The organism is Streptomyces sp. NPDC052064 (genome assembly GCF_055585925.1).
Genome location: NZ_JBVJJE010000004.1, coordinates 647,428 through 704,062 on the forward strand (window position 1 = coordinate 647,428; position 56,635 = coordinate 704,062).

The following is a 56,635-nucleotide window of genomic DNA, read 5'->3' on the forward strand; positions in this document are numbered from 1 at the left end:
CCGACGCGATCCTCCACGACACGCTGCACGGCACCGCACGCGGTGTCGTCGTCGACTCCCCGCCCGGCGCCGGCAAGTCCACGCTCGTCGTCCGCGCGGCCCTGGAGCTGGCCGAGGCCGGCCATCCGCTGATGGTGGTGGCGCAGACCAACGCCCAGGTCGACGACCTGGTGCTGAGGCTCGCCGAGAAGAACGCCGAGCTGCCGGTGGGCCGGCTGCACAGCAGCGACGCCGACCCGTACGACAAGGCGCTCGACGACCTGGAGAACGTCCGCAAGTCGGCGAAGGCGGCCGACCTCGCCGGGCTGGCCGTGGTGATCTCGACGGCGGCGAAGTGGGCGCACGTGAAGGCCGACGAGCCGTGGCGGCACGCGATCGTCGACGAGGCGTACCAGATGCGCTCGGACGCGCTGCTCGCGGTGGCCGGGCTGTTCGAGCGGGCGCTGTTCGTGGGCGACCCGGGGCAGCTCGACCCGTTCGCGATCGTGGGCAGCGAGCAGTGGGCGGGTCTCGCGTACGATCCGTCGGCCTCGGCCGTGACGACCCTGCTCGCGCACAACCCGGACCTGCCCCAGCACCGTCTGCCGGTCTCCTGGCGGCTCCCGGCCTCCGCGGCGCCCCTGGTCTCGGACGCCTTCTACCCGTACACGCCGTTCCGCAGCGGTACCGGCCACGGCGACCGGCGGCTGTCCCTGGCCGTGCCGTCGGACGGCTCGGGCCCCGACCGGGTGATCGACGAGGCGGCCGAGTCGGGCTGGGGCCTGCTGGAACTGCCCGCGCGGCACACCCCGCGCACGGATCCGGAGGCGGTGCGGGCGGTGGCGGCGGTCGTACGGCGTCTGCTGGACCGGGGCGGCGCGGCGACGTCGGAACGCTCACCCGATCCCTCTCCCCTGACCGCCGACCGGATCGCCGTCGGCACGGCGCACCGGGACCAGGCGGCAGCAGTGCGTGCGGCACTGGCCGACCTCGGCGTCACCGACGTGGTAGTGGACACGGCGAACCGGCTCCAGGGCCGCGAGTACGACGTCACGGTGGTCCTGCACCCCCTCTCCGGCCGCCCCGACGCCACGGCCTTCCACCTGGAGACGGGCCGCCTGTGCGTCCTGGCCTCCCGCCACCGGCACGCGTGCATCGTGGTCTGCCGGGCGGGGGTCGGCGACCTGCTGGACGACTATCCGTCGACGGAGCCGGTGCAGCTGGGGACGGTGGTGAAGTTTCCGGACGGGTGGGAGGCGAATCACGCGGTGCTGGCGCATCTGGCGGAGCACCGGGTGGTGTGGCGGCCATGACGGACGCAAGCGGACACGCCGACCTGTTGGCGCATCTGGCCGAACATCGCGTGTCCCGGCGGCCGTGCCGAACGCCGGGTGGTGTCGCAGCCGTACCCACTACCGCGATGCCCACTTGCGCGCCCGCGAGACAATGGACGGTGGCCCACCCCACCTGGGGGTGCCCCCGCTTGCGGGGGAGGGCCAGCGCGACGTACGAGGAGGAGTAGACATGGCGGAGCCCACGCCGCGTCGGAACGAACCGCGGCTACGCCCCGCGCCCCTGCTCTTCGAGCCCGCGGAGGCGGCCTCCGACCCTGAGCACTTCTTCGACCTCGAGTCGATCGACGATCCCCGCGCGCTGCTGTCCCGCGCGACGGAGCTGACGCTGGCGTTCCGGGCCGCGGCGGACCGGGCGGTGGAGTTCCAGGCGATCGCGGCGGCGCAGCTGGCCGATCCGCGGCGGTTCGACCGGCTGACGACCGCGGACATCGCCGAGCGGGCCGAGTGGACCGAGGACTACGCCAAGAAGATGGTCGAGTTCGGACGTGACCTGATGCGGGGCGGCGGCGAGGGCCGGGGGCCCGTCGACCCGGTGTGAGACCCGGGGGCTCCGCCGTCCTGCCGATCTCCGTGGCATATGCCAGGCGGGCAAGATACTCCCTCCCGGCCCTTCCTGTCCCGATTTCCCGCAACCCTCGGGAACCGCGCGTTCACGGCCGGTAGACATGGGTGCCATGAGCAGCGCATGGAACGCCTCCTATGTCACCCCGGACGGGGCCGCCTGGCTCGCCTCGGCAGGAACGTATCCCCGGAGCACGCTCGCCCTCTGGGAGGAGCGGCCGGACGCGCCGGTCGTGCTGCCCTGCGGGTCGGTGTTCGACGTGGTCAGCGCGCCCGCGATGTTCGGGCGGCGGATGCTCGACCGGCTGTGGGACGACGGCCCCGGCTCGGGGCCGGTCGCGGAGTTCCGGGGCCGGATGCTGTTGTTCGCCGCGCCCGGCACGGCTCAGCGGCTGCCGGCGCTGCTGCGGTGGGAGGAGTGGGGCAGGCACGGCGGGGACACCGGGGAGACCGGCCGCACGCGCGGGGTACCGCCCCTGCTGTGCCACGGCACGGGCGACGCGGTGACCGTCCCGGCACCGGCGGACGACGCCTCGCCCAGCCGCTCCGGCGCCCGCTGGCTCGTCGCCCCCGACACCCGTCAGCCCTGGCTGCCCGGCCCCGAGGTACTGCTGTGGGCGGCCGTCCGGGCGGCCCGTTCGGCCGTGCGGATATCGATTTTTCCTCCCGCCGACCAGGGTGCTAAGGTCTACGACGTCAGCAGGCGCCGCTAGCTCAGTTGGTTAGAGCAGCTGACTCTTAATCAGCGGGTCCGGGGTTCGAGTCCCTGGCGGCGCACAGACGGTGAAAGGCCCCTCGCGAGAGCGAGGGGCCTTTCGCGTGCCCTCAGCCATGTCCTCGTCACACCCTCAGCGCCCGACCATGATCTTCACCGTCCAGGCCCCCGAAGCCGTACGCCCCTCCACCTCCACCCGGACACCCTCCCCCGGCACCGTGAAGCTCTCCCCGGGGCCGATCGGCGCATCCGCGAGGGGCGGGTAGACCGAGTCCTCCCAGCAGGCCCCGGTGCCGGGATGGGCGTCGATCACCTCGATCGGCCCGCCCCCGGACGGCGCCTTCCCCCGCACCCGGTACACCAGCACCCCCTGCCGGCACGCGGCCATGTCGTTGCCCACCGGCCCACGCGCCTCGAAGGCGAGCACGCTGTCGCGGCCCGTACGCACCACCGCGAGCTTGGTGCCCCGCCCGAGACCGAAGGCCGGTGCCCCTGCCGCACCCGCCACCGGCACCCCGGGCCCTGCCGCCAGCGGCTCCAGGGTCAGCCGGGCGGTCCCGGTGTCCTGCACGCACCGCACCTGCCGCCGTTCCAGCCAGCCAAGCTTCCACTTGTGCCAGCCGAACAGGTCGGGGGCCAGTCCGAACTGGCTGCCCATCAGGTCCCAGTCGCCGACGTGCGTGTCCCAGTCGCCCTTGCCGTCCACGGGGCGGTGGTAGAGGTCGGGCAGGTCGAACACGTGGCCGGTCTCGTGGGCGAGGACGAGCCGGTCCGGTGGATGCTGCTCGAACACCGTGACGACCCGGCGCAGGTCGGCGCCGTCGGCCCGCATCGGACTCGTGAGGTTGACCACCTTGGTCGCGTCGGAGTCCACACCGGGCGCGTCCGGGTCGGCGACGAAGTACACGACGTCGTAGCGGGAGAAGTCGACCTGCGGGTCGGCCACGGAGAGCGCGTCCCGCAGATACGCCGCCCGGTGCGCGGCGTTCCAGTCGCGCTGTATGTCGTACGCCGTGGACGGCCGCGGCATCTGGATCCAGTGCCTCAGCGGATGCGGGCGCAGGGTGAAACGGCCGTAGGAGGCGCGTTCGAAGAAGCGGGTGGTGGCCGGGAAGTGGTCGGCGGTCAGCCCCTGCGGCGTCGTCAGCGGGTGGGCGTCCGGGAAGGACAGGAAGACCATGACCGCGTCCAGGGCCCGGGCCGGGCGCGGATAAGCGACGTTCCACGTATCCAGGCCCTCCGAGTGGTGGGCGTCGGTCCGGGTCAGGGCGCAGGGCGCGGCCGCCTCGGGCTCGGCGGCGGACGGGCCGGTACCGAGGGAGGTCGCGGCGAGCGCCGACATGGTGGTGAACACGGCCGCGGTGCTGCGCAGTCGGGCGCGCGGGAACTGACGCGGCACGGGTACCTCCGGGTACGGTTCGCGGGACACCGCACCCAGCCTGTGATGATTTGTCGCACTGCGCCCTGTTTGCCTGCACCAGTCGGGTGAAGGGGCCGAAGAATCGCGGAAGCCGACACCCCGGAAACACTCACGGAACGTCACAACTGGTCGGGGGCCTGAAGAAGCCGTCCAGGCGTGAGCAGAAACGATCTGGCAGAAGGGCGGATTGGTCGGGAACACTGGACACCGGCTGGAAGGCCCTGGGGCCAGCCTCTATGATCGGCACACTTTCCTGACCTTTCCTGCACGGACAGAGATCGAATACATGCGGGAGCGAGCGGTGAGCGGAACCTCCGAAGGGCCGGCGCCCGCGGCAGACGTCGACCGGCCGATCGTCACAGAGAGTGAGATCGATACGCCTCCCCGTACCGAGCCCCCTGCGCGTCCGGCCTACCGCTCCGTCTTCACGGCCGCCCCGCTCGCCATGGCCGTCGTCGACCGCGAGGGGATGGTCGTCAGCGCCAACGACTCGCTCGCCGCGCTCCTCGGTACCACCCCGGACGAGCTGGCCGGGGGTGTCGCCGCCGACCTGGTCGACCTCACCTCCGACGCCCGCATCTGGCACGCGTACCGCGAGGTGCTGCGCGGCCGGCAGTCCCGGCTGCGCTGCACGCGCCGTCTCAAGCACCCCGACGGGCACTCGCTGTGGGTGCAGGTGACGGTCGCCCCGCTGCCCGCCGAGGACCGGGCCGTCCTGCTGTCCGTCGCCGACATCAGCTCCCGCCGCGAACTCCAGGCCCGGCTGCGGCACTTGCAGATGCACGACCCGGTGACCCGGCTGCCCAACCGCACGCTGTTCTTCGAACGCCTGTCGGCCGCGCTGGAGGCGGAGTCGTACGAGCAGAGCGGCACCGGCCGGATCGGGCTGTGCTACCTGGACCTGGACGGCTTCAAGGCCATCAACGACACCCTCGGCCACCGCGTGGGCGACCGGCTGCTGGCCGCCGTCGCCGAGCGCCTGAGGCGCTGCGCGGACGAGGCCGGCCACTCCCGGACCAGCATCCCGCTGGTGGCCCGGCTCGGCGGTGACGAGTTCGCGCTGCTCGTCGAGGACTCCACGGGCACCGAGCAACTGGCCGAGCTCGCCGAGTCGGTGCTGGAGGCGATCCAGGACCCGTTCGACATCTCCGGGCAGCGGCTGTCGGTCTCGGCGTCGATCGGCGTCGTGGAACGGCACGCGGCCGGCACGACCCCGACCGCCCTGATGCAGGCGGCGGACACCACGCTGTACTGGGCGAAGGCCGACGGCAAGGCCCGCTGGACCCTGTTCGACCCGGAGCGCAACGCCCACCGCATGACCCGCCAGGCCCTCGCCTCCACGCTGCGGCCGGCCATCGACCGGGGCGAGTTCCGACTGGAGTACCAGCCGCTGGTCGGCATGGAGGACGACCGGCTGCACGGGGTCGAGGCGCTCATCCGCTGGAATCATCCTCAGTTCGGCGTACTGACGCCGAATCGGTTCATCGGACTTGCCGAGGAGGACGGTTCGATCGTTCCGCTGGGCCGCTGGGTGCTGCGCACGGCCTGTCGGCAGGCGCGTCGCTGGCAGCTGGACCACCCCGACGAGCCGCCGATCTTCGTGAGCGTGAATGTGGCGGTGCGTCAGGTCTGGGACTCCGACCTGGTGGCCGACGTGGCGGAGACCCTGGCGGAGACAGGCCTCGCGCCGCACCTGCTCCAGCTGGAGCTCACCGAGTCGGCGGTGATGGGCTCGGCCGGCCGCCCGCTACAGGCCCTCAAGGCTCTCAGCGACATGGGCGTACGCATCGCCATCGACGACTTCGGCACCGGCTACTCGAACCTGGCCTACCTCAGCCGCCTGCCGGTGTCCGTGCTGAAGCTGGACGGCACCTTCGTCCGCGGCTTCCAGTACGACGACCGGGACACCTCCACCCGCCCGAACCCGGCCGACGAGGTCGTGGTCGAGGCGATGATCCAGCTCGCCCACCGGCTCGGGCTGACCGTCACGGCCGAATGCGTGGAGACCTCGGCCCAGGCGACCCGGCTGCGGCGCATCGGCTGCGACACCGGACAGGGCTGGCTCTACTCCCGTCCGGTGCCGCCGGATCGTATCTCCGAGCTGCTGGGCACGCCGGGCGTTCAGGCGGGCGTCGGCAACCCGTAGGCGTCGGCGATGAGTTCGTAGGAGCGCACGCGTACGTCGCCGCCGTGCGCGTTGGCCGTGATCATCAGCTCGTCGGCGCCGGTGCGCTTGGCGAGGTCGTCCAGGCCGGAGCGGACCTCGTCCGGGGTACCGTGGATGACGTTGGCGTTCCAGGAGTCGACGAACTCACGCTCCATGGGGCTGAACTCGTAGGCCTCCGCCTCCTGGGGGCTCGGCACGAGGCCGGGGCGGCCCGTGCGCAGCCGGACCATGCTGAGGGCGGCGGCCAGCACCTGCCGGCGGGCCTCCTTCTCCTCGTCGGCGGCGAGGGCGGAGACGCCGATGAGGGCGTACGGCTCGTCGAGCACGGCGGACGGCTGGAAGGACTCCCGGTACAGATCCAGGGCCGGGACGGTGTTCTGCGCCGAGAAGTGGTGGGCGAAGGCGAAGGGCAGTCCGAGGACTCCGGCGAGGCGGGCGCTGAAGCCGGAGGAGCCGAGCAGCCAGACCGGCGGCCGGTGCGGGGACTGGACGCCGCCGGGGGACGTGGCCTGGATCGGGCCCGGTACGGCGTGGATGCGGCGGTAGGGGTGCCCGTCGGGGAAGTCGTCGTCGAGGAACCGGGTCAGCTCGGCGAGCTGCTGGGGGAAGTCGTCGGCGCCCTCGCCCGGCCGGTCGGTGCGGCGCAGGGCCGCGGCCGTGGCACCGTCCGTGCCGGGCGCGCGGCCGAGGCCGAGGTCGATGCGGCCCGGGGCCATGGCCTCCAGCGTCCCGAACTGCTCGGCGATGACGAGCGGGGCGTGGTTGGGCAGCATCACACCGCCCGAGCCGAGGCGGATGCGGTCGGTGTGGGCGGCGAGGTGGGCCAGGATCACGGCCGGGGACGACGAGGCCACGCCCGGCATGGAGTGATGCTCGGCGACCCAGTAGCGGTGGAAGCCGCGGGCCTCCGCGAGGCGGGCCAGGTCGACGCTGGTGCGCAGCGCGTCGGAGGCGGTGCGGCCGGCCCCTACGGTGACCAGGTCCAGTACGGAGAGGGGGACGGGGGCGCCGCCCTGCGCTGCGCCGCGTATCTCGTCTGCCGCCACGGTGGGATGCCTCCTGCTGTGGGCCGTGTGCTGTCGTTCCGGCCTTAACAGGGGACTGTCTCCGGTTATTCCCCGGGGATCAGGCGGCCTGCTCCCAGTCGCTCCGCGCTCCGCCGTACGGGGGCCGCCGGGCGGCCTTCTCACGGACGCGGAGCACGGCCCATGCGAGGGCGGACCCACCGGCGAGCCACCAGGGCAGGGACCACACGGCACCCCACCAGCGGGCCTGCGGATCGAGGACGACGTCCACGGCGGCGGTGATCATCGCTGCGGCCAGGCACCAGCACAGCAGGCACCCGGACAGACGGACAGCGCTTACCTGGAATCTGAGCTGGCCCGGTTCGGCCATGGGGACCGTCCTTCACGGCACGACTGGCTGCGGACGTGGCCAGTGTGCACGGGGTGGACGACTGAAGGGGAACGCGCTTTCGGTCAACTCAAGCGCCTGGCGTGAGGGCGGAGTTGAGCGTTCCTCACCTCGTGGCGGATCGTTCGCCCCCTATGCCCGGATCTGCCCCGCTGAAGAGGTGGGACCGATTCCGGGCGTCGGTGGCGAGCACGGCAGACGGTCTCACGCCTGGACGATCGGCTCCCTCGTGAACAGGGCGCCCAGTTCCGGCGCGTTCACACGGCGGTCCGCCAGGCGGAGGCCCTCCCAGACCGTGACCTGGTTGGCGGTGAGGATCGGCTTGCCGAGCTCCTTCTCCAGGGCCGGGATGTGAGCCGCCGAGTGCAGGGCCGTGTCGGGCAGGAGGAGGGCCTCGGCGTCGGGGTGGTCGGAGTGCCGGGCCAGGGCGAGGATTTCCGCCTCGCCCCAGGTGCCGACCTCGGCGGCCGTGATGATGCCGGAGCTCTTCACCGAGACGACCTCGACGCCGTCCGCCCGCAGGAACTCGGCGAACAACTGGGCCACGTCGTCCGGGTACGTCGCGCCGATCGCGACCCGCCGCGCCCCCAGCTCCCGTACCGCGTGCACGAAGGCGAAGGACGTCGAGGAGGCCGGCATGCCGGCCGTCTGGGCCAGGGCTCGCACCTGCTCCTGCGCGCCGTCCCAGCCGTAGACGAAGCTGCCGCTGGTGCAGGCCCACACCACGGCGTCCGCACCGGCGTGCCGCAGCTCCTGGACGCCCGCCGCGAGCCGGCCGGCGGAGCCCATCTCGAGCAATGCGTCCACCCGGTGCGCGTCCTCACCGATGTCGGTGTGCACCAGGTCCACCCGGATATCGCTGCCCAGCAACTGCTCGATGCGCGGATAGTCGTCCTCGGCGGAGTGGCCCGGGTAGAGAAATCCCAGTGCTGTCATGTCCAGCCTTCCTGCTGCTGCTCTTCTTCCGGCACGACGGGACCGGGGTCCGCCCCCGGCGATCCGAGACCGACACGCGCCTCCGGATTGATCAGCGCTTGATACGGCCCCACCGCACGGGTACCCAATCGGCGCAGCGCCGCCCACATCGTCACTTGGTTGGCCGAGATCACCGGGATGCGCAGCTCGGCCTCCAGTTGGGGGATGACGTCGTAGGTGGGCAGATTGGTGCAGCTGATGAACAGGGCGTCGGCGTCGCCGCGTACGGCCTGCCGCGCCATGTCCACCACCTCCCGGTAGGGGACCTTCCAGATGTGCCGGGTCAGGCCCATGAAGGCACAGCCGGAGATCGTGACGCCCGCCTGGGCGACGTACGCCTCCAGCGACTGCGTCACCGACACCGTGTACGGCGTCACCAGCGCCACGCGCCGTACGTCCAGCTCCACCAGGGCTTCCAGCAGTCCGCCCGAGGTGGTGATCGCCGGTACGGCGCCCGCCCGGCTCATCGCCTCGCACATCGCGCGCTCGCCCATGACGCCGCCGACGAAGCTGCCCGACGTACAGGCGTAGGCGATGACCTCGGGGGCGATCGCGTTGAGCGTGCGGACCGCCTCGCTCAACGTCTCGTGCTCGCTGACCATGCGGGCGAGATCGAGGCTGACCTCGACCGGCACGAACGGTGTTCGTGTCATGTGCAGGGAGACCTCGTCCGGCACCCAGCGCCACAGCTCGCGGTCGAGTGCGAAGTCGAAGGGGGCGACGACGCCGACCCCGCGCTGCGGGCTGGGCCCGCCGAGAAATGAGACGTCCATGGCAGGGGCACCGGCCTCACACTGGGCAACGAGTGTGCAACGGATCGTGGGAACGCCCGTGTTGACGACGGTAGGTTCGGGTGCGAGCGTGGTCAATCCGCCCCGGACCATTCGCTGGTCAACACCGTGTTAACTCGTCGTCACCGGCCGCCTCCCGAAGGCAGGCCGCCCCCGCCGCACGGCTGGAGAAACGGCTGCTCATGCCCACTCCCACCCTCCTCGTTCTGGACGCCGAACCCCTCCCCCGCCTCGGGCGCCTCACCGGCCACGCCCGTATCGAACACACCGACGCGAAGGGTCTCGCCGCGCGCCTCCCGCGTGCGGATGTACTGCTGGTGTGGGATTTCACCTCGCGCGCCGTGCGGGACGCCTGGCCCGGCGAGGGCCCACGACCACGCTGGGTGCATACGGCGAGCGCCGGTGTGGACCATCTGATGTGTCCTGAACTCGCCGCCTCCGACACGGTGGTGACGAACGCGCGCGGCATCTTCGACCAGCCGATCGCCGAGTACGTCGCCGCGCTCGTGCTGGCGATGGCCAAGGACCTGCCGCGCACGCTGGAGCTGCAACGGGAGCGGACCTGGCGGCACCGCGAGTCGCACAAGGTCGCCGGGAGCCGGGCCGTCGTCGTCGGCACCGGGCCGATCGGCCGAGCGATCGCCCGCACGCTGGGCGCGCTGGACATCACGACGGCGCTCGTGGGCCGCGTCCCGCGCACCGGCGTGCACGGCCCGGAGGATCTGGACCGGCTGCTGGCGCGCGCCGACTGGGTGATCGCGGCGGCACCGCTCACCGATCAGACGCACGGCATGTTCGACGCCCGCCGTTTCGGCGTGATGCAGCCGTCCGCCCGGTTCGTGAACGTCGGCCGCGGCCAGCTGGTCGTCGAGGACGCGCTCGCCGAGGCCCTGACCAAGCACTGGATCGCGGGCGCCGCACTGGACGTCTTCGAGTCCGAGCCCCTGACTCCCGACAGCCCGTTGTGGCGGGTCCCGGGCCTGATCGTGTCCCCGCACATGAGCGGCGACATCATCGGCTGGCGCGACGAACTCGGTGCCCAGTTCGTTGAGCTGTACGAGCTCTGGGCGGCGGGAAAGCCTCTGGAGAACGTGGTCGACAAGCAGCGCGGGTATGTACCCGGACACTGACGTTCCTTGGAGGGTGGATGACCGAGCTCACCGACCTGACCGCCGTGCGGCTTCTCGACGGGTACCGCAAGGGCGAGTGGAGCCCCGTGGAGGCGACCCGGGCGGCGCTGGAGCGGGCCGAGGCGATCCAGCCGGAGGTGAACGCCTTCGTCCGGCTGACCGCCGAGGACGCGCTGGCCCGGGCCCGGGAGTCGGAGGAGCGATGGCGGCGCGGTGAGCCACAGGGGCTGCTGGACGGGGTGCCGGTCACCGTCAAGGACATCCTGCTGCTGCGCGGCGCGCCGACCCTGCGCGGGTCGAAGGCCGTGGATCCGGCGGGGCGCTGGGACGAGGACGCCCCGTCCGTGGCCAGGCTGCGGGAGCACGGGGCGGTCTTCATCGGCAAGACGACGACCCCCGAGTACGGCTGGAAGGGCGTGACGGACTCACCGCTGAGCGGGGTGACGCGCAACCCGTACGACCCCTCGCGCACCGCCGGCGGGTCGAGCGGCGGCAGCGCGGCGGCCGTGGCGCTGGGCGCGGGGCCGCTGTCGCTGGGCACGGACGGCGGCGGCAGTGTCCGTATCCCGGCGTCGTTCTGCGGGATCTTCGCGCTGAAGCCGACGTACGGGCGGGTGCCGCTCTACCCGGCGAGCGCCTTCGGCACGCTGGCGCACGTCGGGCCGATGACCCGGGACGCGGCGGACGCGGCGCTGCTGATGGACGTGATCGGCCAAACGGACTCGCGTGACTGGTCGGCGCTCGCCCCGCCGCCCGGTGCGTACGCGGACGACCTGACGGGCGGGGTGCGCGGGCTGCGCGTGGCGTACTCGCCGTCGCTGGGCGGGCAGGTGGCGGTGCGCCCGGAGGTCGCGAGGGCGGTGCGGCACGCCGTGGAGCGGCTGGCGGAGCTCGGCGCCTACGTCACGGAGACCGACCCGGACCTCACCGAACCGGTGGAGGCCTTCCACACTCTGTGGTTCAGCGGGGCGGCCCGGGTGACCGAGCATCTGGGACCGCAGCAGCGGGAGTTGCTGGACCCGGGCCTGCGCGAGATCTGCACACAGGGCGCCCGCTACTCGGCGCTGGACTATCTGGCCGCGGTGGACGTCCGGATGGACCTGGGGCGCCGGATGGGCCGCTTCCACGACACGTACGACCTGCTCGTCACGCCGACCCTGCCGATCACGGCGTTCGAGGCGGGCGTCGAGGTACCGAAGGGATCCGGCCACCGGCGCTGGACGGGCTGGACGCCGTTCACGTACCCGTTCAACATGACGCAGCAGCCCGCGGCGAGTGTGCCGGTCGGCGCCGACGGGGACGGCCTGCCGATCGGTCTTCAGCTCGTGGCCGCCCGGCACCGGGACGATCTGGTGCTGCGGGCGGCCCACGCGCTGTACGAGGCCGGCGTGGCGTCCGCCGGCCGGCTCACGCCCTCCGGAAGCTGAGCGTCTCCCCCGCCGCTCCCGACCTCCACAGGTCGTTGCACGCCTCGGCCATGGCGTCCAGGCCCTCGACGATCTGGCCCCAGACGATGCCGGGGACCCAGCCCACATCGCCGTTCAGCAGCAGGTTGTTGCGCTCGTAGAACAGGGCCAGGTCGACGAGCGTGGTCCCGGCGCGGACCTCGCGGTCGTAGCCGTACGCCTTGGTCCCCAACTCCGCACCCGCGAAGGTGAAATAGCACAGGTCACCAGGAATGGGAGTGATCGTCGGGTTTTCCAGAGGCGGTTCGGTTTCGGCGAATGGCGGGAAAAGGGCGTAGATCTCGTTGCGTGCGTACTTCGCGTGGTAGACGTCGCCGGCCAGCGGAAGGGAATCCCAGACGGCCGCGCAGGTGATCGGCGCGCGGTCGTCCAGGAGCCTGGCCCTGCAGGTCACGTCGCGCTTGACCAGCGAGACTTCGATATATCGATCAGCCATGCCTCCATGGGAGTGCCCGCCGCCCCAGCGGTCAAGGGCGCACCGGGAGACGTGCGGGGCTTGAAAAGATCGGCATAACTCGGATGCGGTCGGGTAGCCGCGCGCCCATGGCTCCACCACAGAGAAGCCCACTGAGAAGTCCGGAACCCATATCCCAGGCCGTCTCCAGGCCCACACGCCGGTCGCTGCTCGCGGGGGTCGCGGCGCTCGGCGCGCTGGGCGCCGCCGGATGCAGCCGAGTGGCCACGGCGTCGAGCACCGAGGGCGGTGACCTGCTCGGCCGGCTCCGGGCCGCGGGCGTCGTCCGCCTCGGCATCGCCGGTGAGATCCCGTTCGGCTTCATCGACAAGAACGGCGAGCTGACCGGTGAGGCACCGGAACTGGCCAAGGTGATCTTCAAGCGTCTCGGCGTCGACCGGGTGCAGCCCGTGCCGACCGAGTTCGGCTCGCTCATCCCGGGCCTGAACTCCCAGCAGTTCGACGTCGTGGCCGCCGGGATGTACGTCAACCCCGAGCGCTGCGAGCAGGTCATCTTCTCCGACCCCGACTACCAGATGCTCGATGCGTTCATCGTCCGCAAGGGCAACCCCAAGGGGCTGCGCAGCTACAAGGACGTCGTCGAGAAGAAGGCGAAGTTCGCCACCGGGACCGGCTACGCCGAGATCCAGTACGCCGTCGAGGCGGGGTACAAGGAGAGCGAGATCCTGATCGTCCCGGACCAGGTCGCGGGCCTGAACGCGGTCGAGGCGGGGCGCGTGGACGTGTTCGCCGGTACGGCGCTCACCGTACGCGAGGTGGTGAAGAAGTCCGCCAAGGCGGAGGCCACCGAGCCGTTCAAGCCGATCGTGGGCGGCAAGCCGCACGTCGACGGAGGCGCCTTCGCGTTCCGGCCGACCGAGACCAAGCTGCGGGACGCCTTCAACGTCGAGCTGCGCAAGCTCAAGAAGAGCGGCGAACTCTTCCGCATCCTCAAGCCCTTCGGTTTCACGGAGGCCGAGATGACGGATCTGACCGCGAAGGAGCTCTGCGGCGGATGACCTCGGGACTCTGGGAACTCGTACTCAAGGGCGTCTGGGTCACCATCCAGTTGCTCGTGTGCAGCGCGCTGCTGGCGGCTGCGGTGTCCTTCGTGGTCGGCGTCGCGCGCACCCACCGGCTGTGGATCGTCCGCTTCCTGGCGGGCTTCTACACCGAGGTGTTCCGCGGGACCTCGGCCCTGGTGATGATCTTCTGGGTGTTCTTCGTGCTGCCCCCGGCCTTCGGCTGGCAGCTCGTGCCGCTGTGGGCGGGCACGCTGGCGCTCGGCCTGACCTACGGGGCGTACGGCTCCGAGATCGTGCGCGGAGCGCTGCACGCGGTCGACCCGGCGCAGCGGGAGGGCGGGATCGCGCTCAGCTTCACGCCCTGGCAGCGGATGCGGCTGATCCTGCTGCCGCAGGCGGTGCCGGAGATGATCCCGCCGTTCTCCAACCTGCTCATCGAACTGCTCAAGGGCACCGCCCTGGTGTCGATCATGGGCATGGGCGACCTGGCGTTCAGCGGCAACCTGGTGCGCCTGGCGCTCCAGGAGAGCGCGGAGATCTACACGTACATCCTGCTCATCTACTTCGTGATCGCCTTCCTGCTCACCCGGGTCATGCGCGGGCTGGAAAAGAGGCTCAAGGCGGGTGTCGGGAAGAAGCCCGACAGCAAGACCCGGGCGCCTGAGCCGGTCATCGTGGAGGCGGTCCGATGAACTGGGACTGGAGCGCGGTCTCCGACTTCATGCCGGACTTCTGGAAGGGTCTGCTGGTCACCCTTCAGATCCTGGTGATCGGTTCGCTGGTCTCGTTCGTGCTGGGCCTGGTGTGGGCGCTGCTGATGCGGCTGCCGACGCGCTGGGTGACCTGGCCGGTCGGCGTCGTCACGGAGTTCGTCCGCAACACCCCGCTGCTGGTGCAGTTGTTCTTCCTCTACTACGTGCTGCCCGAGTGGGGCCTGACCTTCTCGGCGCTCGCCACGGGCGTCTTCGCGATCGGACTGCACTACTCGACGTACACGATGCAGGTCTACCGCGCCGGCATCGAGGCCGTGCCGGTCGGCCAGTGGGAGGCGGCGACGGCGCTGAACCTGCCGCTGCGCCGGACGTGGACCGCGGTGATCCTGCCGCAGGCGGTGCGCCGGGTCGTCCCCGCGCTCGGCAACTACGTCATCGCGATGCTCAAGGACACGCCGATGCTGATGGCGATCTCCGTGCTGGAGATGCTCGGTCACGCGCGCCTGTTCTCGCAGGAGCACTTCCAGTTCACCGAGCCGCTGACGGTGATCGGCGTGGCCTTCATCGTCATTTCCTATCTGGCCTCCCTTCTCCTGCGAGCACTGGAGCGACGCCTTGCCCACTGACACTCTCCCCAACCCCGAGAAGAACCCCGCCAGGAGCACCGGCGAGCTGATCCGGCTGGAGCAGGTCACCAAGCGGTTCGGCGACCACACGGTCCTGGACCACCTGGACTTCTCCGTGGACGCCGGCAAGCACGTCACCCTGATCGGCCCCTCCGGATCCGGCAAGACCACGATCCTCCGCCTGCTGATGACGCTGCTCAAGCCCGACGAGGGCACGATCACCGTGGACGGGGAGCAGCTGTTCCCGGCGCCCGAGAAGCAGGTGCGCGAGGTCCGCAAGAAGATCGGGATGGTGTTCCAGCAGTTCAACCTGTTCCCGAACATGACCGTCCTGCGCAACATCACCGAGGCCCCGGTCACGGTCCTCGGCATGCCCAAGGACGCCGCCGAGGAGCGGGCGCGCGAGCTGCTGGAGCTGGTCGGGCTGACCGACCACCTCGACAAGCACCCGGCGCAGCTGTCCGGCGGGCAGCAGCAGCGGGTGGCGATCGCCCGGGCGCTGGCGATGCGGCCGCAGGTGCTGCTCCTGGACGAGGTGACCTCCGCGCTCGACCCGGAGCTGGTCGCGGGCGTCCTCGACGTGCTGCGGGACATCGCCCGTTCCACGGACATCACGATGCTCTGTGTGACCCACGAGATGAACTTCGCCCGGGACATCTCCGACCAGGTACTGATGTTCGACTCGGGCCGGGTCATCGAGTCGGGCCCGCCGGAGAAGATCTTCAGCGAGCCGGAGCAGGACCGCACGCGGGAGTTCCTCAGCGCGGTGCTCTGACTACACCGTGTGATCAGGCAGGACGCCGGGCCCGGCGGCTGGGGCATGCTCCTGGCATATGCCAGCGGGTCGATGCCCCAGTCCGGAGGCCCGGCAATCTTGTCAACCCCCGCCCTCCTCAACCCCTTTGCCGGTTATCGTGGAGGGGATTCGCTGTCCGGATTACGGCCCAACAGCAAGCGCAGGGGGAGACCACCGTGGCGCTGAAGCACGAGCCGCCGACCACCCCGTACCACTCGGCCCAGGAAGCCCTGCGCGTCCTGGAGACGGTGGCACGGAGTTCCACCGGAGTCACCGACGCCGAGCTCGCCCGGCACACCGGCATCGGACCGGAGCGGCTGACCGCACTGCTGCGCATGCTGCGCCGCGAGGGCTACGTCGAGCAGATCGCCGACGGCGCGTACGTCACGGGCGAGACCCTGGCCCGCCTCGGCTCCTCCCAGCACCGCGAGCAGGCCCTGCGCGACAAGCTCCAGCACACCCTCGACCGGCTGCGCGACTCGGTCGGCGCCGCCGTCTACCTGAGCCGGTACGTCGACGGCGAGATCAGCGTCACCCAGTACGCCGACAGTCCGGCCACGCCCAAGGTCAACGAGTGGGTCGACTTCCGCTCCTCGGCCCACGCCACCGCCATCGGCAAGAGCCTGCTCACCCAGCTCGACCACGCCGGCCGCCGCGACCACCTCGCCCGGCACAAGATGGCCCGCCTCACCTCGCGCACCATCACCAGCGACCGGCTGCTGCTCTCCCGGCTGGAGTCCCAGCCGCCCACCGTGCCCGTCCTGGACCTCCAGGAGTACGCGGTCGGCACGGTCTGCGCGGCGGTCCCCGTCACGGCCGGCTCCTCGGTCGGCTGCCTGGCCCTGTCCCTCCCGGTCGAGCACGCCCACCGGCTGCGCCAGGCCGCGGACGCCCTCAACCGCAACGCGGCACCGGTCCTGCTGTCCTTGGCGATCTAGGGCCGGTCGTTTGGATCACGCCGCAGACGCGGGGTCTGGCACGCGCATCTGCGGCGTTGTCGTCGGTTGCCGACTCCCCCACGCTCGGCTTCGCTCGCGCGGGCGGTGCCCCCATCGCGTCGACGCCCTCCTCCGCCTTGCAGCCGCACGCACCGGACCCCGCTCACCGGCGCTGATCAGCACTGTCGGTTCCCTGCGACCTGATCCAAACGACAGGCCCCAGGGTCTGCGCCGGGTGGTGAGAAGCACCCGGCGGGACCAGGTATTATTTTCTTCGTCGCCCACCGCGAGAACGCGCGATGCGGAACGCGGTCGGCGGGAGTCATGCGCCGCTAGCTCAGTTGGTTAGAGCAGCTGACTCTTAATCAGCGGGTCCGGGGTTCGAGTCCCTGGCGGCGCACCGGTGAAGGGCCTCTCGTGGGAGCGGGAGGCCCTTCGGCGTGTTCGAGATCCTCCCTGGTCAGCGGGCGGTACGCGCACTCCCCCGGCGGCCGCCACCACACCGGATCGGCGCACCGGAAGCCTTCCTTCCGTAGAGCCGCCCGACGGATCTTGTTCGTGGCCGTCACCGGCATCCGCCCCACCACACGCACGAACCGGGGCGCCATCTTCGTCCCCAGGTCGGGCTGCGCAAGCAGGAACCTCGCGAACGCCTCCGGATCGAAGGTCCCGGCGATCGTCGCCATCACCTGGTCTCCGGTCACCGGGTCCGGCACCGCGTACACGGCGACGGCGGCGGCCCCCTCGTACCGGGCGAGGATGTTCTCGATCATCGCGGCGGCCAGGTTCTCGCCGTCGACGCGGAGGCGGTCGTCGGTGCGGCCGGCGAAGTAGAGGTAGCCGTCGGCGTCCCGGTAGAAGAGGTCGCCCGTCCAGTACCAGCCTCCCCCGCTCTCGGCTTCGCTCGAGCGGGGGGACCCCCATCTGCGCCGCTCCGCCTCCGCCGCCGGGTTGCGCCAGTAGCCCTCGAAGGAGCTGGGCCCCTGGTTGACCAGTTCGCCGATCGCCTCGTCACCGTTGAGCAGCCGCCCCGCCGCGTCGAAGCGGGCCGGCGGGCACTCCGTGCGGCTCTCCGGGTCGAGGACGACGAGCCCGGGTGCCGCCCGGCCGACCGCCCCCGGCGGCGTCCCCGGCTACCACTGCACGGCCGCCCCGCCCTCCGACGAGCCGTATCCCTCCACCAGCCGCACTCCGAACCGCCGCTCGAAGGCCGCCGCGTCCACCGCACCTGCCTCCGTGCCGAAGCCCAGGCGGAGAGGGTTGTCACGGTCGTCGGGGCCGGGCTCGGTGGCCAGGACGTACTGGATCGCCCGGCCGACGTAGGTGAAGTACGTCGCCCCGTATCGGCGTACGTCCGGCAGGAAACGGGACGCCGAGAAGCGCCGGCGCAGCGCCACGCCCGCCCCCGTCACCAGCGCGGGCGCCCAGCCCGCGATCACCGCGTTGCCGTGGAACATCGGCATGCAGAGGTAGTGCACGCCGTCCGGCCCCAGGGAGAACTGTGCGGCCAGCGCCCGGCCGGCCGCCGCCAGTCGCCCCTGGGAGCAGAGCGCGGCCTTGGGCGCGCCGGTCGAGCCGGAGGTGAAGTAGAGGAGGAGGCGGTCGCGCGGGGTGGCGCGGAAGGGGTCCGGGTGTGCGTCGGCATAGGGCGCCAGGAGGTCGGCGTACTCCTCCGCGTCCGTCACCAGCATGCGCACGCCGGGCAGGTCCAGGCCCGTGAGCAACGGCAGGTGAGTCCGCTCGGTGACCAGGACGCGGCAGTCGGTGTGCAGGATGTCACGGGCGAGTTCGGCGCCCCTGCGCGTGGGATTGACGCCGGCGACGGCCGCCCCGGCCAGGGCCGCAGCGCCCAGCCACAGCGGGTACTCGGGGGTGTTGTCGAGCAGTACCCCGATGTGGGGCTCGGCGTCCGGCGGCAGCAGGTCGGCGAGCAGGGCCGCCCGGGCCGCGGCTCCGGCCGCCACCTCGTGATGGGTCAGGACCTCTTCCTCGCACCACAGTCCCGGCCGGTGGTCGCCCCACCGATCCCGTACGAGCTCCGCGACCGTACGTCCTGTGGACTCCATGGACCGCAACGTAGCTGATGAACCGTCAGATGTGGAGGGCTGTCGTGGCGTCACACCACGGTGAACATGAGATGGGCGATGACCATGAACGCCAGGCAGAAGACGATGACCACGCCCAGCAACACCGCCGCACAGCCCGTGCCTGCCGCGAGCCTCCCCCGCGCCGGCGCGTGGGCCGTGGCGCGCTCCGGGCGGTCCGGCAGGTAGTGCACGGTGACGATGTCACCCTCCACGGTCGTCGCCGGACCGTTCGCCTCGTCGAAGCGGATCTGGCGGGCGTCGAACGTGGTGAACTCGTAGACGTGGTGCAAGGTGGTTCGCACACCGGTGTCACCGCCACCACTGGTCGTCGTGTACGCCCGCAGACACCGCGCCTGGGACGTGAACCCGCTGTTCCAGGCCCTGCTCACAGCCTTCGCGCGGCGGGCGATCCCGGTCAGGGCGAAGACCGCCAGGGCGATCATGAGTGCCGGTACGACGTAGAAGAAGGCCTGGAATGCCGCCATGGTGTCCCCCGATGTCCCGCACGGTCGCGATCGGCCGGCATGGGGGAACCTACCCACACCGGCCGCGCCGCCGCCTCAGGAGAACCTCAGAAGGTGACGTCCGAGCACGCGTAGAACGCGTTGCCCGTGTCGGCGATCGTCCACACCGCCAGGATGACGTGATGGCCGCTCAGCCCGGACGGCAGCCTGCCGCTGTGCGAGAGCGTGGACGGGGGCCGCCGGCCGTTGTACGGCACCGTGAAGAACGGCGTGAGGTTGAGGTCGGACCGGGCCAGGCTGTGGTTCTGATTCCAGCCCGGCTTGGTGATGTAGTACGTGAAGTCGGTCGTGGCGTGCATGGCCGTGAACTGCCAGCGGAACGTGTAGGTCTGGCCACCCGTCACCCTGGTGGTGGGCCAGGCCCCGCCGGACGGCGTCCGCGGTGCGCTGAGCCGGCTGAACCGGCCGAGGCCGGCGTTGCATATCTGCCCGTCGGCCGGGCCGGAGGCCGGGAAGCCCTTCGGGCCCTCGACGCTCTGCGGTTCCCATTGGATCGAACCGCAGTTGGTCACGGTGCCGTTCTGGCAGAGCTTCTGCCGGCTGACGGGGAGGTCGGTGTAGCCGTGGCCGCTGGCGCCGCCGGAGGAGAGCACGAGGGCTCCGGTCGTGGCCAGTCCCACCGCGGCTGCGGACAACTTGGTCCTTGTGCGCATGCTGCCGCTCCTGGAGAACGTGGGGGAGGTTCAGTGAGCTGTGCATGTAGGTCTAGACCAAGCCTGAGAGTATGAGCGTGAGTTGAACATGTCCATACCAATCACGGAGCCGTTTCTCCCCGGCCCGCGCAGAACGCCACCGTCAGGTCCTTCACCAGCACCTTCCGCTCGTAGTCGTCGAGTTCGACCAGCCCCCGCATGGTCAGCCGGGTCACCGTGTCCTCCACCGAGTCCACGACCGAGGTGAGCACACTCGCCCGGTGCTGGGCGTCCAGCGCGGCGATGCGGCGGCGGTGCATCGCCGCGGCGACCTCGGGGGCGTACTCCACCCGGAGCGGCTGCACCGAGAACACCTCCAGGCCGACCGGTGCCGCGTCGTCCGCCACCAGCCGGGTCAGCGCCTCGGCCGCCGCGTCCGTGGCGCCCTCGGTCCCGCCGGGCATCCCCACCGGCACCCGGGCCAGGGCCGCCTCGACGCACTCGCGCAGATACGTCTCGTGGTCCTCGACGCCCAGGGTCGCCCGAGCGGTGTCCCGCACGCACCACACCAACTGGACGACCACCCGCATCGCGACCCCGCTCGCGTCGGTGGCCGGTACCGGCTCGCTGCGCCAGTGCCGCAGCCGTACGTCCACCCGGCGGCGCAGCAGCAGCGGATTGACCCACAGCAGACCGGAGCGCCGGACGGTCCCCCGGTAGCGGCCGAACAGATCCAGCACCCAGGCCCGCCCGGTCCGGCCCCGGGCCAGCCCGCCGAACCCGAACAGCCCGAGCGCCCCGGCCCCGGCGTACGCCGCCCACTGCGCGGGGCCGAGCCCGGCCCCGGCGTGCGCGGGCAGCAGCAGCGCCTCCAGCACGAGCGGCGGCAGCAGCCCGGCCCACCAGGAGGTGGCCACACACCCGGCCGCCCCGCAGGCCCCGGCCAGCACACCCGCCGCCCCGGGCAGCACCAGCGCGGGCCGCTCCACCAGGTCGGGATCGACCTGCGGCACCGGGCGCGGCGCCACGTCCGCCGGGCGTCCGAGACGCCGCTGCTCCCCCGTGCCCTGCCTGCGGCCGAGGACCACCGGCTTCAGCGGTACCGTCGCCGGGTCGGGGTCGTCGCGGAACAGCAGGTGGACGGGGATCTCGATGGTGGCCTCGTTCTGGATGAGCCGGGCGGGTCTGACCGGTCCGCCGGCCGGTCCGTCGGGCTCGGACGTGTGGGAAGTCGTCGTACTCATGGGTGCCTCAAGCCTCCGCGCCAGATGCGTCACAACGGTGATCCCCGGTGCCGGGGGTTCAGGGCCCCTCCGAGAGGAGCCCTAGGAGAAGAGCCGCCGCCAGGTCTCGGGACCCGGGTAGCCGTCCGCCGCGCCTCCCCGCCAGCCCTGGGTTCGCTGGAAGGCCCCGACCGCGCGCCGGTCCGCCTCGCCCCAGCGCGGTCCCGGCCCGACCGTGTAGAACCTGCCGAACCCCTTCCGCACGAGCTGCCTCCCCAGCTGGGTGACGTACGTGTTGTCGGCGCCGGGCCGGAACATCGCCCGCCCCGGGTACCCGGGGACCCCGTGGGAGGAGGGCGGCGGCCCGACCGCACCGGCCTTCACGTCCTTGCCCGGGCCCAGGCCGTGGGAGCCACCGGCCCCGCGCGCGACGAGCTTGCGGCCGAGCGGCGTGACGTACTCGTTGTTCGCGCCGGGGCCGGAATACGCCGCTCCCGGGTAGGACGTGGCGGCCGGTACGCCCGGGTTCCCGGAGGCCGGTTTCTTGCCAGGTGCGGTTCCCGGTTCCTTCGGGGTGACGCCCTTGTACCGGTAGGGGACGTACCGGTCGGAGTCGCTCCAGTAGGCGTACGGGGTGGACTGCCGGCGGGTGTGCGGGCGGGTCTGCTCGTAGGCGATGTAGTAGGTGTGCGTGGAGTCCGTCCAGCCGCCGAAAATGACGACGTGCGAGCCGCTCTCGGGGGCGGTCGGATTGTGGAACAGCAGAATGTCGCCCGGCTGGAGTTCCTCCTTGGAAATCCGCTCACCGTATTCGGCGAGACTGCCCGTCCACTCGTTTCCGGGCAGCTTCCAGGCCATGGATACATAGCCCGAGCAGTCCTGCCGGTAACCGTCGGGCCGGTACGCGTTCATGCTGTACGGCACCTTCGCGGCGACCCAGGTCTTGGCCCGGTTGATGATCTCCGAACGGGTGATGACGGTTGGCTTGAGGGTGACGGAGGGCTTCGCGGGACGCTCACCGGGGCCGTGCAGCGGGGCCTGGCCACCCTGAGGGGTGTCAGGCTCTTCACCTGCGGAAACGCCGGGTCGGTGAGATGCGTGCGGAGCGGCTGTGGCCGGTATGGCGTGGCCCGCGCCGAGCGCCGCCGAGGCCACGGCGGCCAGGGCGAGGGCACGGTGTGCGGCCGGGTGGGCGGTGGCGCGGCCGGCCCGGGAATGCGGCAGGACCCGGCGCCAGTGGACGCATCCGGGGCAGTCGCAGTCGCTCGCGGGGTCGAATTCCTCGAATACCGGAGACTCCATGCGATTCCCCTCACACTTCCGGCGGAAAAGGCCGCGCCCGTGCCCGTCCGGGCGCGCGTCGTCAGTTTCTCAACTGTCTTCCGCGCGCGCATGCTGACGGTCCGAATGATGTACGCGGCGCCCTTGCGAGGGTCGCCCCGGGCCCGGAAGGGTGGTCAGGAGCACCTCCGCACGTCCTGTAGAGTTACGCCGTCAGCGCGCGCCGCTAGCTCAGTTGGTTAGAGCAGCTGACTCTTAATCAGCGGGTCCGGGGTTCGAGTCCCTGGCGGCGCACCGACCGGAAGGCCTCTCGCGGAAGCGGGGGGCCTTCTTGTGTCTCCGGGGGCCCCTCTCCCTGTGGCCGGAACCCGGCCCACCGCGCGATTGGCCGGATACCCTCTCGCCATGGCAGCGCGTGACCTCCAGGAGCGGATCAAAAAGCTCATCATCGACCGCCGGCTGGCCTCCGGGGCCCCGCTGCCGACCGAGCCCGAGCTGATGGAGTACCTCGGCGCGAGCCGGAACTCGGTGCGGGAGGCGCTGAAGGCGCTCCAGGCGATGGGCATCGTGGAGATCCGGCACGGCTTCGGCACCTACGTCGGCCCGATGTCCCTGGCCCCGATGATCGAGGGCCTCGCCTTCCGCACGGTCGCCGGGCACTACCGGGGCGAGGACTCCCTGCTCCAGCTGCTGGAATTGCGGGAGGCGATGGAGACCGGGCTGGCCTCCCGGCTCGCGGGGCGGATACCGGAAGCGGACCTCGTTGAACTGGACGGGCTCGTCGACCGTATGGAAGAGCAGGCCGCGCGCGGAGCCGGTCTCGCCGAGACCGACCGGGCCTTCCACGCCACCCTCTACCGGGGGCTGGACAACGTGCTGCTGAGCGAGGTCCTGGAGGCGTTCTGGGACGCCTTCCACCGGGTCCGCACGGACCTCGGGGGCGTGCCGCAGGACCCGAAGGTGACCTGCCGGCAGCACCGGGAGATCCTCGACGCGGTCCGTTCCGGCGATTCGATACGGGCGGAGGATGCCATAAGAGAGCACTTCGGGAACATCCGCGCCCGCCTGTCCACAACGGCTCCACAGGGTCCCCACACCCACCGCAATGAACGCGTATGACCGGTAAACGCCGCGTTTCACACCTTGCGATCATGATGAAGGCCGTAGAACCCTGGTTTTCTGGTTTTTCAACATGTTGCGGTTTCGCGGCAGTTGGGGGGAATCAGAGCCGGTTGCGGATCGGGCGGGGATGGGGGCCCCGTTCATGAAGCGATGCCGAGGGGGGCATCATGCAACCGGAAGGTCGCGTTGCCGTGTCTATAGGGTGTGGATGACGTGGTGACAGCGACCCACCACTGATACGTCTGTGAAGGTCGAGGGGGACCTCCAGCAGACGGAAGGAAGCGACGAAACACGCGGTGTCCGCGTGTGGGGGGATGACTCATGACGTCGAGGCCGACGGGCGCCCGGCAGCAGGACCACGACCCGTCCCAGACCACCCAGCTCAGGGTGCCGGCACATCGGATGAGCACCACGGGGACGTTCCGGCGGATCAAGAAGACGCTGCCGAGATACGACTACGAGCACTACAGCCGGCTCGCGGGTCCCCTCACCCAGCCTGATCCGACCAAGCCGTACAAGGTGCAGTACCGGTCGCTGATCTCGCAGGAACCGCACCGCATGAGAGTCGCGCTGATGCTGGCCGCGGCCCCGGTGCTGTCCGTGGTGCTGCTGGTGTGGCTGCTCCAGCCCGAGCACTGGACCGAGCGCGACTACCCGGCCTTCGACTGGCTGCCCGCGCTGGACATGGTGATGCTGGTCGCGATCGGTCTGATCGAGTTCTTCCGCTGCATGAACGTGGTGTCGAACGCGCACGCCACGCTGGTCGCCCGCGACCCCGTCCCGGTGGTGCCCGAGACCGGCACCAGAGTGGCATTCCTCACCTCCTTCGTGCCCGGCAAGGAGCCGCTGGAGATGGTGACGAAGACCCTGGAGGCGGCCGTCAGGATCCGCCACCGGGGCCTGATGCACGTGTGGCTGCTCGACGAGGGCGACGACCCCGAGGTGAAGGCGGTCTGCGAGCGCCTCGGCGTGCACCACTTCTCGCGCAAGGGCGTCGCGAAGTGGAACCAGGCCAAGGGCCCGCACCGCGCCAAGACCAAGCACGGCAACTACAACGCCTGGCTGGAGGCGCACGGCGGCGACTACGACTTCTTCGCCTCGGTCGACACCGACCACGTGCCGCTGCCCAACTACCTGGAGCGGATGCTCGGCTTCTTCCGTGACCCGGACGTCGGCTTCGTCATCGGCCCGCAGGTCTACGGCAACTACGACAACCCGATCACCAAGGCCGCCGAGTCGCAGCAGTTCCTCTTCCACGCGCTGATCCAGCGCGCCGGCAACCGCTACGGCTCCCCGATGTTCGTCGGCACGTCCAACGCCGTGCGCATCAAGGCGCTGAAGCAGATCGGCGGTCTGTACGACTCGATCACCGAGGACATGGCGACCGGCTTCGAGATGCACCGCCACAAGAACCCGGCGACGGGCCGCAAGTGGCGCTCCGTCTACACCCCGGACGTGCTCGCGGTCGGTGAGGGCCCCAGCGCCTGGACGGACTTCTTCACCCAGCAGATGCGCTGGTCGCGAGGGACGTACGAGACGATCCTCAAGCAGTACTGGAAGGGCTGGTACTCGCTGCCGCCGAGCAAGCTCTTCAACTACACGATGATGATCATCTTCTACCCGATGTCGGCCCTGAACTGGATCCTGGCCGCGCTGAGCTGCTGCCTGTTCCTGGGCCTGGGCGCCTCGGGTGTGAACATCGACCCGGCGGTCTGGCTGATGCTCTACGGCAACGCCTCCGCGCTCCAGATCGGTCTGTACGTCTGGAACCGCCGGCACAACGTCTCGCCGCACGAGCCGGAGGGCTCCGGCGGTGTGGCCGGCATGGTGATGTCCGCGCTGTCGGCGCCGCTGTACGCGAAAGCGCTGATCGACTCCGTGCTGCGACGCAAGAGCAAGTTCGTGGTCACGCCCAAGGGCGACTCGGCGAGCCCGGACCGCTGGTTCGGGACGTTCCGCTACCACTGGTACTTCGTCGCGATCTTCGGTGCGTCGATCGCGGCCGGCTTCGTCTTCGGCCACTCGCACCCCGCGATGATCATCTGGGCGACGTTCGCGCTGCTGATCACCGCCTCGCCGGTCTTCGCCTGGCGCTGGCAGCTGCGGCAGGACGCGAAGAAGCCCGCCGCACCCGCCGTGGAGCAGCCGCAGGACCCTGCGGGGCTGAACCGGACGCAGCCGCTGCCCGTCTCGCAGCAGCAGGCGGCGCCGCACGCCCCGCAGTACATGCCCAGTCGGGCCGCCGCCCCTGGCGGAAACGGGGAGGTCGGGGGATCCGACCAGACCATGCAGATCGCCCTTGGTGGACTTGGGGGACGTAAGGAATGAACGACCGTGCAGGCCGCCGCCGGGCCCGTCGACTCGCGATCGGCACGGCGGTGGTACTCGCGCTGGCCGGGATGAACGGGCCGTGGCTCTACCGCTTCGGCACCGAGAAATACCACCAGTACCAAATCAACAAGCCGGAGTACAAAGCCGCGAACGGCAAGTGGGAGATCATCGATTTCCCCGAGGAGTACCGGCAGAACACCATCCACGCGGCGCTGCTGCGCACCGGCAAGGTGCTGCTCGTCGCGGGGTCGGGCAACAACCAGGACAACTTCGACGCGAAGAAGTTCGACACCCGGATCTGGGACCCGGTCAAGGGCACCATCAAGAAGGTCCCGACGCCCAGCGACCTGTTCTGCACCGGCCACACCCAGCTCGCCAACGGCAACCTGCTGATCGCCGGCGGCACCAAGCGGTACGAGAAGCTCAAGGGTGACGTCACCAAGGCCGGCGGCCTGATGATCGTCCACAACGAGAACCCGGACAAGCCGATAACGCTGCCCGCCGGTACGAAGTTCAGGGGCAAGCAGAACGGCAAGACCTTCGTCTCGAAGGACCCGGTCCTCGTGCCGCGCGCGAAGAAGGTCTTCGACAAGGCGACCGGCAGGTTCCTGCGCAACGACCCCGGTCTCGGCCGTATCTACGTCGAGGCGCAGAAGCGGGGCAAGAAGTACGAGACGGGCACACAGGACAACTACCGCGTGCACGGCCTGAAGGGCGCCGACGCCAAGAACACCTATGGCATCGCGCAGAAGCTCGCCCTCGACAAGAAGGACTTCCAGGGGATCCGGGACGCGTTCGAGTTCGACCCGGTCGCCGAGAAGTACATCAAGGTCGACCCGATGAAGGAGGCCCGCTGGTACCCGACGCTCACCACCCTGAGCGACGGGAAGATCCTCAGCGTCTCCGGCCTGGACGACATCGGCCAGCTGGTCCCGGGCAAGAACGAGGTCTTCGACCCGAAGACCAAGAAGTGGACCTACACGGACAAGGTCCGGCAGTTCCCGACCTACCCGGCGCTGTTCCTCATGCAGAACGGCAAGATCTTCTACTCGGGTTCCAACGCGGGCTACGGGCCGGACAACGTGGGCCGTGAGCCGGGCGTGTGGGACGTGGACACCAACAGGTTCACGAAGGTCCCCGGCCTGAGCGACTCCAAGCTGATGGAGACGTCCGGCACGGTGCTGCTGCCGCCGGCGCAGGACGAGAAGTACATGGTGATCGGCGGCGGTGGCGTCGGCGAGTCCCAGGAGTCCAGCGAGAAGACCCGGATCGTCGACCTGAAGGACGACGACCCGCGCTTTGTGGACGGCCCGTCCCTGGACAAGGGCACGCGTTACCCGAACTCCTCGATCCTGCCCGACGACAGCGTGCTGATCTCCGGCGGTTCGGAGGACTACCGGGGCCGCAGCGACTCCAACATCTTCGAGGCGCGGCTCTACGACACCGAGAAGAACGAGCTCAGGCGGGTCGCCGACCCGCTGGTGGGCCGCAACTACCACTCCGGGTCGATCCTGCTGCCCGACGGTCGCGTGATGTTCTTCGGCTCGGACTCGCTGTACGGCGACAAGGCCAACACCAAGCCGGGCGAGTTCGAGCAGCGCATCGAGATCTACACGCCGCCGTACCTCTACGGCAGCGGGGACCAGCCCTCGCTGTCCGGCGGGCCGCAGACCATCGAGCGCGGCGGGACGGGGACGTTCACCTCGTCGGACGCGTCCAAGATCCAGAAGGTCCGGCTGATCCGCCCGAGCGCCGCCACGCACGTCACCGACGTCGACCAGCGGTCGATCGCGCTGGACTTCAAGGCGTCCGGCGACAAGCTGACGGTGACCGTGCCGAAGAACCGGAACCTGGTCCAGGCGGGCTGGTACATGCTGTTCGTGACGGACGACCGGGGCACACCGAGCAAGGCGCAGTGGGTCAAGGTGCCGTAGCCATGGCCATCGGCTGACAGGGGCGCTCTCCGGTGCGGAGGGCGCCCCTGTCGTTCGTCCGTAGGGCGATGTCGGGAAACGTGCTTGACGTGTGCACGCACTCTGGTGTGCTCTCGGTACGACATCGGCAACGCGTGGGGTCAACTGCGGCGGGGGAAACGGGAGATGACCGAGTCGACCACGGCGGGCCCGGTGGCCGAGGAGGTCCTGGCCGCCGCGACCGTCCAGGTCACCGGCGGGGACGGGCGCATCGGCGGCCTGGGGGTGCTCATCGCGCCCACACTGGTGCTGACCTGCGCCCATGTCGTACTGGAGGCCTCGGGGCGGCCGGTCCGCCAGGAAGAACGCCCCGACGGAGCCCTCGGTGTCCGCCTGGTCCTCCGGGAGGGCGAGTCGGTGGATGCCGTCGTCCGCGACTGGGTGCCGGTACGCGCGAACGGCACCGGGGACGTCGCCGTACTCTCCCTGTCCCGCCCGCTCCCGGAGGCCCGGCCGGTCCTGATGGTGGCGCCCCGGGACGTCTGGGACCACAAGGCCATCGTTTTCGGACTGCCCAGGGACGACACGGGCGGCGGCTGGCACACAGCCCGGCTGCGCGCCCGTACCAGCACGGGACGGCTGCAGATGTCGCCGCTCGACGGACAGTCGGATCCGATCCAGCCCGGCTTCAGCGGTTCGGCCGTATGGGACGACGACCTCGGTGCCGTGGTCGGCGTCGTCGCCTCGATCTCACCGGCGCACCGCGGGCAGAGCTTCTGCATCCCGACCCGGACGATCCTCGACGAACTGCCGGATCTGGCCGAACTCCTCGCACCCTCCTCCCCCTTCCCGGGCCTGCGCCCGTACACCGAGGAACACAGCGCGCACTTCTTCGGCCGGGACGAGGACGTCACCGCGGTCGTCGACCTGCTCTGCCCGCACGGGCCGGCGCCCGAGGGCTGCGTGACACTGTCCGGCCCCTCCGGCTCCGGCAAGTCCTCCCTCCTCATGGCAGGCGTGCTGCCCCGCCTGAAGGAGCAGGACGTCGAGGTCGTCCCACTGCGTGCCGAGGGCCGGCAGCCCGACGCCGCGACGATCCTGGAGACACTGCGGACCCACCGCTCGGCACGCGGACTCGTGCTGGCCATCGACCAGTCGGAGGCGCTGCTGCTGCGCCCCGAGGAGGAGCTGAGCGCCCTGGTGGACGCCCTCCTCGACGCCTGCCGGCACCCCGGAGTGGCGGTCCTGGTCGCGCTGCGGACCGACTTCCAGGACGCGGCCCTGCGCCACCCGGAGCTGAGCCGGCTGGTCGGCGGAGCGCCCGCGCACCAGCTGGGCCTGATGACCCGCGAGCAGCTCACCGAGGTGGTCCGGCTGCCGCTGCGGGCCTTCCCCGGCGTGGAGTACGACAGCGGACTGGCCGACCGGCTCATCGAGGACGCGGCGGGCCGGCCGGGAGCCCTGCCGCTGCTCGGTTTCGTCCTGACCACTCTGTGGGAGGGCCAGGTCGGCGGTCGGCTCCGACTCGACGCGTACCGCGAGCTGGGCGGTCTTGGCGGGGTGTTGAGCAGCAGGGCCGACTCGGCGTGGCAGCGGGCGCTGCGCGGAGCGACGCCGGAGGCCGCGGCCGGGCTGCTCCGCGCGCTGATCCAGGTCCCGCCCGGCAGCGGCACGGCCCTGCGCGCCCGGCTCGCACGCCGTGACGCGGGCGAGGAGCGGTGGTCCATCGCCCGGGAGCTCGTCGAGGCCCGCGTCCTGGTGGTGGGCGTGGACCCCGAGCGGGGCGAGACGGTCGAGCTGGCCCACGAGGCCCTCATCGAACACTGGCAGCCGCTCGCGGAGCAGTTGGAGACCGACCGTACGTTCCTCACCTGGCGCGGCGAACTGCGCTACGACCGGGCCCGCTGGTGGCGGGCGGGGCGGCCGGACGGACTGTTGCTGGAGGATCCGGCGCTGTCGGTGGCGGAGCAGTGGCTCGCGGAGCGGCATGACGAACTCACGGAGGAGGACCGGGAGTTCATCGAGGCGAGCGTCGGACTGCGGGCTCGTAAGGCACACGAGGCCGCGAGGTCCGAGCGCCGGAAGCGGTATCTGCGGGCGCTCTGGGCGGTTGTCACGGTTCTGGCCGTGGCGGCGGCGGCGGTGGTGTCCGTGCTGTACCTGAACCTGCTGACGGAGCAGCGGCGGCTGGCTTCGGACCGGTTGGCGCAGCAGGCCGCGAGTATCGACAGCACGTCGTTGACCGCCTCCTCGCTGTATGCGGTCGGGGCGTACCGGGCGGAGGCCCGGCCGGACGCGCGTTCCGCGCTGCTGGCGCATCATCTGCGGTTGCAGGACGTGGAGCGGGTGGTGATGGAGGGGCGTAACGACGTCGAGGACGTTGCGCTCACGGACGACGGCTCGTTCGCATACGCCGTCCTGGGCAACGGCGACTTCGTGCGGCTGGACCTACGAGGGAAGAAACCGCCCAGACCCAATCTTTTCTCGAAACGGCAGGACACCGAGCGGATCGCCATATCGGCCGACGGGCGGAGAGCGGCCCGGGCGAGCGGCTGGGGTCTGATCTCCCTCGGCGTACCGACCTCCTCCGACTCGGACAGGTTCCGGATCATTGCCCTGCGCGAGGGCAAGGCTGTGGAGAAGAACCCGCGCGCCCCCAACGACCTGCGCTTCGACGGGGACAGGAAACGGATCCTCGCCGCGATCCCCCGCGAGGGCGTGCTCGTGTGGAACGCGGACGACGGCCGCCGCACGGGCCGTACCCTCGCCCCGCCGCGCGGCTGGGACGCGGCACAGGCCTGGTTCGCCGCGGACGACACGGTCGTGGCGCGGATCGTGCCCTCCGGAGCGGAAGCGGACGACGTACGGGGCCGACTGGTCTCCTGGGACCTGAACCGGGGTTCGCTGCACCGCCCCTGGGACGAGCGCGCCACCGCCTCCGCGACGGTCAGCTGCAACGGCCGTGTCCTGGTCACCTGCACCGAGCAGGGCGCACTCGAAGCGTGGCGGCTGGGCACCACGCCCCGGCGATTCCAGAACTGGAGCAACAGCTTCCCGGGCCTGCGCCCGCTCTACACGCCCCGGCTCGACGCCACCGGCCGCTACCTGGTCAATCCCACCGGGCGCATCGGCAGCGACCTGGGCCGGATGCGGTTCCTCCTCATCGATCTGGAGAAGGGCTGGCCGGCCACCTTCGACACCCCCGCCGCGGCTCCCGAGGACCAGAACATCACCGGCCGCTCGTTCGCTCCGGCAGTCGCGCTCGCCGGCCCTCCGGACAACCTGCGCGCCGCCGTCGGAGTCGGCGGAAGCATCGTCACCGTACGCGTCGAGCCGCCCACCTCCTTCGACTCCAACTCCCTGATCAACCGCATCCGCACACCGGACGGACCGAGCGGCAGGATGGCGGTCGTCGACTCCAAGGGCACAGGACTCCAGCTGTGGAACCTGGCCGACCACCGCCTCCTCGCGACCGCGCGCCCCTCCCGGCCGCTGGCCCGTATGTACGCGGCCTTCAGCCCGGACGGACGGCGGATGCTGACCATCGCCCAGGACGAGCGGACGGTCCTCGTCTGGCGGATCGACGGTGCTTCCCTCAGGGAGGAGCACGTCCTCGAGCTGCCCGCCCCTCCCGGCATCACGGCTTCCGGGGCGGACCCCCGGACGGGGCTCGTCCCGTCCTGGATCAACCTGAGCTTCTCCGACGACGACCACGCCGTGATCTCGGGGCTGTCGTACGTCTCCCGCTGGAATCTCGACACCGGCAAACCGGACGGCGAGATCTACCGGCCTCCCGTCCAGGAGCGTGCGCAGCTCGCCAACGAGGCGGCCGGCACCTTCGCCACCGCCGTACCCGGCAAACCGCAGGCCGTGGTGCGGACGGTGGCCGAAATCGGCGTCTGGGACTTCAGTACCGGTGAGTTCAAGAGGTGGATCAAGAGGGAGGGGAGGGACAGGTCGGTCCGGTCGTTCGCCCTCTCCCCCGACGGCAGAATCCTCGCCGTGCAGTACTCCGGCGGCCGGGTACGACTGTGGGACGTCGAGAAGAAGCGAGACCTACCGGCTCTCACCACCAACGGCGTCTACTACCTCGGCCGCTTCCTGGGCGACCGCCTGCTCCACACGACCACCGCCGCCGGTGAACAGGTCGTATGGGACATCGAGAAGCGCCAGGACACCTACCGCTACTACGTGGGCTACGGCTCGGTCCTCTCACCGAGCACCGACGGCAAGGCCCTCACGATCGTCGACGGCTCCCGCACCTCCGTGGTCCCGCTCGAACCCGAGCGGTGGATGGACCGGTTGTGCGCCCTCGCGGGGCGGGAGATGACCGAGGCCGAGAAGGAACTGGCCGTCGATCCCGACCTGGTCGACGACGTGTGCCCGGGCTTCTAGGAACTCGCCTTGGCCAGCTTCAGCGCATAGTCCGACCACCACTGCCCCGCCTTCGGCCCGCCCTTGCACTCGCCGTCCGACTCGCCGGGCCGCTTCACCCACAGGTACGCGTCGACCACCGGGTCCGCCGTCTTGGTCGTCGGCGTCTCGCCCAGCGCACGGCTCGGCGGGTTGCACCAGCGTTCGTCCGGGTTGCCCTGGGTGTAGGGGCCCTTGCCGTTGCGGCTGGTGTCGATGACGAAGTGCTTGTTGCCGACCTTGCCGGAGAGCCGCTTGCCGTAGGCGATGGATTCGTCGGTGGAGTAGAAGTTGGAGACGTTGACGGAGAAGCCGTCGGCCTGTTCGATTCCGGCCCACTTCAGCGGCTCGAAGATCTGGTCGGGGTTCTGCCAGCCGGCGTTGCCCGCGTCCAGGTACACCTGGGTGTTCTTCAGGGACTTCAGCTTGGTGACGGCGCCCTTGAGGAGGTCGTAGCGCTCCTCGTGGAACTGCTCCGGAGTGCAGCCGTCCACCAGGTGCAGCAGCGCGTCCGGTTCGAGGATGACCGTGGCGGAGCGGTCGCCGATGCCCGCCGCCACGCCGTCGAGCCACTCGCGGTAGGCGTTGCCGTCGGCGGCGCCGCCCTGCGAGTACTGGCCGCAGTCGCGGTGCGGGATGTTGTAGAGGACGAGCAGTGCCGTACGGTCGGCCTTGTCCGCGGCCTCGGTGAAGCCCCGCGTCTGCTGCTCCGGGTCGTCCGGGCCGATCCACTCGGCGACCGGCTGCTCGGCGATCTTGCGGATCTGCTCGGCGTCCTGCTTCTTCCCGGCCTTCTCCAGGGCGGCCACCTGCTGGGCCGCCGTGCCGTCCGGATTGACCCAGAACGGGGCGGTCTCCTTGGGCTGCTGTGTGATCCCGGCGCCCGCGTCGGCGCCTGTGTCGGCTCCTGTGTCCGATCCGTCCCCTCCGTTCGACGAACACCCCGTGATCAGCAGTGCCGCCCCCAGCACCACTGCGGACACCCGCCTCGCGACGGACGCCCCTGCCCCCCTGCTGCCGTACATCCAACTCCCCCTTGGGTGCACCGTTCCAAGTCTCAATCCTGACATACGTCCCGCGGCCCCCACAGGCGGAAGCCACCTGCACGGAGCGGGTCGCCGACCGGGTGGGGTGGGCGCACCGGCCTGCTAGAGGCCGGTTCCCGTCAGGTACGCCGACACCACCACGTTCGCCGTGTAGCTGCGGGTCGTACGGTCGAAGCTGCCACCGCAGGTGACCAGCCGCAGCTCGGCCCGTCCCGACTCGCGGGGCCCGTAGGCCTGGTGGGCGTCGAAGCGGTCGCGGGTGAGGATCTGGACGGACTCGACGGTGAACTCGGCGACCTTGGTGTCGGCCCGGATCACCCGGATCGTCTGGCCCGGCCGCATGGCGCTGATCTTGTAGAAGACGGCGGGCCGGGTGTCGGTGTCCACGTGACCGACCATCAGCGCGGTCCCCGGCGCCCCGGGCGCGACGCCGCCCGCGTACCAGCCGACCACACCCGGCTGGTCGTACGGCGGCGGATCGAGCGCGCCGCGCGCGTCCAGGCCCCGCGCGACCACGGGTGCCTGCACGCCGAGCCCGGGGATGTCGACACGCTGCGGCAGCGCGTCGCCCAACGGGCGGTGCGCGGGCGGCAGTTTCACGTCCGGGGGCCGTCCGGCCGCCGCCATGTCGCCCGTGGTGGGTGCGGACATGCCGTGCCGTACGTCGGTCACCTCGCGGCCCCACAGCCACAGCCCGAGCAGCAGCGCCACCCAGGCGACGCCGGCCAGCAGGCGGCCGGTGCCCGAGGAGCGTCCCTTGATTCGATCCTGGTCGGGCATGGTCAGTCCGTTCCGCGGCTCCGGCGGACACCGCCCAGCGCGACGACCACCGCGGCCACTCCCGCGAGAATCAGGCCGGTCACCCCCTGCGCCGTACCGGGACCGGCCCCGCGGTCCTCGGCGGCGACGAGGTCCGCCGCACCACCGCCGCCCGCCTGGACGGGGGCGACGGGTGAGGCGTACGCGCCCGGCCGCCGGGAGGCGGGCCGCTGCCCGTCGTCGCCGGACGCGGACGGCTGCCCACCACCCTCGGGCGCGGGCGGCTGCCCACCGGTCCCGGGCGCGGGCCGCTGCCCGTCGTCGCCGGACGCGGACGGCTGCCCACCACTCTCGGACGCGGACGGCTGCCCACCGGTCCCGGGCGCGGGCCGCTGCCCGACCGTCCCCGGTGCGGGCGGCTGCCCGACCGTTCCGGGCACGGACGCACGTGGCCGGCCACCGGCCCAGGGCGCAGGCGGCTGTCCACCGGTCCCGGACACGGACGGATGCTCGCCCGTCCCGGACGCGGACCGCCGCGGCCCCTCACGCTCCCGGACGGTGAACGTGCCGGTCCGTTCGGCGTCCCCGCAGGTGACCTTCACGGCGTACGTTCCCGCGTCGAGCGTGGAGCGGACGCGGCTCTCGCCGACGAGTTCACCGTCGGCGACGGCGAGCCGCGCGTCCGCGACGAACGCCGCCGAGCGGGCGACGGCCATCCTCTCCGCACAGTCGGTCACGCGGAGCGTGACGTCACTGCCGGGTGCGGGGATCGCCGGCGTCACCGAGACGCCCCCTGCGCCCGCCGCGTACGCGGCCGGGGTGAGGGCGGCCGAGACGAGGACGCTCGTACAGACAGTGACTCTCAGGGAACCCATCGTGAACCTCCAGACGCCTGGAGCCTCCCCCGCACGGTCGGCCACCGCATCCTCAGGGACGCGGCGACTGCTCCATGCGGGTGGCGACGGGTTTGAGCTCCGGCTCGCCGCCTCCCGGGACTCAGACCCGGTCGACGAGGTCCGCGATCGAGTCCACGACCTGCGACGGCCGGTACGGGAAGCCCTCGACCTGGTCGGGCCGGGTCAGGCCGGTGAGCACCAGGAACGTCTGCATCCCGGCCTCCATGCCCGCCAGCACGTCCGTGTCCATGCGATCGCCGATCATCGCGCTGCTCTCGGAGTGCGCCCCGATGGCGTTCAGCCCGGTCCGCATCATCAGCGGGTTCGGCTTGCCCGCGAAGTACGGCTTCTTGCCGGTCGCCTGGGTGATCAGCGCGGCCACCGCGCCGGTCGCGGGCAGCGGGCCCTCGGTGGACGGGCCCGTCTCGTCGGGGTTGGTGCAGATGAAACGGGCGCCGTCGAGGATGAGCCGTACCGCCTTCGTCATGGCCTCGAAGGAGTACGTGCGGGTCTCGCCGAGGACGACGTAGTCCGGCTCGTGGTCGGTCAGGATGTAGCCGATGTCGTGCAGCGCGGTGGTCAGGCCTGCCTCGCCGATGACGTACGCCGACCCGCCCGGCCGCTGGTCGTCCAGGAACTGGGCCGTGGCCAGGGCCGAGGTCCAGATGCTCTCGATCGGCACCTCCAGACCCATGCGGCGCAGCCGGGCGTGCAGGTCGCGCGGGGTGTACATCGAGTTGTTGGTGAGGACCAGGAAGGGCTTCCCGGACTCGCGCAGCTTCTTGAGGAAGGCGTCGGCGCCGGGGATCGGTACACCCTCGTGGATGAGCACACCGTCCATGTCGGTGAGCCACGATTCGATGGGCTTGCGGTCTGCCATGTGCGGGATCTCCTGCCGTACGCGGGCCGGCGTGCGCCTTGGGGCTGCCCAGCCTAAACAGTGGCGGGATCTTGCGGAATGGCCTGTATACGGCGTCCCGACAGGCGGGACAGCTCCTCGCGGCTCAGCGGCGCCGACGCACGAGCAGCAGTGCCCCGCCTCCGGCGAGCAGCACCGCCGCGGCAGCCGCGGCGACCTGGCCGCCGGTTCCGGTACGGGCGAGTTCGTCGGCGAACGGGAAGCGGTCCTCGCGGGGCGGGACGGACGCGTCGGCCTCCGGCAGGGAGTCGGTATCCCCGTCGGCCTCCGGCTCGCCCCCGTCGATCGGGCCGTCGCCGTCGATCCCGAACCGGTAGTCGTTCGACTGCCCGACCCAGTCGCCGTCGTCGTCGTGCCGCTGCACCACGGCGGCGTTGACGGTGACGTCGTTCGGCACGGCGTCCGAGGTGACCGCGAGCCGTACCTTCACGGTGACGGTCTTCCCCGGCCCGACGGTGAACCCGGCGAACCGGTCCTCTTCGTCGGCGAACGCCCCGACGAGTTCGTCCTCACCGGTCTTCTCGAACCGCACGGGGTGCGCCCGCGCCCCCTCGAAGAACTCCAGCCGGGGCTGCGACGGCTCCAGCGCCCGCTTGTCGTCGACGAGCACGACGACGGGGTGGATATCGGTGCACGGCCGGTCGGTCGTGTTGGTCAGATCGACGTACCAGGTCCCGAACCCGCCCCCGGCCGTGTAGGCGTCGGGCCCACCGTGGATCCGCGTGGTGAGCGGGAAGGTGTGGTCGTCGGGCGCGGCACAGGCGGGCGCCGGGTCTTCCGCGTACGCCGGGGCCCCAGCGAGCAGGACGGCGGCTGCCGCCGCCAGGCAGAGGTGAGCGGGCGTGCAGGGTCGCATGGACATGTGACATTGCCGGATGGAGCCGATTGCGAGCCGACATCGCCGGGAACTCCCCCGAACGGCGGTGCGGATCCGCCCGGTCGGCGGACACTCCGAGGGGCCCGAGAGGATCCTCAGCGCCGCCCCAGTGCCTTCGCACGCGAGTGGGCCCAGCCGGTCAGGAGGACACCGGCGGCGGTGAGGACCGCGTAGACCAGCAGCGCGGGGAGGAAGCCACCGGGGAGCCCGTCCAGCAGCCCCCGGTCGCCGTTGTCGACGAGGAGCCGGACGAGTGCCTGGGCACACACGACCAGCGTGACCATGCCGAGGACCTGTAGGACGTCGTACTTCATTGCCTTCCCTTCCGCGGGGAGAGGTGTGATGTTGACGTTACGAACGTATCAATCGGCGGGGGCGTATTTGCCTTGCCTAGGCCATGATTTCTGCTTTACGTCACACTTTCTCGGCGCGCTATCATGAGGGAGTGCGTGACGAAAAGAAGCGAGCGTGCCCGGTGTGCGGCAAACCCACGGCCCGTCCGGCCCGAGGCCGCCCGCCCGTCTACTGTTCCCGGAGCTGCCAGGCCCGTGCGTACCGCCGGCGCCGGCAGCCGCTGCCCGCCCCGGGCACCCCGCCCGCGCCCCGGCCGACGGACGTCCGGGCGCGTCATCGGCGCCGGATCGCCGAGGCGGTGTGGCGTATCGCGGCCGAGCAGGGGCTGGACGCGGCGAGCATGCGCAGGATCGCGGCGGAGGCCAGGGTGTCGCTGCGGGTCGTGCAGTACCACTTCGACTCCAAGCACGCCCTGATGGTCGAGGCGCTGCGGCTGCTGCACGAGGAGAACGAACGGCTGGCCCAGGGGCGTATCCCGCACGACATGACGGAGCCGTGCGCGCTGCTGCGGGCGGTGCTGGACGAGTTCCTGCCGTTGGACGAGCAACGCGCCTTCGCCCTGCGGGTGTTCACGGCGTACTACGCGCGGAGCCTCACCGATCCCGTGCTCGCGGAGGTCTTCCTGGCCGCCGAGCAGCCGCTGGAACGGCTCGTCGCGGACATCATCGGGGCGGGTGAGGCGACGGGGAGCACCGCGCCGGGCATCGACCGGGTGCACGAGGCCGACCTGCTGGTGTCGGGAGCGGTCGGGCTGGGTCTGGACGTCCTGCACGGCCGCCGCTCACTCGCGGACGTACGAACGGTGCTGGAGTACCACCTGGGGCGGATCTTCCCGGACGCCACCTCCACGACGCCCCAGCCGCATCCGGTTCCCGCCCCCACCCCGAATCCGACCTCCACCCCGGATCCGGTCCCCACCCCGAATCCGGCCCCCACTCCGAGTCCGGCCCCCACTCCGAGTCCGGCCCCACCCCCGGATCCGACCTCCGCCCCGAATCCGGCCCCCACTCCGAGTCCGGTCCCAACCCCGGATCCGACCTCCGCCCCGAATCCGGCCCCCACTCCGAGTCCGGCCCCACCCCCGGATCCGACCTCCGCCCCGAATCCGGCCCCCACTCCGAGTCCGGCCCCACCCCCGGATCCGACCTCCGCCCCGAATCCGGCCCCCACCCCGAATCCGGCCCCACCCCCGGATCCGACCTCCGCCCCGAATCCGGCCCCACCCCCTCAGCCGTCCCCCCGCCCGAACACCGGCCCCAGCACCAGCTGAGCCGCCCCCACCGCCACGACCCGCCCCCCACCCGGCGCGACGCGCACTGGCACGGCGTCCTCCCCCGTCCGCCGGGCCCGCGCCCCCAGTACCGCCCCGACGCCCCGCACGAACGCCTCCGGAGCCGCGGCCACCGTGCGGCCGCCCAGCAGGACGACGTCGATGTCGAGCAGTCCCACCAGGTTCGCCGCGCCCGCTCCCAGCACCCGTGCCGCCTCCTCGGCATCGCCGCGCGCCACCGCACCGAGGCACAGCGCCTCCACGCAGCCGCGGTCGCCGCAGGTGCACGGCGGGCCGTCCAGCTGGATCACCTGGTGGCCGAACTCCCCGGCCCCGGTCCGGGCTCCCCGGTGCACGCTCCCGCCGATCACCAGACCGGCCCCCAGCCCCGTACCGAGGTGCAGGTACGCGAAGGAGCCGCCCTCACCCCCGGCCGCCAGGCCCAGCGCCGCCGCGTTGGTGTCCTTGTCGACCACGACCGGCACCCCGAGCCGCTCAGCCAGCGCCTCCCGCAGCGGAAAGCCGTCCCACTCGGGGAAACCGGTCACCCGGTGCAGCACACCCCGGACGTGGTCGAGCGGCCCGGGCAGCGCCACCCCCACCCCGATCAGGGAACCGGCATGGGCGAGGAGCGGTCCGGCGGGCACCTCCGGCACCGTCTCCCCCACGGCTTCCGTCACCGTCTCCCCCACGGCTTGCGTCACCGCCGCCAGCACCGCCCGCGCCCCGGCCCCCAGATCCAGCGCGGCCCGCCGCTCCCTCACCACCGTCCCGCGCAGATCCACGAGCACGGCCCGGACCTCGTCCCGGTCCAGGTGGACCCCCACCGCGTGCCCCGCCTCGGGCACCAGCCGCAGCACCGTGCGCGGCTTGCCCCCGGTCGACGCGCGGCGCCCCGCCTCCGCCGCGAGGCCGTCCTCCCGCAGCCGGGCCGTGATCTTGCTGACCGCCTGTGGGGTGAGGCCGGTCCGCTCGGCGAGTTCGAGCCGGCTGATGCCGTCGGACCCGGCCGTCCGCAGCAGGTCGAGCACCAGCGCGGCGTTGTGGCTGCGCAGAGCGAGCAGGTTCGCTCCCGCCCCTGCGCCGGCCATGCCGCTCACTCCGCCCACTCCGCTCGTACGGTCGTTCGCCCTGTTCACGCCACCCATTGTCCCTGGCGCTTGCACTTTGGCAACAGCGTTGCGAAAGTGGATGGCATGACTGGCACACCCCTCGGCACAACCGGCACAACCGGCTCGCCTCTCCGCGTCGGCCTCGTCGGCTACGGCCTCGCCGGCTCCGTCTTCCACGCCCCGCTGATCGCCGCCACGGAGGGCCTCGCCCTCGACACGGTGGTCACCTCGAACCCCGAACGGCAGCAGCAGGCCCGCTCCGAGTTCCCGGACGTGCGCCTCGCCGCCGGACCGGACGAGCTGTTCGACCGGGCCGCCGAGCTGGACCTGATCGTCGTGGCCTCCCCGAACAAGACGCACGTGCCGCTCGCGACCACCGCGCTCCAGGCCGGTCTGCCGGTCGTGGTCGACAAGCCCGTCGCGGGCACGGCGGCCGAGGCCCGCGAGCTGGCCGCCCTGGCCGAGGAGCGCGGCCTGCTCCTCTCCGTCTTCCAGAACCGCCGCTGGGACAACGACTTCCTCACCCTGCGCAAGCTGATCGACGAGGGCGAGTTGGGCGACGTCTGGCGCTTCGAGTCCCGCTTCGAGCGCTGGCGTCCGAAGCCGAAGGGCGGCTGGCGGGAGTCCGGCGACCCGGCAGAGATCGGAGGTCTGCTGTACGACCTCGGCAGCCATGTCGTCGACCAGGCCCTGGTCCTCTTCGGCCCGGCGGCCGCCGTCCACGCGGAGTCGGACATCCGCCGCCCGGGCGCCGAGACGGACGACGACACGTTCATCGCGATCACGCACACGAGCGGCGTCCGCTCCCACCTCTACGTCTCCGCGACGACCGCCCAGCTCGGCCCCCGCTTCCGCGTCCTGGGCTCCGCCGCGGGCTACGTCAAGTACGGCCTCGACCCCCAGGAGGCGGCCCTGCGCGAAGGCCACCGCCCCGGGCCCGGCTGGGGAGTGGAGCCCGAGTCGCTGTGGGGCCGCGTGGGCTCCGGCGAGTCCCCGGTCACGGGAGGCGGCCGACCCGAACCCACCCTCCCGGGCGACTACCCCGCTTACTATGCGGCCGTGGCGAAGGCCCTGCTGGAGGGGGCCCCGAACCCGGTGACCGCGCGGGAGGCGGCCGCCGCCCTGGACGTACTGGAGGCCGCCCGTCGTTCGGCCCGCGAGAAGGTGACGGTGACCCTGTGACACACAAGAGCGCGCACACCCCTTCGCACCACCAGGAGCTGACCCCGAAGTTCCACCCGGAGCTCACCCCGAGCCTGGAGGAGCTGGAGAAGGAGGAACGCCGCCTGGTGTTCCGCCAGTTCACCCATGACGACGCCTGGGCGCTCGGCTCGCTCCTCGTCGGCATGGCCCGGGAGCGGCAGGCCCCGGTCGCGATCGACATCCACCGCGCCGGCCAGCAGCTCTTCCACGCGGCGCTGCCCGGCTCCACGCCCGACAACGACGCCTGGATCGCCCGCAAGCGCCGGGTGGTGGAGCGCTACGGCTCCGCCTCCTACCTGGTGGGCGCCCGTTTCCGCGCCAAGGGCACGACGTTCGAGGAGTCCTCGCGCCTCGACCCCGACACGTACGCGGCGCACGGCGGTTCCTTCCCGATCACCGTCGAGGGTGCCGGCGTGATCGGCACGGTGACGGTGTCCGGGCTGCCGCAGCTCCAGGACCACCGGTTCGTGGTGGAGGCGCTGGAGGAGTTCCTCGGCAAGGACCGCTAGCGCCGAAATCGCCGACGCCTGCTCGGAATTACTACCGGGCCCCTCCGGTTGGCACCTGCTGTACGCATGATCGAGCACGGCGCCCCACCGGAGGGATCCCAACCGATGACCACCGCTCTGAAGGAAACCGTCGGCCGGTACGGCATCTGGAGCGTAGGCCTGCGCTCGGAGGACCCGGACCGGCGCGGCGAGCTCGCCGAGGCAGCCGCCGAACTGGAGGAGCTCGGCTACGGCGCCGTCTGGCTGGGCGGCAACAGCTCCGCGGCCAACGCCGCCCCGCTGATCGAGGCGACCTCGAAGCTCACGGTCGGCACCAGCATCCAGAGCATCTGGCAGCACGAGCCGGACGCCGCCGCCACGGCCTTCGGGGACCTGGAGTCGGCCCACCCCGGGCGTTTCCTGCTGGGCCTCGGAGTGAGCCACGCCAAGCGCGAGGAGCAGTACTCCCGCCCGTACTCGGCTCTCGTCGGCCACCTCGACGGCCTGGACGCCGCCGGAGTGCCGGCGGACCGCCGCCTCCTGGCCGCCCTGGGCCCGAAGTCGCTCCGGCTGGCCCGCGACCGGGCGGCGGGCTCGATCCCGTACCTGGTCACCCCGGAGCACACCGCGCACGCCCGCGAGATCCTGGGCGAGGCCCCGCTGCTGGCCCCGGAGCTGGGCGTCGTCCCGGAGACGGACCCGGCCCGCGCCCGCGCCCTGGCCCGCGAGTTCCTCGGGATCTACCTCCCGCTGCCGAACTACACCAACAACTTCCTCCGGCACGGCTTCACCGAGGACGACCTGAAGGACGGCGGCAGCGACCGCCTGGTCGACGCCCTGTTCGCCTGGGGCGACGAGACGGCGATCCGCGCCAAGATCGACGCCTTCTTCGAGGCGGGAGCGGACCACCTCGCCCTCCAGGTCCTGGACGGCGGACCCCGGGAGACCCTCCCGAGGAAGGCCTGGCGCGACCTGGCCGATCTCCTGCCATGAGGGGCGCCCCGCCGCATGGGTAGCGCTCGTACTACTACGACTGCGGGTGCTGGACGACGAAGGCGTATGGCAAAGATCCCGGACCACGAGGCATACCTCGAAGAATTCCGCGCGGAAGTCGTCGAGGGCCTGAGGGCCGCTCTTTCCGAGCACTCCGCGACTCTGAGCGGTCTGTCGTTCGCGGAGGATGAGGAAGGCGTCTGGGCGGAGGCAGCCATGGAGTTGCCCGGCCGGCTGGAGCCGTGGGTGCGCCGCCGCCTGATCATTCCGGCGCAGGGCCCCGACAAGGACGCCTGGCTGGCAGGCACGATCTTTTCGTCGGCGCTTGTCGAGGAGTTGGACCGGCGACGTCCCTGAGCGGCCGCCCCTCGGACGTCACCTCCACACGTCGAGGAGAGGCAGGGCGCTGCCACAGACGGCCCAGCTCCCCGCCTCTCAGGCGCTACGCGTCCTTGAACTCCTGCCGCTGCCGCCCGAGCCCCTCGATCTCCAGCTCCACGACATCCCCGGCCCGAAGGAAGGGCTTGGGCTCAGGCGCCCCCAGCGCAACCCCCGCCGGCGTCCCCGTGTTGATCACATCGCCGGGGTACAGCGTCATGAACTGACTGAGGTACCGCACGACCTCCCCCACCGGGAAGATCTGCTCAGCCGTCGTCCCGTCCTGCTTCAACTCCCCGTTGACCCACAGCCGCAGCGACAGCCGCTGCGGATCCGGCACCTCGTCCGCCGTCACCAGCCACGGCCCCAGCGGGTTGAACGTCTCGCAGTTCTTCCCCTTGTCCCAGGTCCCGCCCCGCTCGATCTGGAACTCCCGCTCGGACACGTCGTGCGCCACCGCGTACCCGGCGACGTGCGCGAGCCCCTCCTCCGTGGACCGCAGGTACCTGGCCGTACGCCCGATGACGACGGCCAGCTCGACCTCCCAGTCGGTCTTGCGGGACTCGCGCGGCACGAGCACCGTGTCGTGCGGCCCCACGACCGTGTCCGGCGCCTTCATGAAGAGGACCGGCTCGGCGGGCGGCTCGGCACCCGTCTCGCGCGCGTGGTCGTGGTAGTTCAGCCCGATGCAGACGATCTTGCCGATCCGGGCCAGCGGCGGCCCGATCCGCAGCCCGGTGGCGTCCAGGACGGGCAGCTCGCCGGCGTCGGCGGCGGCCCGGACCCGGCCGAGCGCGGCCTCGTCGGCGAGCAGCGCGCCGTCGACGTCCGCGACGACGCCCGACAGGTCCCGCAGGGCCCCCTCGGCGTCGAGCAGCGCGGGCCGCTCCGCCCCCGCCGTACCGACTCGCAGCAGCTTCATGATCACGTCTCCCTCGATCGCGGGCGCCCGCCCGATGCGCGCGACCCGGATGCGGCGGGGCAGCCATCGGAGGACTGGTCGATCCTCCAAGCTGGGAGTCCACTCCGCAATACCCAGTTCAAGTACTGGACCGTCACGTACCTGACCGGCTACCGGTACAGAACAGCGCGCTCGACGACACTCCACGTCGTGCTGGTCACGACGTACAGCGCCGCGGCCAGCGGCACCACGGCCACGGTGACGAGCGTGAAGAAGGACATGAACGGCATGACCCTGGTGACCGCCCCCAGCCCCGGCACCTGCTCACCGCCGCTGCCCGCGGCCGGGACGGCCGGATTCGCGGCCATCATGCGCTTGCTGAGGCGGTAGCTGAACGCGGCGACACCGGCGACGATCACGAACAGCCCGGCGTAGACGAGCCCCGGACCGCCGAGGAGACCGCCCGCCCCCAGCGCGTCCGTCCACCGCTCACCCAGCGGCGCGGCGAACAGCTGGTGACCGAGCAGCTCGTTGGCCCGCCCGCCGATCGTGTCGCTGGAGAACAGGTGGTAGAGCAGGAAGAACGCGGGCACCTGGAGCAGCCCGGGCAGGCAGCCGGCCAGTGGCGACACCTTCTCCTCGGCGTGCAGCTCCAGCACGGCCCGCTGGAGCTTCTCGGGGTTCCTCCCGTGCTTCTTCCGCAGCTCGGCGATCTTCGGCTGGAGCGCGGTGCGGGCCTTCTGGCCGCGCGCGGCGGCCCGGGACAGGGGGTGGACGAGGAGTCGTACGAGCGCGGTGAACAGGACGATCGCGCCGGCGGCCGCGGAGGCGCCGAGCAGCGGCTGGAGGAGGTCGGCGAGTCGCTCGACCAGGTTGGCGAAGACGGACATGGGTGAGCCCTCCGGGGGTCTCGTCGTGCCGGGAGTGGGACATGGCGGCATGACGACCCGCGCGGGGCCGGCTACGTGAACGTGCCGGGGTATACCGGGATTTCCCGGGATGTGTCCCTACGCGAAGGTCGCCCGGAAGGCGTGTCCGGGTGCGCGGGGCCGGGTGCGCCCCCGGGCGTCGGGGTCACGTTGGGGCAGGAAGGCCGTACGGAGGTCACGGTCGCGGATGGCCGTACGCACCCGGGTGCGCGGCACGGCGGGCGCGCAGCGCGAGCCGATGAGGGCGCAGACCGCGAGCGCGGCGGAGGCCGCGGCGGTCGCGGCGAGCGCGACGGTGGCGTAGAGGCTGCCGGTGTCCAGCAGCGCCACTTCCAGGACCAGGAAGAGCAGCACGAGAGCGGGACGCAGACTCGTCCAACCGCGGATCATCGACTCCCCTCCTCCCGTACGTACGCTCGCTCGACTACCCGTTCTCTTCGCTCTGTTCGTTATACAGGATCGCTCTGCCGGTCGCGCCCGAGACTTCGTACACGGGTTTTAGAAAGGTTCGTCGCAACTCTCGACAACCCACCCGCCACACCCGATGCTTCTCGTTGCCATGAACGGGCCAACCCGCGACGCCGGACCCGGGGGGACCGGCGCCTGCCCCGATTCCCCTACGGAGGAGCCGTGATACGACGCAGAACCCTGCTGACCGCAGCAGGCGGTACGTTCCTCGGCAGCGCCCTGGCGACAGGCACCGCGCACGCGGACGCCACGATCGCCGTCAACCCCTCGACGACGTACGGCACCTGGGAAGGCTGGGGCACCTCCCTCGCCTGGTGGGCCAACGTCTTCGGCGCCCGGGACGACTTCGCGGACCTCTTCTTCACCACCAAGTCGGTGACCTACAACGGCAGATCGCTCCCCGGCCTGGGCCTGAACATCGCCCGCTACAACCTCGGCGCGTGCAGCTGGAACAGCGTCGGCGGCGAGACAATGGTCAAGTCGCCCAACATCCCCGGCTTCAAGCAGATCGAGGGCTTCTGGCAGGACTGGAACAACGAGGACCCCACCTCCTCGGCCTGGAAGTGGTCGGCGGACGCCAACCAGCGCGCGATGCTGGTGAAGGCGACGCAGCGCGGCGCGATCACGGAACTCTTCGCCAACTCCCCCATGTGGTGGATGTGCAGCAACCACAACCCCTCGGGCGCGGCAGGCGGCGGCAACAACCTCCAGACCTGGAACTACCGCCAGCACGCCTCCCACCTGGCGGCGACGGCCCTGTACGCGAAGAACAACTGGGGCGTGAACTTCGCGACGGTCGACCCCTTCAACGAGCCGGCCTCCACCTGGTGGACCGCGACCGGCACCCAGGAGGGCTGCCACATGGACCCCGCGGTCCAGGCGGCCGTACTCCCGTACATGCGCAGCGAGTTGGACAAGCGCGGCCTGACAGGCATCCGGATAGCCGCCTCGGACGAGACGAACTACGACACGGCCCGCTCGACGTGGGCGTCGTTCAACTCGTCCACCAAAGCCCTGGTCTCCCAGGTCAACGTGCACGGCTACCAGGGCTCGGGCGGCCGCCGCGACCTCCTCTACACGGACGTGGTGACCACCTCCCGCAAGAAGCTGTGGAACTCCGAGACGGGCGACAGCGACGGCACGGGCCTGACCATGGCGTCGAACCTCTGCTACGACTTCCGCTGGCTGCACCCCACGGCCTGGTGCTACTGGCAGGTCATGGACCCGTCGACGGGCTGGGCGATGATCGCCTACGACAAGAACACCCTCCAGCCGACGACAGTCCAGACCAAGCACTACGTTCTGGCCCAGTTCAGCCGCCACATCCGCCCCGGCATGACGATCCTGGACACGGGCGTGAGCTACGCGGTGGCGGCGTACTCTGCGTCGGCCCGCCGCCTGGTGATCGTCGCGGTGAACACGTCCACATCCGCCCAGACCCTCACCTTCGATCTCTCCCGCTTCTCCACGGTGACGGGCGGTACGAACGGCGCGGTGCCCCGCTGGAACACGGTGACGACGGGCGGCGGCGACCTCTACACCCCCCGCTCGGACATCCGCCTCAACGGGAAATCGGTAAGCGTTCCATTCGCGGCAAAGTCGGTCCAAACGCTCCAAATAGACGGAGTGACCCTGTAGTCCGACGTCATGCCGACGTCATGGCGACGTCATGGCGGCGTCATGGCGGCGATTCCGGACGAACTGTAGAGCCGGGATGACGAGCATGGGGAACCCGCGCAGGCCAGGCGTCTGGCGCGCGCATCACTCACGCTCGTCACCTCCCGGCAGTACGGTGTCCCCCATGCGCCCCGACACGCCTGCCGAAACCGTCGACCACACCGCCGAGGCGGCACGCCTGGAGCGGACCGCCGGCCTGTACCCCGAGGACGCCGAGGCCCTGCTGCTGCGCGCCGCGGCCCACCTGGAACTCGCCGGCGACCGCCCCACGGCCACGGCCCTCTACGACCGTCTGCTGTCCTCCACGGACGACCTGGAGAACCCCCACCTGGTACGGGCGCTCAAGGCCTCGAACCTCTGGGAGTACGGCCACGAGGCCGAGGCCAGGGCGATCATCGAGGGAGTCCGGGTGGCGTCCCCGAGGGACCCGGCCCCCTGGGTGATCGTCGCCGAGGCCCTGGAGGCCCACGACGAGCTCGAAGCGGCGCACGACACGTTCACGGAGGCCGTACGCCTCCTCCTGACCGACGTACCGGAACCCCCGCAGCCGACCCACCCCCTCCTCTTCGGCCGCCACAGGGTCCGCCGCATGCTGGGCAAGTCCCACGACGAATGGGACGCCACAGCCGACTCGGTCCACTCCCTCCCGATCTCCCTGGACGAACTGCACGACCCCAAGCGCGTGTGGTCCCTGGGCTCGGAGAACCCGGCGGAACTGGAGGCGGAGATCACCCGCCTCCGAGCGGAACTGGGCGCCTACCGCGAGGCCCTCTCCCGCCCCTTCCCGGTGGCGATCCTCCACTGGCCGGCCACGGAACTCTCGGAACTCCTCGACGCGTACCCGACCCTGGCCGCGGAATACCCCTCGCACGAGACCCACCTCGCGACCATAGAGTCCGCCCTCCGGGAACTGTCCTCCTCCGGCACCCCGAACCTGGGCATCGTCACCGGCACGGTCCCGTCCTACGAGGCCTTCGCAGCGTCAGAACTATCCTCGCCGTCGGACGCGACCCTGCTCCCCCAGTACGCGACGACCCTGGCGGCGCGGGGGCGGGCGGTGGCCTGGCCCCCACAGAGCACCGCGGCCTGCTGGTGCGGCTCCGGACAACCGTACGGCGCCTGCCACAGACGCACGGCCTGACACGGGCACCGGGTCCTCCGGCCCACCATGGACGACCTGGCAGGCAAGATCGCGCCGGTCGTCCCACCCGGCCAGGAACTGAAGATCCTCACCGCGGCGGCTACGAGCACTACAAAGTCACGACCCGCCACGAGGAGACACCGGAGGGCCAGGCAACGGTGTACCGCTGGTGGGAACGGACGGAGATCGCCGAGTAGCCGGGGCAGTGCCGACCCGGGCCGGCCCGACAGCCGGCCCCACGGAACTGCCACGACACGAGCCCCGTCTTCCCGGACGACAGACGACTGACGTCGGCTCCCGGGGGGAACGTCACGTGGACCAGCCGTGGCTCACGATCACACTCATCATGGCCGCCGCCATGACGGCCTTCGGAATCTGGAACCTACGCATAGCCCAACGCCAGCGCCGAGCCCTCTCCCGCCTCGGCGTCCGGGGCATCCGCACCAGGGGCGAGGTGGCCCGTGGCCCCCGCCGAGAGGGCCCCACCCTCCACCCGCCCCAGGTCCGCTACAAAGCCCCACCGGTCGACCGCCCCAACGCCCCGGCCGACCAGACGTACCGCCGCACCCCTCTCAACCACGAGCAGCACCCTCTCCACGCCGGAGTCCCGGTCGTCCTCCGCTACGACCCGAGGGACCCACGCCGGGTGGTGGTCGTACACCAGAAGGACGGAAGGCCGGCGAACGTGTCGTACTCGGCGGGGGCGCATCTGGCTTGGGGGGTCTCTTGCGTGCTGCTCGGCCTGGGGATGGGAGCGGGCGCGTTCTGGTGACGCCCCGGACGCCTCACCCCACTGGCGACCCGCCGCCGAACCGACCCGGCGTACACCGAGCTGCTGCCGCATTCACCCACGCCGGGGGCCTGGAGCCAACCAGTTGCGCTCCCCACCTGCGGCCCCGCCTCTCCGGGCCGCCCGCTCGCTTCTCTCCCGTGCTGGAGCGGCCCGGGTCAAGGGTGGCCCGAAGGGCCATCGGCGCCAGCCGACGCGGAACGCAGCGCAGCGGAGTGAAGCGCCCTTGAGGCGGGGCGTGGAGGCACGACACTGGCCAAGAAGCGGGAGGTCCACAGCACTCGCCGACAGGCCGAGCCCTCGCAAGGCCGGGCCCGTCGATTTCCCCAGCTACCCCAACCCGGACCTTGACATCCTTTAAACGACAAACTGCATGCTCTCCGAGCCGACCTCCCATCCGCTCTCCGTTACCTCGCGGGCAGCGGGTACATCTGGCACATGGCTCTGTTCCTATCTGCTGTGTTGATAGTGGGGAGCTGTTCCTCCGCCCGGTCCGCGAGAGGCCGAACCTGTCCGTGCTCCCGCTTCCTGGACGACCTGCCCCCTCCACACCGCTTCCGCAACGCTGGCAAAATACTCCTGTGCCCGGTGCTGTCCCGTCCTCCCCCGGCGTCTCCGCCCGTATGAGCCGCCAGAACTCGCGCAACACGGCTCCCGAGGTGGCGGTCCGACGGCTGCTGCACGCCTCGGGTTTGCGCTATCGCGTAAACGTGCCCGTGCCCGGATTGCCCCGCCGCACGATCGACATCGTCTTCCCCAAGGCAAAGATCGCAGTGTTCCTGGATGGCTGCTTCTGGCACGGGTGCCCCCAACACGCAACGCAGCCGAAGGCCAACGCCGAGTGGTGGCGAGTGAAGCTCGACAAGAACATGGCTCGCGATGTTGAGACGACGGAGCACCTAGTCACGGTGGGCTGGACGGTGTTGCGCTTCTGGGAACATGAATCCGTCGAGGACGTCGCCCGCCGCATCGCGACGACTGTCGAATCCAAACGCAGAGGGCCCAACGGTCCTTCAACGGCGTAGCAACGGGAGTCGCGAGGCGATGCCATTATGCCCGGGTTTGCCATGATCGTCCCGGATCCCTCGGTGCGATCATGGCAAAAATCCGCCTATCCCGGGGATCCTGGCGTTGATTCACTCAGTGATGAGACCTTCAACCAATAGCGTGTGGGGGTTGTGAAGGCGGGGCGCTGCTGCGTCTCAGGATCCTTGATTCGTAGGTCGGTTCACCGCGCGGCCGAGAGGGGATCCTGAGGAGCAGCCAGCTGAACGATGAGAGCGGGGGCGGTCGTGTCATGACCGACGATTTCGATGCAATGTACGAGACCTTCCAGGCGCTCCTGGAGACGTTTCCCCCCTCAGAAGCCGTCAAGCGGCTGGAGCTATTGGGTGTCGAGCAGGACGTGGTCGAACGAATCCGTGACCGGCACGAGCAGCAGACGATCCGCATCAAAGAACTCGAAGAACCCCACGCGGTAGTCCTGGGCAACCGGGACACGTGGTACACGGGCCCGCAGGCCAAGGACAAGTGTTGGCCCGCGATCGCGAAGCTGCTGCGCAAGGACGGCTGGCCGGAGGATCCCGCGATCCGAGATCTCGACGACTCCTCCACCCGCGTCGTCTCGCTGCTGAATCACCCGAAGGAGAAGTCGTTCTCCACGCGAGGCCTTGTGGTCGGGTACGTGCAGTCCGGCAAGACGACCAACTTCACCTCGGTGATGGCCAAAGCCGCAGATCGCGGATACAAGCTCTTCATCGTGCTGGCCGGCATCCACAATGGGCTCCGTCGCCAGACCCAGGCCCGTCTTGTGCAGCAGCTCGTGGAGCCGAACCCCTCGATGTGGTCCCAGCTCACTGGCCTGGACAAGGACTTCACCCCCCAGGAGAACCCGGCCTCCTACTTCGGTAAGAGCAACAAGACACACGTCTTGTGCGTGGTGAAAAAGAACGCGACCGTCCTCCGCAAGCTCGCTCGATGGTTGGACAAAGCTTCGGACTATCTCAAGGACTGCCCCGCACTGATCATCGACGATGAGGCCGACCAAGCCACCGTGGCCACGAAGTCCATCAACCCGCTGATCCTCAGCATCATGAGCAGCCTGCCGCGGTCGGCGTACGTCGGATACACGGCTTCGCCGTTCGCCAATCTGTTGATCGATCCGAGTGCCGAGGACCTCTATCCGAGCGACTTCATCGTCAACCTGCCCAAGCCCGAAGGCCACTTCGGCACCGAGGTTCTTTTCGGGCGGTACGCGCTGGACGGCGAAGACGAAGACGACGTCGACGACGGCCACGACATGATTCGCTCAGTCCCGATCGACGACATACCGTGTGTTCGTCCCGAGACGAAGGCCGACGTCGAGGGCTTCGAGCCCGTCATCACCGACACCCTGCGCAGTGCGATTGAGTACTTCTGGCTGGTCACGGCCGCTCGACGCGTTCGGGGGACAGGCAATCCGCACAGCACGATGCTGATTCACACCAGCGTCAACACCTCCGTACACAACAGCTTCAAACGGCCGTTGGAGTATCTGCGCGAGAGGATGGCCAAGGCTCTCACTGACGAACCCGTGATTCACCGGTTGCGCGCTCTTTGGGAGGAGGAGACGGCCCGCGTCACCGCAGAAGAGTTCGGTGAGACCAAAGTGCCGTTCGACTCGTTGCTGGCAGAACTCCCCAGTGTTCTCAGCAACTGTCGCATCATCATGGACAACTCAAGCAGCGAGGATCGACTCGACTACGAGAACGGTCCGGTGGTCGCGATAGCTGTTGGCGGCAACACCCTTTCACGAGGTCTGACACTCGAGGGCCTGTCGGTCAGTTACTTCGTCCGAGCTGTGTCGGCGTACGACACACTGCTCCAGATGGGGCGTTGGTTCGGATTCCGGAACGGTTACGCGGACTTGCCCAGGATTTGGATGACGGACGAGCTTGCGGAATGGTTCCGGCACCTGGCAACGGTCGAGACGGAGATGCGCCGCGACATCGACATCTATATGACCGAGGACGAGACGCCTCTCACGTTCGCCGTTCGTCTGCGCACTCATCCGGCCCTGCGTGTCACCGCTGCCGCCAAGATGCGCTCGGCTGTAACAGCTGCCTCCTCGTACGGCGGCAGAGGAGTACAGACGCACTACTTCCACACCAACGCCGAATGGCTTCGCAGGAATATCGCAGCCGCTAGGGATCTTGTCGGCGCTGCCGTCACGCACGCTGTGCGCGTGGAAGACCGCTCCGCTGAAGGCCGCTTCATCTTCCGTGACGTTCCCTACGACGTCGTCACCAACTTCCTGGCCTCATACAAGTTTCACGAGAAGTCGACGGAGAACGACCCCGAACTGATCAGCGCCTACATCCGGAAGCGCGTGTCGTCCGCCGGCTCGCTGCGCCGCTGGAACGTCGCCATCATGGGCACTCCTCATGGCGAGCCGTTCACATTCGCACCCAATGTGGCAGTGGGGCGCGTCACGCGTACTCGCCTTGCCCTCATCAATCCGGACCCTGATTTCGCCGATATCAAGTCGCTGCTGGGCCCTCGGGACGCTGCCGTCGACCTCGTAGGCGTCAAGACGAAGGTGACCGAGAGGGGTCTCAAGGAAGCCCGTAGCGCTCAGCTTCCGGACACCGGTCTTCTGCTGCTGTACCCGATCGACAAGACGTCGGAGCCCGAGCCCGGGAAGAAGCTCCGTGCTCCCTTGAACGCCGAAGAGCACGTCATCGGCGTCGGGCTCGTCTTCCCCGAACCTCGCCACGGAGACAGCACTGTGGAGAAGTACATCTCCGCCGACTTGTCGGGGGTACGGATTGAGGACGAAGACTTCAGCCTGGTCGAAGGTGAAGACGTGTGATCAAGGAAGATTTTCGGAGACTCGCCGAGGAGCACTGGGCCGCACTCGAGTCGCAACCGACCACCGCGGAGCGCCGTCTGCGCGTCTCTCAACTTCCGGTCATGACGGGCCAAGGTGCCTTGGCCGCTGCCGTAGACCACGAAGGCCACAGGCACCTATTGGTGCCCATAGACAGCCACAAGAGGATCCGTTCCCGACTGGACGGTCCGGTACTGCAACTGCAAAAACGTCCGTTGGAGGACGAAGACACCTACCAGACGTTCGCTGATCTGGCCTGCCTGCGCAAGGATCTCAACGACCTGTTCACCAAGCTGTGCGTGGACGTGTTGAGTACGATCGAGACACTTCCTGGGAACCCGGTAAAGGCCCTGTATCGTGTCCTTGATCGTTGGAAATCACTCTTCCAAGCGCAAGCACCGACATTGAGTCCCGAGCAGTTGGTCGGTCTCTTCGCCGAGCTGCTGGTTCTCATTCAACTTCTCCATCGGGACTCCAGCGCTCATCGGCTTTGGCTCGGCCCTCGTGGCCATCGTCATGATTTTTCGACCGGTGCCGTGGCCATCGAGGTCAAATCCGGAGCGGACGGGAAAGGTCGAAAAGCCCGGATACATGGGCTGGGTCAACTCGAGGCCCCAGCGGATGGAAGCCTCCACCTTGTTTGGTTCAGCCTGAACCGCGTCACCACGTCAGATGCGGGCATAGGGTTTGTCGAGCTGGTCGATCGAGTACTTCAACTGTGCGACGACGAAGGCACAGTGCTCGGGCTGCTCGCCGAAGCTGGCTATCGCCCGATCGAAGCCGAACGCTACCGAGACATTCGCTTTGTTGTCGCGGAAGAGAAGTGGTACCCGGTTGTTCCTGGCTTCCCGGGACTCACGAGCAGCGCACTCCTCTCAGCCGGACTGTCTGTCTCGTTTGAGGACGTCGAATACACCATAGACCTTTCCGGCGATGCACCCCTCGCCCTCGCACCGGACGAAGCACCTCGCGTTCTCGATCACATCACCCAGGAGTCAGCGTGACGGAGCCCCGCTGGTACTCCCAGCCCTACCCCCCGGAGGGGGCCAGCGCCGCCGAGGGCATCCGTAACCAACTCGGCCGCCCCGAACTCGACCTGCTCACCATTTTGGTCCGGGAGTCAGCCCAGAACAGCTGGGACGCTCGCATCCTGGACTCCTCCGCGTCCGTCGATTACCGCATAGACATATGGACAGTGGGGCCCGCGCATACCGGCACCTGGCGCACCCTCCTCCAGGCCGGTGCACCTTCCAGTGTCGAAAACTTCCCGCTCCACAACTCACTGAGGCAAGGGCCCATTCGAGTCCTGGCTGTCTCCGACCGTGGAACCCGGGGGCTCGGGGGGCCTACCCGTGCCAACGATGCCGTCGGACCGGAGCGCGACTTCGTTTCGTTCATCCGTAATATTGGCGAGCCTCGGGACACGGCTCTCGGTGGTGGCACCTACGGCTTCGGTAAAGGCATCTTCTATTTGCTGTCGAAGTCCGGGACAGTGCTGGTGCACTCTCGCTGCCGCACTCCCCACGGCAGGTACGAGACCCGCCTCATCGGCTGCACGCTGTGGAAGAGCTACGTGACAGCCGAGGCCAAAGGGAGCCGTCGTTACACGGGCAGGCACTGGTGGGGCGACACATCCGGTGACGTTGTCGAACCACTGGTCGGTCCTGAGGCGGACACGGTGGCGCAGCGTCTGGGCCTGCGACCGTTCGCACCTGAAGAAACGGGGACAACCGTAGTCGTCGTTGACCCGAACCTCGACGAGATGGAACCTGCTGGGGCAGCGGACTACTTGGCAGACACGATTGCCTGGCATCTCTGGCCTAAAGCCATTTCATCGGACGGCCGCCCACCCGCCATGTGCTTTTCCGTCACCTGCGACGGCGTTCAACACCCCGTGCCGGATCCTCGCAACACCCGCCCTCTGAACATGTTCGTTGCGGCTTACGAGGCAATGGCGGGCCGAGATGGTCGCGATCTAGAGTGTCTGAAGCCCAAAAGGCACCTCGGGCGATTCGGTCTGGTGAAGCGCATCATGCCGCCGTTGGAACCCACACGCGCCCAACGCATGCTGAATATCGAGGAATTGATCCATCACGTGTGTTTGATGCGTCCTGCCGAACTCGTCGTCACCTACCGCCCGGGGCCCAAACCGCCAAGCGCGAACCAAGGCTACGCAGGTGTCTTCCGAGCCGACGAGTCCATGGATGACGTCTACGCCAAGGCAGAACCACCCACGCACGATGCCTGGAACCCTCACTCGCTCGAGCGCCCCGAGAGCACCTACATCCACACAACGTTTCGCCGAATCGACGAAGCTCTCAACGGACTCCTGTCCCTCAGCGGAGCCGCACGCCCTGGGAGCAGCAACGTTGCCCTGGGCGCTGCCAGTTCGCTCTTCTCGGGACTGGTCGGAGGGGCTTGGGGAATCGGCGGAGCGACCGACTACTCGAAGCCCGGCAGCACTGCCACGCGCCGATCGCAGATCAACGATGCGGAGGAGAGAAGGCAACGACCGTCGCAGAGCAGTCCTGCTTCAGCACGGCATCCTTCTGTCGCGCCGGCTGCGGGAGGCACTGGTGCCGCTAGAAGTGACGGACACCTGCCCCATGGCACAGCGGACGGCGACAGTTACATAACGCAACGCCGCCGCCCTCGGGTGCAGTACGTCGGCGACCCCTACTACGACGACCGCGGGAACGACTCACTGTTGGTCCAAGAGTTCCGGTTGCCCGTCCCCGGGCCGCAGCAAGTACGCATTGATCTCGCCGTCACACTTCCCGGCACTGGAGGTCGTGAGACGGATCCACCGATCGGGGCGAGCATGCCGGTACTCGTCGGTTGGGAGGACCAGACGGGAGGTCTTCATGTCGATGACCCCTGTGTGATCGAGGGCGGTGAGTCAGTCTGGCGGGCCCTGGTCCGGCCGGCTCCCGACACCATGACCGAGATCGGTATCAGGGTTGAGGCGGTGAGAACCGCGTGAGCCGACGGGTTCTTCCCTACCGAGCTCCGGCTGATGCCGTCGTCTCAGCCCGGCCTTGGCTGCTGATCGTCGAGGACGGCGACGGCGAGGTTGCTCTGCCCGAAGCTCTGCCGGACTGGGACTACCAAATGGACCTGCACGTACGCAGGGCCGTCCAGGTCGATCTCGATCGGACCCGACGAGAATCGAGTCTTCCGGCAGACGCGGCGCTCATGCTGTCTGTGGTCTGGACGGCGACGGGCTCCAACCTCAGTGGCCCCGCTCAACACGTCAGGCTGACCGAAGCAGGAACTCACACGTTTCAGTTGGACTTCAGACTGCGCGGCGCCGACCTCGGCGGTCTTCTCGTCCTTGACACCGCTCTCCTGCTCGCCGAGCGAAGGAACGACTCTCGACCGTCCTCACCCCGGCGCGCGGGCTCTGTGCTCTGGAGCGATCGGAAGGCTGTGCGTCTTCAGGGCGACGCTCCACAGTTCCCCATGGCTGTGATCGACTTTGCCCGCACGTCGTTCCCGGACAACGCAGCCTGGCACCTCCAGATCAGCGGTAGCCTTGAAAGCGCGACCATGGGCTCTCTGTTGCTTCTGGTCAACGAGCAGAACACGGTCACCACAACAGCCTTTCAAAACGCGTCACGACCGCGTCCGGTCGATCGGATCGTCCTCTCCATCGTCTATGCGGACGCAGCTCGTGTCATGATCGAACACGCATTGGGGCATGACGAGTTCACCGAGGACTCCGACTTCCCGGATGGGTCACTTGGCGCCACCCTGCAGAGCCTGTTCAACCAACTTTTCCCTGGGCAGTCCATCACTGATATCCGGCTGCGCCAGAGGCAGTCACCTGCCCTTTTCGCATCAGACCTGCAGGCGGCCGTGAAGATCTTCGAGGTGTCATGATGGGCTTTCTCTACCCTCGGTTGCTCTCTGAGCAGGCCAAGCCGCTCTTCGACGAATACCAGCATCTGGCCGTCAGCGAACTGACCCGGCGCGTCGGTCTCGCCCACGAATCCGCGGTGTACGTCGCCACGGGCGGTGACCGAATCTCGCCAACTGGCCTCCAAAACCTTCGTGAAGGCGTTCTCGATCTCGCTAAACAAAGCGGTTTCCCGGAGGAATCGGACCGCGCACGCAACGCAGAGTTCGACCTGAAACTGGCAGCCCTACTGCACACCGAGATGGGCATGGTGCCTGCCGAGGCAGCCTCGCGAGACGCTTGGGCATTTCTCGCCCTAGTTCTGCTTCCAGACGTCGCCTTCTGGCGCTACCCTCAACCACCCAAGGATCGCATCCTCGGCACAGACCTAACGCGTCACGTCTTCGGTCGACTGTGGTGGCGTGCGCAACTGGTCCGTTCTCCTGATGATCCGGAGCCCTACCATGCCCTCCAAATCCTCGGAGAGGCCGCCTTCGATCAGATCTACGCTCGACGCGCCGCGCTTGGTGGTAGCCCACATCTGGTGCGCGCCATCCTTCGAGTGTGGAAAGACCTTGACCTTACCGGACTCAACGAACGCGAAACTCTTCGCGACTT

General features: G+C 70.0%; 50 protein-coding genes, 3 tRNA genes and 1 pseudogene (2 of these 54 running past the window's edge). 33 read left to right on the forward strand and 21 right to left on the reverse strand.

The window, feature by feature from the left end; genetic code table 11:
• The 4 genes from ACZ6TU_RS14110 to ACZ6TU_RS14125 form a co-directional block, all read left to right on the forward strand.
• Positions 1–1,292, forward strand: partial view of an AAA domain-containing protein gene (locus ACZ6TU_RS14110; RefSeq protein WP_467668094.1) — the 3' portion only. It extends 43 nt beyond the left edge of the window; only the last 1,292 of its 1,335 coding nucleotides appear in the window; its start codon lies beyond the left edge, outside the window; its stop codon occupies positions 1,290–1,292.
• Between the two features lie 211 nt (positions 1,293–1,503).
• The gene (locus tag ACZ6TU_RS14115; RefSeq protein ID WP_306966778.1) at positions 1,504–1,872 is read left to right on the forward strand and encodes a hypothetical protein; all 369 of its coding nucleotides are present in this window, start codon (positions 1,504–1,506) and stop codon (positions 1,870–1,872) included.
• Between the two features lie 136 nt (positions 1,873–2,008).
• Entirely contained in the window at positions 2,009–2,608 is a 600-nt protein-coding gene (locus tag ACZ6TU_RS14120; RefSeq protein ID WP_469548349.1) for a bifunctional DNA primase/polymerase, read from the forward strand.
• Positions 2,599–2,672: transfer RNA gene (locus ACZ6TU_RS14125), tRNA-Lys, on the forward strand. The genes ACZ6TU_RS14120 and ACZ6TU_RS14125 overlap by 10 nt, the downstream gene beginning before the upstream one ends.
• Positions 2,673–2,743: 71 nt before the next feature.
• Here ACZ6TU_RS14125 and ACZ6TU_RS14130 read toward each other — a convergent pair.
• A complete protein-coding gene (locus ACZ6TU_RS14130; RefSeq protein WP_469548351.1) occupies positions 2,744–4,039 on the reverse strand; it encodes a M6 family metalloprotease domain-containing protein in 1,296 nt (431 codons plus the stop codon).
• Between the two features lie 277 nt (positions 4,040–4,316).
• Here ACZ6TU_RS14130 and ACZ6TU_RS14135 point away from each other — a divergent pair, with 277 nt between their 5' ends.
• Positions 4,317–6,176 (forward strand): putative bifunctional diguanylate cyclase/phosphodiesterase, encoded by a 1,860-nt coding sequence (locus ACZ6TU_RS14135; RefSeq protein WP_467668088.1) that lies wholly within the window; start codon positions 4,317–4,319, stop codon positions 6,174–6,176.
• Here ACZ6TU_RS14135 and ACZ6TU_RS14140 read toward each other — a convergent pair.
• From ACZ6TU_RS14140 to ACZ6TU_RS14155, 4 genes are all read right to left on the reverse strand, one after another.
• On the reverse strand, positions 6,152–7,243 hold the full coding sequence (locus ACZ6TU_RS14140) for an LLM class flavin-dependent oxidoreductase (protein ID WP_467668086.1): 1,092 nt from the start codon (positions 7,241–7,243) through the stop codon (positions 6,152–6,154). The genes ACZ6TU_RS14135 and ACZ6TU_RS14140 overlap by 25 nt on opposite strands.
• A 79-nt stretch (positions 7,244–7,322) precedes the next feature.
• The gene (locus tag ACZ6TU_RS14145; RefSeq protein WP_467668084.1) at positions 7,323–7,592 is read right to left on the reverse strand and encodes a hypothetical protein; all 270 of its coding nucleotides are present in this window, start codon (positions 7,590–7,592) and stop codon (positions 7,323–7,325) included.
• 222 nt (positions 7,593–7,814) lie between these two features.
• Positions 7,815–8,546 (reverse strand): maleate cis-trans isomerase family protein, encoded by a 732-nt coding sequence (locus ACZ6TU_RS14150; protein WP_467668082.1) that lies wholly within the window; start codon positions 8,544–8,546, stop codon positions 7,815–7,817.
• Entirely contained in the window at positions 8,543–9,358 is an 816-nt protein-coding gene (locus ACZ6TU_RS14155; protein ID WP_467668080.1) for a maleate cis-trans isomerase family protein, read from the reverse strand. Before ACZ6TU_RS14155 ends, ACZ6TU_RS14150 begins: the two co-directional genes overlap by 4 nt.
• Positions 9,359–9,558: 200 nt before the next feature.
• Between ACZ6TU_RS14155 and ACZ6TU_RS14160 the strand changes: the two genes are divergently transcribed.
• Positions 9,559–10,506, forward strand: coding sequence for a D-2-hydroxyacid dehydrogenase (locus ACZ6TU_RS14160; RefSeq protein WP_467668078.1), 948 nt, complete (start codon positions 9,559–9,561; stop codon positions 10,504–10,506).
• A 17-nt stretch (positions 10,507–10,523) separates the two neighbouring features.
• Positions 10,524–11,933 carry an amidase gene (locus tag ACZ6TU_RS14165; protein WP_467668076.1) on the forward strand — a complete coding sequence of 470 codons (1,410 nt, stop codon included), beginning with the start codon at positions 10,524–10,526 and terminating at the stop codon, positions 11,931–11,933.
• Here the strand turns inward: ACZ6TU_RS14165 and ACZ6TU_RS14170 are convergent.
• A complete protein-coding gene (locus ACZ6TU_RS14170; RefSeq protein WP_086562331.1) occupies positions 11,914–12,408 on the reverse strand; it encodes a DUF3830 family protein in 495 nt (164 codons plus the stop codon). The two genes, ACZ6TU_RS14165 and ACZ6TU_RS14170, sit on opposite strands and share 20 nt — an antisense overlap.
• A gap of 107 nt (positions 12,409–12,515) precedes the next feature.
• On the opposite strand from ACZ6TU_RS14170, the gene ehuB reads away from it, so the two are divergent.
• From ehuB to ACZ6TU_RS14200, 6 genes are all read left to right on the forward strand, one after another.
• The gene (gene ehuB, locus ACZ6TU_RS14175; protein ID WP_467668074.1) at positions 12,516–13,445 is read left to right on the forward strand and encodes an ectoine/hydroxyectoine ABC transporter substrate-binding protein EhuB; all 930 of its coding nucleotides are present in this window, start codon (positions 12,516–12,518) and stop codon (positions 13,443–13,445) included.
• Positions 13,442–14,143, forward strand: coding sequence for an ectoine/hydroxyectoine ABC transporter permease subunit EhuC (gene ehuC / locus ACZ6TU_RS14180; protein ID WP_467668072.1), 702 nt, complete (start codon positions 13,442–13,444; stop codon positions 14,141–14,143). The genes ehuB and ehuC overlap by 4 nt, the downstream gene beginning before the upstream one ends.
• Positions 14,140–14,790 carry an ectoine/hydroxyectoine ABC transporter permease subunit EhuD gene (ehuD, locus tag ACZ6TU_RS14185; protein WP_020271736.1) on the forward strand — a complete coding sequence of 217 codons (651 nt, stop codon included), beginning with the start codon at positions 14,140–14,142 and terminating at the stop codon, positions 14,788–14,790. The genes ehuC and ehuD overlap by 4 nt, the downstream gene beginning before the upstream one ends.
• The gene (gene ehuA / locus ACZ6TU_RS14190) at positions 14,780–15,565 is read left to right on the forward strand and encodes an ectoine/hydroxyectoine ABC transporter ATP-binding protein EhuA (RefSeq protein WP_467668068.1); all 786 of its coding nucleotides are present in this window, start codon (positions 14,780–14,782) and stop codon (positions 15,563–15,565) included. Before ehuD ends, ehuA begins: the two co-directional genes overlap by 11 nt.
• A gap of 197 nt (positions 15,566–15,762) precedes the next feature.
• Positions 15,763–16,524, forward strand: a complete 762-nt coding sequence (locus ACZ6TU_RS14195) for an IclR family transcriptional regulator (RefSeq protein WP_467668066.1) — start codon at positions 15,763–15,765, stop codon at positions 16,522–16,524.
• Between the two features lie 326 nt (positions 16,525–16,850).
• Positions 16,851–16,924, forward strand: a tRNA-Lys gene (locus tag ACZ6TU_RS14200).
• On the opposite strand, the pseudogene ACZ6TU_RS14205 reads toward ACZ6TU_RS14200, so the two are convergent.
• From ACZ6TU_RS14205 to ACZ6TU_RS14225, 5 genes and pseudogenes are all read right to left on the reverse strand, one after another.
• Positions 16,890–18,590: pseudogene (locus ACZ6TU_RS14205) on the reverse strand (AMP-binding protein). The gene ACZ6TU_RS14200 and the pseudogene ACZ6TU_RS14205 sit on opposite strands and share 35 nt — an antisense overlap.
• Before the next feature lie 50 nt (positions 18,591–18,640).
• Complete coding sequence (locus tag ACZ6TU_RS14210; RefSeq protein ID WP_469548359.1) at positions 18,641–19,096, reverse strand: DUF3592 domain-containing protein; 456 nt, start codon at positions 19,094–19,096, stop codon at positions 18,641–18,643.
• Positions 19,097–19,182: 86 nt separating this feature from the next.
• Entirely contained in the window at positions 19,183–19,788 is a 606-nt protein-coding gene (locus ACZ6TU_RS14215) for a lytic polysaccharide monooxygenase auxiliary activity family 9 protein (RefSeq protein ID WP_467668061.1), read from the reverse strand.
• Positions 19,789–19,889: 101 nt separating this feature from the next.
• Positions 19,890–21,011: an SPFH domain-containing protein gene (locus ACZ6TU_RS14220; RefSeq protein WP_469548364.1), complete on the reverse strand. Its 1,122-nt coding sequence runs from the start codon at positions 21,009–21,011 to the stop codon at positions 19,890–19,892.
• Between the two features lie 81 nt (positions 21,012–21,092).
• On the reverse strand, positions 21,093–22,292 hold the full coding sequence (locus ACZ6TU_RS14225; protein WP_469548367.1) for a peptidoglycan-binding protein: 1,200 nt from the start codon (positions 22,290–22,292) through the stop codon (positions 21,093–21,095).
• 199 nt (positions 22,293–22,491) lie between these two features.
• Here ACZ6TU_RS14225 and ACZ6TU_RS14230 point away from each other — a divergent pair.
• The 5 genes from ACZ6TU_RS14230 to ACZ6TU_RS14250 all read left to right on the forward strand — a co-directional run bounded on the left by ACZ6TU_RS14230 (position 22,492) and on the right by ACZ6TU_RS14250 (position 32,032).
• Positions 22,492–22,565, forward strand: a tRNA-Lys gene (locus ACZ6TU_RS14230).
• A 111-nt stretch (positions 22,566–22,676) separates the two neighbouring features.
• Positions 22,677–23,390 (forward strand): FadR/GntR family transcriptional regulator, encoded by a 714-nt coding sequence (locus ACZ6TU_RS14235; RefSeq protein ID WP_467668055.1) that lies wholly within the window; start codon positions 22,677–22,679, stop codon positions 23,388–23,390.
• 324 nt (positions 23,391–23,714) lie between these two features.
• Positions 23,715–25,721: a glycosyltransferase family 2 protein gene (locus tag ACZ6TU_RS14240; RefSeq protein WP_467668053.1), complete on the forward strand. Its 2,007-nt coding sequence runs from the start codon at positions 23,715–23,717 to the stop codon at positions 25,719–25,721.
• A complete protein-coding gene (gene glxA / locus ACZ6TU_RS14245; RefSeq protein WP_467668051.1) occupies positions 25,718–27,658 on the forward strand; it encodes a radical copper oxidase GlxA in 1,941 nt (646 codons plus the stop codon). Before ACZ6TU_RS14240 ends, glxA begins: the two co-directional genes overlap by 4 nt.
• A 165-nt stretch (positions 27,659–27,823) precedes the next feature.
• The gene (locus ACZ6TU_RS14250; RefSeq protein ID WP_469548373.1) at positions 27,824–32,032 is read left to right on the forward strand and encodes an nSTAND1 domain-containing NTPase; all 4,209 of its coding nucleotides are present in this window, start codon (positions 27,824–27,826) and stop codon (positions 32,030–32,032) included.
• Here ACZ6TU_RS14250 and ACZ6TU_RS14255 read toward each other — a convergent pair.
• From ACZ6TU_RS14255 to ACZ6TU_RS14280, 6 genes are all read right to left on the reverse strand, one after another.
• Entirely contained in the window at positions 32,029–33,075 is a 1,047-nt protein-coding gene (locus ACZ6TU_RS14255) for a glycoside hydrolase family 6 protein (protein WP_469548376.1), read from the reverse strand. The genes ACZ6TU_RS14250 and ACZ6TU_RS14255 overlap by 4 nt on opposite strands.
• 123 nt (positions 33,076–33,198) lie before the next feature.
• Positions 33,199–33,876, reverse strand: a complete 678-nt coding sequence (locus tag ACZ6TU_RS14260; protein ID WP_469548378.1) for a class F sortase — start codon at positions 33,874–33,876, stop codon at positions 33,199–33,201.
• A gap of 2 nt (positions 33,877–33,878) precedes the next feature.
• Positions 33,879–34,730 (reverse strand): hypothetical protein, encoded by an 852-nt coding sequence (locus ACZ6TU_RS14265; protein ID WP_469548381.1) that lies wholly within the window; start codon positions 34,728–34,730, stop codon positions 33,879–33,881.
• 121 nt (positions 34,731–34,851) lie between these two features.
• Complete coding sequence (locus tag ACZ6TU_RS14270; protein WP_193505829.1) at positions 34,852–35,631, reverse strand: HAD-IIA family hydrolase; 780 nt, start codon at positions 35,629–35,631, stop codon at positions 34,852–34,854.
• Positions 35,632–35,755: 124 nt separating this feature from the next.
• Positions 35,756–36,532, reverse strand: coding sequence for an LPXTG cell wall anchor domain-containing protein (locus ACZ6TU_RS14275; protein WP_469548384.1), 777 nt, complete (start codon positions 36,530–36,532; stop codon positions 35,756–35,758).
• Between the two features lie 110 nt (positions 36,533–36,642).
• The gene (locus tag ACZ6TU_RS14280; RefSeq protein WP_467668040.1) at positions 36,643–36,861 is read right to left on the reverse strand and encodes a hypothetical protein; all 219 of its coding nucleotides are present in this window, start codon (positions 36,859–36,861) and stop codon (positions 36,643–36,645) included.
• Between the two features lie 131 nt (positions 36,862–36,992).
• Here ACZ6TU_RS14280 and ACZ6TU_RS14285 point away from each other — a divergent pair, with 131 nt between their 5' ends.
• A complete protein-coding gene (locus ACZ6TU_RS14285; protein WP_469548387.1) occupies positions 36,993–38,171 on the forward strand; it encodes a TetR/AcrR family transcriptional regulator in 1,179 nt (392 codons plus the stop codon).
• Here ACZ6TU_RS14285 and ACZ6TU_RS14290 read toward each other — a convergent pair.
• The gene (locus tag ACZ6TU_RS14290; protein WP_469548389.1) at positions 38,129–39,319 is read right to left on the reverse strand and encodes an ROK family transcriptional regulator; all 1,191 of its coding nucleotides are present in this window, start codon (positions 39,317–39,319) and stop codon (positions 38,129–38,131) included. The two genes, ACZ6TU_RS14285 and ACZ6TU_RS14290, sit on opposite strands and share 43 nt — an antisense overlap.
• A gap of 48 nt (positions 39,320–39,367) precedes the next feature.
• Between ACZ6TU_RS14290 and ACZ6TU_RS14295 the strand changes: the two genes are divergently transcribed.
• The 4 genes from ACZ6TU_RS14295 to ACZ6TU_RS14310 all read left to right on the forward strand — a co-directional run bounded on the left by ACZ6TU_RS14295 (position 39,368) and on the right by ACZ6TU_RS14310 (position 42,324).
• Positions 39,368–40,465, forward strand: coding sequence for a Gfo/Idh/MocA family oxidoreductase (locus tag ACZ6TU_RS14295; protein ID WP_469548392.1), 1,098 nt, complete (start codon positions 39,368–39,370; stop codon positions 40,463–40,465).
• Positions 40,462–40,995, forward strand: a complete 534-nt coding sequence (locus ACZ6TU_RS14300) for a heme-degrading domain-containing protein (protein WP_469548395.1) — start codon at positions 40,462–40,464, stop codon at positions 40,993–40,995. Before ACZ6TU_RS14295 ends, ACZ6TU_RS14300 begins: the two co-directional genes overlap by 4 nt.
• Before the next feature lie 105 nt (positions 40,996–41,100).
• Positions 41,101–41,967, forward strand: coding sequence for an LLM class F420-dependent oxidoreductase (locus tag ACZ6TU_RS14305; RefSeq protein WP_467668030.1), 867 nt, complete (start codon positions 41,101–41,103; stop codon positions 41,965–41,967).
• Between the two features lie 66 nt (positions 41,968–42,033).
• A complete protein-coding gene (locus ACZ6TU_RS14310) occupies positions 42,034–42,324 on the forward strand; it encodes a hypothetical protein (protein ID WP_469548398.1) in 291 nt (96 codons plus the stop codon).
• Positions 42,325–42,409: 85 nt separating this feature from the next.
• On the opposite strand, the gene ACZ6TU_RS14315 is transcribed toward ACZ6TU_RS14310, so the two are convergent.
• From ACZ6TU_RS14315 to ACZ6TU_RS14325, 3 genes are all read right to left on the reverse strand, one after another.
• Entirely contained in the window at positions 42,410–43,267 is an 858-nt protein-coding gene (locus ACZ6TU_RS14315; RefSeq protein ID WP_467668026.1) for a fumarylacetoacetate hydrolase family protein, read from the reverse strand.
• Positions 43,268–43,416: 149 nt separating this feature from the next.
• Positions 43,417–44,136, reverse strand: a complete 720-nt coding sequence (locus ACZ6TU_RS14320) for a YidC/Oxa1 family membrane protein insertase (RefSeq protein WP_469548401.1) — start codon at positions 44,134–44,136, stop codon at positions 43,417–43,419.
• 117 nt (positions 44,137–44,253) lie between these two features.
• Complete coding sequence (locus ACZ6TU_RS14325; RefSeq protein ID WP_467668022.1) at positions 44,254–44,565, reverse strand: DUF6412 domain-containing protein; 312 nt, start codon at positions 44,563–44,565, stop codon at positions 44,254–44,256.
• Between the two features lie 240 nt (positions 44,566–44,805).
• On the opposite strand from ACZ6TU_RS14325, the gene ACZ6TU_RS14330 reads away from it, so the two are divergent.
• From ACZ6TU_RS14330 to ACZ6TU_RS14375, 10 genes are all read left to right on the forward strand, one after another.
• Entirely contained in the window at positions 44,806–46,281 is a 1,476-nt protein-coding gene (locus tag ACZ6TU_RS14330) for a glycoside hydrolase (protein WP_469548406.1), read from the forward strand.
• Between the two features lie 163 nt (positions 46,282–46,444).
• A complete protein-coding gene (locus ACZ6TU_RS14335; protein WP_469548409.1) occupies positions 46,445–47,461 on the forward strand; it encodes an SEC-C metal-binding domain-containing protein in 1,017 nt (338 codons plus the stop codon).
• Positions 47,413–47,658 carry a DUF5988 family protein gene (locus ACZ6TU_RS14340; protein WP_469548411.1) on the forward strand — a complete coding sequence of 82 codons (246 nt, stop codon included), beginning with the start codon at positions 47,413–47,415 and terminating at the stop codon, positions 47,656–47,658. The genes ACZ6TU_RS14335 and ACZ6TU_RS14340 overlap by 49 nt, the downstream gene beginning before the upstream one ends.
• 116 nt (positions 47,659–47,774) lie before the next feature.
• Positions 47,775–48,233, forward strand: a complete 459-nt coding sequence (locus tag ACZ6TU_RS14345) for a DUF3592 domain-containing protein (RefSeq protein ID WP_467668014.1) — start codon at positions 47,775–47,777, stop codon at positions 48,231–48,233.
• Between the two features lie 641 nt (positions 48,234–48,874).
• The gene (locus ACZ6TU_RS14350) at positions 48,875–49,276 is read left to right on the forward strand and encodes a very short patch repair endonuclease (protein ID WP_467668012.1); all 402 of its coding nucleotides are present in this window, start codon (positions 48,875–48,877) and stop codon (positions 49,274–49,276) included.
• Positions 49,277–49,548: 272 nt separating this feature from the next.
• Positions 49,549–52,101: a Z1 domain-containing protein gene (locus ACZ6TU_RS14355; RefSeq protein ID WP_467668010.1), complete on the forward strand. Its 2,553-nt coding sequence runs from the start codon at positions 49,549–49,551 to the stop codon at positions 52,099–52,101.
• The gene (locus tag ACZ6TU_RS14360) at positions 52,098–53,123 is read left to right on the forward strand and encodes a PD-(D/E)XK motif protein (protein ID WP_467668008.1); all 1,026 of its coding nucleotides are present in this window, start codon (positions 52,098–52,100) and stop codon (positions 53,121–53,123) included. The genes ACZ6TU_RS14355 and ACZ6TU_RS14360 overlap by 4 nt, the downstream gene beginning before the upstream one ends.
• The gene (locus ACZ6TU_RS14365) at positions 53,120–55,102 is read left to right on the forward strand and encodes a hypothetical protein (protein WP_467668006.1); all 1,983 of its coding nucleotides are present in this window, start codon (positions 53,120–53,122) and stop codon (positions 55,100–55,102) included. Before ACZ6TU_RS14360 ends, ACZ6TU_RS14365 begins: the two co-directional genes overlap by 4 nt.
• A complete protein-coding gene (locus ACZ6TU_RS14370; RefSeq protein ID WP_467668004.1) occupies positions 55,099–56,001 on the forward strand; it encodes a hypothetical protein in 903 nt (300 codons plus the stop codon). The genes ACZ6TU_RS14365 and ACZ6TU_RS14370 overlap by 4 nt, the downstream gene beginning before the upstream one ends.
• A protein-coding gene (locus tag ACZ6TU_RS14375) for a DUF6339 family protein (protein ID WP_469548416.1) crosses the window boundary here: on the forward strand, positions 55,998–56,635 show its start. It continues 1,210 nt past the right edge of the window; only the first 638 of its 1,848 coding nucleotides appear in the window; the start codon lies at positions 55,998–56,000; its stop codon lies off the right edge, out of view. The genes ACZ6TU_RS14370 and ACZ6TU_RS14375 overlap by 4 nt, the downstream gene beginning before the upstream one ends.

What these genes read in the sequence shown, in the direction of transcription:
- ehuD (WP_020271736.1), top strand. Translation starts at nt 14,140, where the DNA reads ATGAACTGGGACTGGAGCGCGGTCTCCGACTTCATGCCGGACTTCTGG.
- ehuC (WP_467668072.1), top strand. Translation starts at nt 13,442, where the DNA reads ATGACCTCGGGACTCTGGGAACTCGTACTCAAGGGCGTCTGGGTCACC.
- ACZ6TU_RS14335 (WP_469548409.1), top strand. Translation starts at nt 46,445, where the DNA reads ATGCGCCCCGACACGCCTGCCGAAACCGTCGACCACACCGCCGAGGCG.
- ACZ6TU_RS14135 (WP_467668088.1), top strand. Translation starts at nt 4,317, where the DNA reads ATGCGGGAGCGAGCGGTGAGCGGAACCTCCGAAGGGCCGGCGCCCGCG.
- ACZ6TU_RS14260 (WP_469548378.1), bottom strand. Translation starts at nt 33,876, where the DNA reads ATGCCCGACCAGGATCGAATCAAGGGACGCTCCTCGGGCACCGGCCGC.
- ACZ6TU_RS14115 (WP_306966778.1), top strand. Translation starts at nt 1,504, where the DNA reads ATGGCGGAGCCCACGCCGCGTCGGAACGAACCGCGGCTACGCCCCGCG.
- ACZ6TU_RS14155 (WP_467668080.1), bottom strand. Translation starts at nt 9,358, where the DNA reads ATGGACGTCTCATTTCTCGGCGGGCCCAGCCCGCAGCGCGGGGTCGGC.
- ACZ6TU_RS14165 (WP_467668076.1), top strand. Translation starts at nt 10,524, where the DNA reads ATGACCGAGCTCACCGACCTGACCGCCGTGCGGCTTCTCGACGGGTAC.
- ACZ6TU_RS14210 (WP_469548359.1), bottom strand. Translation starts at nt 19,096, where the DNA reads ATGGCGGCATTCCAGGCCTTCTTCTACGTCGTACCGGCACTCATGATC.
- glxA (WP_467668051.1), top strand. Translation starts at nt 25,718, where the DNA reads ATGAACGACCGTGCAGGCCGCCGCCGGGCCCGTCGACTCGCGATCGGC.
- ACZ6TU_RS14305 (WP_467668030.1), top strand. Translation starts at nt 41,101, where the DNA reads ATGACCACCGCTCTGAAGGAAACCGTCGGCCGGTACGGCATCTGGAGC.
- ACZ6TU_RS14225 (WP_469548367.1), bottom strand. Translation starts at nt 22,292, where the DNA reads ATGGAGTCTCCGGTATTCGAGGAATTCGACCCCGCGAGCGACTGCGAC.
- ACZ6TU_RS14355 (WP_467668010.1), top strand. Translation starts at nt 49,549, where the DNA reads ATGACCGACGATTTCGATGCAATGTACGAGACCTTCCAGGCGCTCCTG.
- ACZ6TU_RS14320 (WP_469548401.1), bottom strand. Translation starts at nt 44,136, where the DNA reads ATGTCCGTCTTCGCCAACCTGGTCGAGCGACTCGCCGACCTCCTCCAG.
- ACZ6TU_RS14315 (WP_467668026.1), bottom strand. Translation starts at nt 43,267, where the DNA reads ATGAAGCTGCTGCGAGTCGGTACGGCGGGGGCGGAGCGGCCCGCGCTG.
- ACZ6TU_RS14235 (WP_467668055.1), top strand. Translation starts at nt 22,677, where the DNA reads ATGGCAGCGCGTGACCTCCAGGAGCGGATCAAAAAGCTCATCATCGAC.
- ACZ6TU_RS14350 (WP_467668012.1), top strand. Translation starts at nt 48,875, where the DNA reads ATGAGCCGCCAGAACTCGCGCAACACGGCTCCCGAGGTGGCGGTCCGA.
- ACZ6TU_RS14145 (WP_467668084.1), bottom strand. Translation starts at nt 7,592, where the DNA reads ATGGCCGAACCGGGCCAGCTCAGATTCCAGGTAAGCGCTGTCCGTCTG.
- ACZ6TU_RS14275 (WP_469548384.1), bottom strand. Translation starts at nt 36,532, where the DNA reads ATGTCCATGCGACCCTGCACGCCCGCTCACCTCTGCCTGGCGGCGGCA.
- ACZ6TU_RS14270 (WP_193505829.1), bottom strand. Translation starts at nt 35,631, where the DNA reads ATGGCAGACCGCAAGCCCATCGAATCGTGGCTCACCGACATGGACGGT.
- ACZ6TU_RS14150 (WP_467668082.1), bottom strand. Translation starts at nt 8,546, where the DNA reads ATGACAGCACTGGGATTTCTCTACCCGGGCCACTCCGCCGAGGACGAC.
- ACZ6TU_RS14310 (WP_469548398.1), top strand. Translation starts at nt 42,034, where the DNA reads ATGGCAAAGATCCCGGACCACGAGGCATACCTCGAAGAATTCCGCGCG.
- ACZ6TU_RS14290 (WP_469548389.1), bottom strand. Translation starts at nt 39,319, where the DNA reads ATGGGTGGCGTGAACAGGGCGAACGACCGTACGAGCGGAGTGGGCGGA.
- ACZ6TU_RS14160 (WP_467668078.1), top strand. Translation starts at nt 9,559, where the DNA reads ATGCCCACTCCCACCCTCCTCGTTCTGGACGCCGAACCCCTCCCCCGC.
- ACZ6TU_RS14295 (WP_469548392.1), top strand. Translation starts at nt 39,368, where the DNA reads ATGACTGGCACACCCCTCGGCACAACCGGCACAACCGGCTCGCCTCTC.
- ACZ6TU_RS14240 (WP_467668053.1), top strand. Translation starts at nt 23,715, where the DNA reads ATGACGTCGAGGCCGACGGGCGCCCGGCAGCAGGACCACGACCCGTCC.
- ACZ6TU_RS14250 (WP_469548373.1), top strand. Translation starts at nt 27,824, where the DNA reads ATGACCGAGTCGACCACGGCGGGCCCGGTGGCCGAGGAGGTCCTGGCC.
- ACZ6TU_RS14215 (WP_467668061.1), bottom strand. Translation starts at nt 19,788, where the DNA reads ATGCGCACAAGGACCAAGTTGTCCGCAGCCGCGGTGGGACTGGCCACG.
- ACZ6TU_RS14170 (WP_086562331.1), bottom strand. Translation starts at nt 12,408, where the DNA reads ATGGCTGATCGATATATCGAAGTCTCGCTGGTCAAGCGCGACGTGACC.
- ehuB (WP_467668074.1), top strand. Translation starts at nt 12,516, where the DNA reads ATGGCTCCACCACAGAGAAGCCCACTGAGAAGTCCGGAACCCATATCC.
- ACZ6TU_RS14265 (WP_469548381.1), bottom strand. Translation starts at nt 34,730, where the DNA reads ATGGGTTCCCTGAGAGTCACTGTCTGTACGAGCGTCCTCGTCTCGGCC.
- ACZ6TU_RS14255 (WP_469548376.1), bottom strand. Translation starts at nt 33,075, where the DNA reads ATGTACGGCAGCAGGGGGGCAGGGGCGTCCGTCGCGAGGCGGGTGTCC.
- ACZ6TU_RS14120 (WP_469548349.1), top strand. Translation starts at nt 2,009, where the DNA reads ATGAGCAGCGCATGGAACGCCTCCTATGTCACCCCGGACGGGGCCGCC.
- ACZ6TU_RS14280 (WP_467668040.1), bottom strand. Translation starts at nt 36,861, where the DNA reads ATGAAGTACGACGTCCTACAGGTCCTCGGCATGGTCACGCTGGTCGTG.
- ACZ6TU_RS14220 (WP_469548364.1), bottom strand. Translation starts at nt 21,011, where the DNA reads ATGAGTACGACGACTTCCCACACGTCCGAGCCCGACGGACCGGCCGGC.
- ACZ6TU_RS14325 (WP_467668022.1), bottom strand. Translation starts at nt 44,565, where the DNA reads ATGATCCGCGGTTGGACGAGTCTGCGTCCCGCTCTCGTGCTGCTCTTC.